Genomic DNA, 43,340 nt, shown 5'->3' with positions numbered 1-43,340 from the left:
CCCTCGCTCATAGACGAGCAGGGCGACATTCCTACTTTGCGGAATCAAGACATTTCTATTTTGCGGCAATAAGTAAAAAATGCATAACATACATTATGGAACCGCAGAATACTTCGTATAAACAGTATGTTGACGCTCGCTGACATTTGCCCCAGGTTGCGAAGCGTCCAGCGGACGTCGATGCGCCGGGCCCGATTTCCCGCACGGCCGGTGCCTACCTATGTACCCTCCCGGATTGGCGCCGGCTAATTTCTCGCGATCTAAGAAACCCAATCAAACCTCGAACTGCCAAGGCGCCAGGGTAAAGCTTCAGGCGCCGATCGGAAGCCCATATGCATGCTTCACCTGGCCCAAGGCGAAGCTGGATTCGATCGATGCCACGCCATCGAGTCTCGTGAGTTTCTGTTTCAGGAAAGTTTCATACGCCTCTAAATCCTTCACGACGACACGCAGCAAGAAGTCCATTTTCCCGGTCATCAAATAGCATTCGACCACTTCAGGCCAACGAAGGACGGCACTCGAAAACCCATCGAGCTCTTCTTCCCGCTGTCGCTCGAGCTTGACCGACGCAAATGCGCTAACGGGCAATCCTACCTTCACCTGATCAACGATTGCCACGTAGGCTCTGATCACGCCTGATTTTTCGAGCATCCGCACTCGACGGGCGCAAGGTGACGGAGAGAGTCCGGCGATTTCGCTGAGTTTTTCCGTCGTCGCGTGAGCATCCGACTGAAGTGCAGACAATAACTTGCGATCGATATCGTCAATGACACGTTTTGGCATAAGTTTTGGTTTCCCACATGACAATTAGCTGAGTTCGGCTGAAGGTGATCTATCTTATCGCGTTTTTAGCCGCAATCGCCCGCTGGATTGTCCTATCCTCGCCTCCTCTCGGTGGAGCTCGAAAATGAACGATCCGAAACTCGCGTGCCTCAAGGAACTCGAAAGCAAGGTGCTGTGGCTGTCCACATGGATGATCCACAACGCCAACAACCTTCGGCCGAATGACGACGGGCTAAAGGTTGGAGGGCATCAGGCATCGTCAGCATCGCTCGCGACGCTCATGACTGCACTCTACTTCGCGGTCTTGCATCCTGAAGACAGGGTCGCAGTGAAGCCGCATGCAAGTCCGGTTTTTCATGCTATCCAATATCTCTTCGGCAACCAGACACGGTCGAAACTGGAATCCTTCCGCGCCTATGGAGGGGCGCAGTCCTATCCATCACGGACGAAGGATACGGACGATGTCGACTTCTCGACCGGATCGGTGGGACTGGGAGTCGCGCAAACCCTGTTTTCCTCGTTGGCGCAGGATTACCTTCGAGCAAAAGGCATGGCCAATGACCGTCCCGAAGGGCGCATGGTCGCGCTTATTGGTGACGCCGAGATGGATGAGGGTAACATCTTTGAGGCTCTTCTCGAGGGTTGGAAGCACGGTCTGCGCAACACCTGGTGGATCGTTGACTACAATCGCCAAAGCTTGGACGCGGTCGTAAGGGAAGGCTTGTGGGAGCGCTTCGTCTCCCTGTTTCGCGATTTCGGTTGGGAGGTGGTGATCCTCAAATACGGCTCCCTGCTGGAGCAAGCTTTCGAGGAGCCTGGGGGCGAGGCTTTACGCGGCTGGATCGACAAGTGCCCCAACCAGCTCTACTCGGCTCTGGCTTATCAAGGTGGGGCAGCGTGGCGCAGACGCCTGCTTGATGAGATCGGTGATCAAGGTCAAGTCTCCAGGCTGATTGAAAACCGCTCCGACCACGACCTTGCGCGCTTGATGACAAACCTTGGCGGTCATGATCTGCCCTTGTTGTTGAAGACCTTCGAGGAGGCACGCAAGCATGATCGGCCGGTCTGCTTTCTCGCCTATACGATCAAGGGGTTCGGCCTGCCGCTGGCTGGCCACAAGGACAATCATGCAGGCTTGATGACCACGGCACAGACCGAAGACCTGCGCGCCCGCCTTCGGGTACGGCCGGGGTTCGAATGGGAACCCTTTGAAGGTCTTCAACTCCCCGCCGCCGAGTTGTCTGCCTTTCTTAAGGAAGCTCCATTCAATGCCGGGCGCCGTGGCCGCCACGCGCCCCCGAAAATTGCTGTCCCCGAGGCATTTCCCATCGAGGTGCAATCGCCTGTCTCTACACAGCATGGCTTTGGAATTCTCATGCATCAGATCGCCAAGTCGGAGACTGAGCTAGCAAGGCGGATCGTCACAACATCGCCGGACGTCACCGTCTCGACCAATCTCGGCGCTTGGGTCAATCGTCGGGGACTCTTTGCTCGGGAAGAGAAGGCGGATCTGTTCAAGAAGGAGCGCATCCCGTCGACCTTCAACTGGCAATTCTCACCGAAAGGCCAACATATCGAACTGGGCATTGCCGAGATGAACCTGTTTATCAACCTCTCGGCTCTGGGGCTTTCTCATTCGATATTTGGCGAGCGGCTTTTGCCGATAGGGACCCTTTATGACCCGTTCATCGAACGTGGGCTCGATGCGCTGAACTACGCCTGTTACCAGGATGCACGCTTCATTGTCGTCGCCACCCCTTCCGGTATCAGTCTGGCGCCTGAAGGCGGCGCCCATCAATCGATAGCAACTCCCCTCATCGGTATGGCTCAGGATGGGCTCGCCAGCTTTGAGCCAGCCTTTGTCGACGAGCTCGCAACCATTCTGCGATTTTCATTCGACTACATGCAACGCGATGGAGATATCCAGCCCGATCCCGTGACTTGGCTCAGGGATGCCACTGGAGGCTCGGTGTATCTCAGACTGTCGACGCGGCCGATTGAACAACCCAAACGCGTTATTGATCAGACACTGGCTGAAGCCATTCTCAATGGAGGCTATTGGATGCGAAAGCCAGGGCCGAATGCGCAGATCGTGATCGCCTACACGGGAGCGATTGCACCCGAAGCGATAGATGCGATCGGCTTGATCGCAGAGGATCGCCGCGACGTGGGCCTTTTGGCGGTAACGTCTGCAGATCGCCTGAATGCGGGATGGACCGCCGCACAGCGCGCCAGGGAGCACGGCGTCGTCCATGCACAAAGCCCTGTCGAACGATTGCTAGCCAGCGTTCCCTCACATTGTGGGCTCGTCACGGTGCTTGACGGCCATCCTGCCACGCTTGCTTGGCTCGGATCCGTTGAGGGTCACAAGGCCCGGTCGCTGGGCGTGGAGCATTTCGGCCAGTCGGGCACCATCACGGACCTCTATCGGCACCATGGAATTGACGCGCAAGGCATCGCGCGAGCCGCGCAGTCGCTTTCACCCGGAAAGCCAATCCGACATTTGCGAGCAGCCGTCTAACGTCTCGGCTCAGGAAGGGCGCGATGGTGTCACCAGCCTAGCGCTCGCGCTCGTTGCGATCACGTGGCTGCCGCTCTTCGACTTCCTGCTCCGATCCTCGCAGCCGCTGCGCCGATTGTTGTGGAGGATCCTGTCGTGGCGAACTCGGCTCCGGCACCCCTCTTGGCTGACCCGCTATTTTCCTGGGCAATCCCATCCTTTCACCGGCACGTAGTTCGCGGGGATCAAGAGGTTCATGGGCGCTGCGCAGCCGATCATCGCGTTCAAGCTCCCGGCTTCGGGCCACCGCCGCATTCCCTGAAATCGGCTCGTGCTTTGAGTTCGATGTGGTTTGTGGGGTTTGAGATCCGCTCTCCAACAGCTGCGAAGGCTCGCCAGTGCGAACTTGGGCGTTCCGGTCAGCTTCGCTCGCGGCAAGCTGTTGTTCGGAAATGCGGAGGTTTTCCCGGCGGATGCTCATCACTTCCCGCGCGGCTTCAACGACTTCGTTGAATTGTTTGCGCTCCCATGGCTCGATCGAGCGCCCGACATCCGCCAGAATAGCCTCTATCCGTTTCTCGTATGCCTCAAACTCGGGACGTGTCATCGCAAGCATGGCAGCCTCCTCGCCTCCAAAAAGTTCCCGGGCCAAAAGCACTGTGGGGTCATCCCTGTCCGCTGCTTGCCCAGAGGATTGTCTCTGCGTCACGATCTCGGTGTAGCGTGCAGCAGCCCGGATTCGTTCGAGCTGATCTCCAGCGAAGTTGGCGATCTTCTTTTCTGTGCTGCCCCGCGCAATTGCGTTCCATGCCTGGGCAACCTCTCTCAAATATCGGGCACTGCGGACGGACTTTGCTGCGTGGGGGAGATTGGAACGCTTGGCCAGATAACGTGCATGTGCCGACGCGCTTGTGCCCCCATGCTCGCTTCTGCCCACATAGCTGACAGGCCGCACCTGATTACGAGCATAGGCAGGCGCACTTGCAAACTCGCGACGATCGGTCAGCTCCATGCGGATTCCGTGCGCCCGGGCCTTCTCAGCCATCAGTGAGCGCCATTCCCGGAACACCTGGGGGCTCGTCTCGATGCGTTCTCCTGTCTCCCCACGCATGGTAACGATCGCGTGGGCGTGGACATGGGGCCGCTTGCCGCCATGCCCTGCCACTTTTGGATCGTCAGACGGATCGTGCATGGTATAAACATACCGATGCCCGGCGAATTGATCGCCAAGGAATTCCCGCACCGCGTCTCGAAAAGCAGCTTGATCAGTGCCCGCGCGCGCCGAGACGACCAGATGCATGACGTCGCGTCCTGTGCGGCTTTGCATCTGCTTCCGCCAGTCCTTCTGGACGAGATCGCCAGCTTGTTTGACAGTCTCGATATGGCTGTCCCTATCATCGCGGACCCGCCCTTCGAAGCGCTCGACCATTTGGCGAATCCGGCTCGTTGCGAACGCGACGCCATTGCCGTGACCGTGGAACAGAACCCGTGCCTGGACGTCGCAGCCGATCCTGCTCCTGTTCAACCGATCTTGGGCGATTGCCGCGGCCTTCGCGTCGCCGGTCAGGCGCTCGCCAGCCGGCCCGCGCAGGAGCAGGACCCCGCGCACTCGCAAATGCCTGCCGTGTACGCCCTCGATTGCATAAACAAAGCGGCGCTCGCCGAACGCGGCGCGCAGGACATGGCGAAGGATTTGGTCACGATCGCTATCGTTTGTCTTCGTGTTCACCGTCACCTGGAACAGACCAACGTCCCGGCTCGAGGCACGATTGTCGAAAAGATGCTCCCATTCGGTGCGCAATTGGAACAGGCCCGCCTTGCCGATGATCTGCTCCCCCTTTTCGGTTTCGACGGCCAGTTCGCCATTCCGGGAGGCGTAGCTCACCATAGCAGCCAGGCGCGCTCCACGACCGTAGGACGCGAGCTTGACCACCGCAGGCTGGCTCCCTTGCGCTACGGCTGTGAACCGCTGACGCATCGATCGGTTCGGCGCGACAGCTCTGGTGAGATAGGAACGCGGGCTGGCGTTGTGGCCGGCGCGCGCCCTGTCCCCTCGCCCTGTCGTTTCGTCTGGTGCGAACGCCACCCCGCCCCTTCGCCGCCAGTCCCAGTCATGGCGCTCGTCCCGACTCCGCTGTATTTCATGAAGCAGCGCTGCGCGACGCCGTTCCCACTCCCGTTCGAAAGTCCCAAGGAAAAATTCCATTAGCGAGCCCCCAAGCGCCGCGCCGTGCCGGCGCGTTTCGTCATCTGGGACAGCTCGGCGGCGACGGTCAATGAAATGGCGCGGGCATCGTCCGCAGATGCGGCGATATCCGAAACCGTGCGCAACCGCCCCGTATTGAGCGCGCGCACGGCCTGGTTGAGACCATTGCCGACAGCACGCAAATCCGCTGCGAGGAGTTGCAGGATCGCGCGATCGGCATCATTGAGAAAAGGGCGGATGCCCGCACCCTCGCAGGCGAGTGTGCGGATGAAGGCGGAAACTGACATGCCGGCGCCATTTGCAGCCGATTTCACAACGGCAAGCTCGTCGCAGGCGAACCGGATATGCGCGACTCTGTCCCGCCTACGCGGCCGTCTTGCAACAGTTGCGCCGGCTCTCACCATCACCCTTCTACCTGGTTAGCGGCCAAAGCCGCGGATCGAGGGCCCGTCCCTCGATCGTCAGGAAAAATGTATCACATTTTTCCGTATCCTGCCAACCAAATAGACATCGATATTACTTAATTCTGGCGATCTTCCCACTTTTTGGTGGTCAACATGACTCTAGATTTCTATATACGTCTGAGCCTTGAGTCACATGAATCCACATCCCCGCAATCGGGGATTCGTGTGTGAGTAGAAACCCATATTTGTAAGGAGAAGAGGATGCCGACCGTGATCTCCGCCATCAACGGCAAGGGAGGCGCAGGCAAGACCACCGCTCTCATAAACATCGCTGGCGAGTATGCCCTTCGAGGTCGAACCGTGGCGATGATCGACATGGATGCGCGCAGCAATCTGACCAAGTGGTGGAGCGACTGCCGGGAGAAGGAAGCCCAGGCCGAGCGCGTCGATGTCGTTGGCCACAAGACGGCCAGGGCGGTCGGCACTTATCTGGATCGCGCAGGCTCCGGCTTCGACTGCATTCTGATCGACACACCGGGCGAGGACACGGCGATCGTCGATCCGGTGATTGGATGGTCCGATCTTGTCATCTCGCCGATCCAGGCATCGAAGCGGGAGGTACTCGGCGCGATCGACTGTTTTGAATCCGTCCTGCGCGTCAACGAGGCGCTCGGCCGCGGTTGCCTTCACGGTGTGCTGCGGACGCGTGTATCGTTGACCGTGCGGCACACCGAACTTTATCGGAAGATCCGGCCGATCATCGAGGACAAGGTCGGAACCTATCTCTTCCGGACCGAGGTGATGGAACGCAACGTGTACAAGGATATCCAGAACGGCATCGGGACTTTGCAGATGCAGGAACTCACGGAAGCGATCGCGAAGGCACGTCGGGAGACACAAAGCGTTGTGGAGGAGATCGATGAGCTTTTGGGCACTGATGGAGAGACGGGGGGCGGTCGGTGAGCGGAAAAGAGCAGCTATCGCTCGATGAGTTCGTGACCGCTCCCAAAAAGAAGGTGGCTGTCGACGTGCCGGACGCGTGCGCGCCTGAGGCAGATGCGAGGCTGCCGGAGCCTCCAGCCAACAAGGCGGAAGCCGATATCAGTATCCGTCAGGAAGCGAGAAAGGCGCTGCGGCGGGTTAAACGGGAGCGCGTGAAAGGGGAGAGCTTTTTCGTCAATGTGAGCCTTGATCGGCGGACCAAGCGCCGGCTGAAGCTGGCATCGTTCAATGCGGAGACATCGATGCAGGCGATCATCGAGGCGGCGATCGTCAAATATCTCGACGAGATTGGCGCTTGATAGTCCGATCAGGTTTCAGCCTCCGGACTCGCGGTCCAGGGACATTTGATCAGAGCGCCTATTTGCTGCTAGGCTTATGTCAAATTGGTCCTGATTTCACAGAGGAAGGACCGACGGGGGAGAAGACCCGCGTCATAGCGACGTGTTTTTAGGGCAACAGGGAGCGGGCCAAAGCCTTCGCCATGGCGATCAAGGACGTCCAGAAATATATTGACGAATGGGGGCTCGTCGAAACGAGCGACGAAGAATCGGAGAAACCGATCTATCGCAAGCCAGGTTTCGAAGGCATTCGAAGCTTCGGCGAGATGGAGCAGATATTCAGCCAGTTCATCCGCGAGCATCGCGACGCGAAGCGGCTCAATCGCGCCCAGGTCGGCATGATGGTCGGGCTGCATGAGACGATTTTCGCGCGCTATGAGCGGGCGTTTTCGAAGCTGCAGGCGACGCGGCTGATCCACCTTTGCGAAATCCTCGGCTGTTCGCCGGTGGAAATGATCCACGCCGCCGCACCGCATTTTTTCGGCGAAAGCCGCAAGGAGGCCGACGACAAGCTGAAGCTCGTGCTGCGCATTCTGGACATGCCGGCCTCGACCGCATCCGGCCTGCTCAGCATGATCGAAGGTCTGGTTGGGGAAGACAGAACTTCCGAGCAGCCATCGAGGTAGTGGGCAATGATGCCGCCGGGCGGCGCGAGAGGGATCGTCGCCGGCGACCGAGAGGCTCGGGGAGCGCTGGCACCCCGTAAGTTGTGCCCTTCCGCCAAGGCGGCTCGCCCAAAGTTAGCGGCACTTCCACGCATCAGAATTGTGAATCGATGAAGCCGGATTGATTCATCGAACTCGTTGGACGAGATGGACGTAGGTGGCCAATGTCGTGTCATGCCGACACATGCCGCGACACGTCTCCACCGCATCGATCCCGCATGCAACATGGCGCGGTACTATAGCTTGTCGACAACGCCGAGCCTATTCGGCGACATTTGTGTTGTACGGGAGTGGGGGAGGATCGGACGGCCGGGCCGTATCCGTATCGACCTCTACCAGGAAGCAGAGGAGGCTCACGCGGCTCGGTTGGTGATCGAGCACGCCAAGCGGCGACGCGGCTATCGTGATGTGTCAGGGAATGGTTGACGATTGGGATGTCGGCGCGACTGCAAAACGCCTGCTCCGGTGCAGGCTTCTTGGCTTTCCAGTGATTATTCGAATTGCGGCTTTCGCAGAAGTTCGCCGAGACAGACGCCGTGGCGTGGCCGGGCGGCGTGTTCCGCCTTGTCGGCCGCGAGTTGCGCGGCGACTTCCTCGGGAAGCGGCGTGAAGTCGTACCCTTTGGCAAAGGCTGCTGCGCGCAGGGCGACAATCGTGTCGAAGTCCCGATCGTACGTGCCGAGCCACAGCGCCGGTTCGTCCGTCTCTTCGTGGGGGAACGCCTGTAGGAAATAGGTTTGCAGCGGCGGGTCGTAGCCGATGATGGCTTCGGGGTCCAATCGGCCGTGTCCATTGGCGGTGATGGTGTAGCGGCTCATTGCAGCCTCCTGTTGGCAGAGGAAGCCGGCCCCTGCGGGGCCGGCCACCGATCGCTCACTGCGGGTTATTCCAGAGGATGACCTTCTTGCTCTCATCACCGCCGGGGGCCGGGGCGACGTTGCCGAAGATCACGCCGATCTCGGGCGCCTCAAGCTTGACAGAGAGGTATTCCTCGCCGGACCGCTGCGACTTGCGGTACCAGCCTGCACCGATCTCGAAGCCGGTGCGCTTGTTGAGGATGCGGAAGTCGGGCGCTTCCTCGCTGGCCTTGCTGCCGTTCGGGATGACGGTGATTGGTGCGTTGATCCGGAGCGTTGCGAAGACGCCTTCCATCGAGCCGTCCGACTTGGTGGTGAGGTTGGCGATCGTGGTAGCCATGATAGTTCTCCTTCGGTTGCATCGGGAACCATTCCCGATGGCGTCGAAGGAGAGGGCCGTCCTGCTGCGGTCATCTCGGCGCAAATTCTGGAAAATTCTATTTGCCGAAAACCGCGGGCAGGTCCTTCGCCTGCCCGCAAACAAAAATTGAAATCGAATTTTCCTGAATTTGCGCCGAGTGTACCCCCGTCGGGGGTTGACCGCACAAAGCAGGCGGTCCTCTACAAAGGCGACATGAAAAGGGAATGGCTCGCGTTGCAACCGAAGCCGGGACGATCTTCTGTGGCTGCCTCCGTCGCAAGGCGTGACCGGCCGGCGGCCGCTGGGAGGAGCCCTGACCGCTCCCGTCATCGATCCTCACCATCGTTCGGCACCGCCAACTCCGGCGAGGAAGCACCCTGGTCTCTCCGCAGCCTCGGCAAGCCGACGACGACTGTCATGATCGTCGCTGTCGACGAAGCTGTCGCAGCTATTCGGCGAGAGGCGCTGCGCCTCCGCGTCGGCGGCCATGCAAGCGTGCTTCAGGGCTGTCGTCCTGGCTCCCGGCGGCGAAGAGAGCAAGAGGGTCGCCGTATGCCTGGGGGCCGTCCTGAGCGCGTCATACCGGCTTCGCAGGGGGCCGGGTTACGCTGCAATAGGAGGCTGGCCGAGACCGTAGCCGATTCGGCCAACGTGACTGAAGGTGGTGTCCATCTGCGCTTACGCCGCTACCGCTTTCCGCTCCTCTGCCGTCATCCGGGCGATGACCTCGCGCGCGACGTCGGCGTCGGCGCGTTCGAACATGGCTCGCCATTCAGCCACGCTGCAGGTGGTCGTCACCCTGCTCCGCATCGTGTCGTATACGACGCAGGGCGAAGCGATCAACACTAGGCGCAGCACATTCAGGAAGGTGCCGGGTGATGCGCCATCCCAAATCATCAGGCCATAGTCGGCCCGGCGCGCCATTTCCCTGTCCGTCCCGGCATGGACGGCGAAACCTTGTGCGCCATCAGGTGGCGGGATGCGGTAGGCCGCCCAGTCGCCGAGGTTGTGGCGCGGTTCTTTACCGGCATGGAACACACCGACATGCTCGTAGCCGTAGCCCGCCAGCAGGCCCTGCACCTCTGCATCCGCCCCAGGCGCGTCGCCGATGAGAACGCCGTGCTCGTGTGCGACAATCGCGCTGATCCGCTCGATGACCGGGTCGGGCAGGACGTCAATGTCCCGTGAGCCTCCAATGAATATCATCGCCATCGTGTCTCTCCTTTCTCTCCAAAGCCCGCCACCCCGCGCCAGCCACCCTCGCCCGCTCGAGCCGATGGCGTGGACGGGAATGCTCGCCATTGCGACGCGCCGCGTAGGCCCCCACCGCCCGGCTGCTTCTCCTGAGCCTATTGCTCGTGGGGGTCGCGCAAGGGATTGTGACCCCGCAAAGGGCGAAGAGTGCGTCAGCAGGTTTCGTGGAGCCGCCTCTGGCGGCGGAATAGAGCCTCGATCCGGCGCAGCCGGATGCGCCCGACAGTCCTCACAGCGCGATTGATGAGAATTCATCATGCGGATCACCCATCCCAGTACGCGGAGACGGTCGCAGTTGCCAGCCCATATAAAATTTTGTATTGGTAGGTTTGATGACCAAGTCTGTCGAGTTCCGTGGGAGCGCCCTTGACGATCTGCGCGCCTTTCCCGCGGCGGCGCGGCGCGAGGCTGGTCATCAGCTCGACCAGGTTCAGAACGGCCGCGAGCCGGACGACTGGAAGCCGATGAACACGGTCGGGCAGGGTGTGCGGGAAATCAGGATCCGGGATGCGGGCGGCGCATTCAGGATTATCTACGTGGCCCGGTTTGCCGACGCTGTTTATGTGCTGCATTGCTTCCAGAAGAAGACGCAGAAGACGGCGCGGACGGACCTCACGCTCGCCGCGGGACGTTACAAGGACCTGGTGCAGGAGCTGAACCGATGAGCAACGAGCGCTTCGAGAGTGTGTGGGACGCCATCGCGGATACCCCCGCCGAGGCCGAGAACATGAAGTTGCGGTCGGCGTTGATGATGGCGCTCAAGCAGCACATTGCCACCGAAGGACTGAGCCAGTCCCAGGCCGCCAGGTTGTTCGGCGTCACCCAGCCGCGCATCTCCGATCTCATGCGCGGCAAGATCGACCTGTTCGGCCTCGATACGCTGGTCAACATGGTGGCGACAGCCGGCATGCACGTGGAAATGAACATCGCCAAAGCGGCCTGACCACGAGGCCAAGGCCACCGCGGGAGATATGCGATGCCGGAATGGCCGAAAGACAAGTTGCTCAAGCATGGCCCGGAGCTGCCGATGGCGGAACGCATCCGGCGCTATCGGCACAACATCCGCGTGATCCGGGACTCGGGCTGCGCCGTGCCGACCCCGGCGCTTGCCGACACGCTGGATCCGGCCGAGATCGAGCTGTGGTTCGCCGACAGCGCCTTTCGCAGCCACCGGCTTAAACGAGCGATCGAGGCTGTCGCCCAGCTTCCCGAGGAAGCCACCCTGCCCTCACCCTTCACCGAGACCGATCCGGACTAAGCGATCGCCATGCGGGCAGATCTGCAAGGGCGCCGTAAACGCGGCCCCCTTGCGCCTGTCAGGCGCCGATGGCGGTCAGTCGATCGCCTGGAATATTTCGGAGGCTTCCGGATGTTCGGCCGCGAATGCGTAGAGGCGGGCGTACCCCTCGGCCAGCAGGTCGGACTCATATCGAAACGAAAGATGCGAAAGGGCGAACAGCGTGACGATGACGCCTGCCGCGTCGGCGGATACCTCGCCCTCGTAGCCATTGGTCTCGCAGGTGATCCGATAGCGGTCCTTTGAAGTCGGCACGAGATAGAGCGGCTTGCCCTCGTATTCGTAGAACCGCCAGAAGCCCCCGCCATAATCGAGCGGGCTCAGCCATTCCATGAGGCCGTAGAGGGTGTTCTCGGCGACCATCAGGTGCTCGAGCCCGAACAGGCCGGGGAGAAAGTTCACCCGACGGTCCTCGCTCACCAGGGTGGCGACGCGGGTTGTAGTGTTGTGAGTGGTCATGATCTGGTCCTCCAGAGAGAGCGGGATGGAAGCGGCACGGGGGCTCTCTCTCACCTTCCCGCACCGCCCTCCGGTCTCGGCCACCTCTGGCTCTCTCATAGGCCGCCATCGCGAGACGCCTTTGTATCGGAGAGGTCGCTGGGGTCGCCGTGACCGTCGGACTGGCACACCGGAACCGGCCGCCCGCTGAGCGGGGGCCGGGAAGGTCGGAATCAGGGATGGCGGGGTGGCGCTCATCACGCGCCGCCCTCCTCGGTGAACCGCCAAACCGGTATGCCGAGGCGGCGTGCCTTGTCGGCCAGGTTCTCGGTGATGCCGGAACCGGGGAAGACGATCAGCCCGTAGGGCACGACCGACAGAAGCTGGTCGTTGCGGCGGAACGGAGCCGCCTTGGCGTGCCGGTTCCAATCCGGCTTGAAGGCGATCTGCGTGACCTTGCGGTTCTCGGCCCAGCAGGCGGCGATGCGCTCGGCCCCGCTCGGGCTGCCGCCGTGGAGCAAGACCATGTCGGGATGCTTCTCGCGGGCCTTGTCGAGCGCGTCCCAGATCCGGTCATGCTCGTTGCAATCGAGGCCGCCGGCGAAAGCGATCTTGGTGCCGGCCGGAACCAGCACCTCGGTGTCAGCACGACGGCGTGCTGCGAGGAAGTCGCGGGAGTCGATCACTGCGGCGGTCATCGACTGGTGGGAGACCTTGGAGCCGGTGCGCGGCCGCCATGCCGATCCGGTCTGCGCCTCGTAGAGGTCGGCGGCCTCGTCGCGCATGATTTCGAGCACGTTGCGCCGCTCGATATAGGTTATGCCCTCGGCTGTGAGCCGTTCCAGCTCGACGGACTTCACCTCAGAGCCGTCCTGCTCCTGCTGGCTCGACCGTTGCGCCTCCTCATTGCGGTCGAGGCTGCGGGCGACGCGCTCGGCGGCGCGGTGGAAGACGTTGGTGAAGGACCAGAGAAGGTCGTCGAGGTCCGGTTCGAGCCTGGTGTCGCCGAGCATGCCGGCGAAGGTCTCGACGATCGAGCCGAGGCCGGCCCGGATCACCTCGTCGTCGGGAAGCGGGCGAGCATCGGGCTCGTCCTGATGCGGACGATGACCGTACATCTGCAGTTCGAGGATGAGGCGGTCGGTCGGTGAGGACGTGTGGTAGGGCTCGTAGGCGTCGTCGAAAGGAAGGTCGTAGGTCATGGCGTGTCTCCGTCGGTTGTGGCCGCGCCTGTCGCGGCCTGACAGCGCATCCCGGCCGCGGTCCGGGCGCGGCCGCACCGAAGGCCGGAGCGCGAGCGGAGGACGGCGCCAGCCGTTGCGGCAGTGACGGGGGCGTGGCAGGGGTCGCCACTCGGGCAGGCCGCGGGCGCGGCTTCTCCCGGCGGACCGCCGCCGTGCCAAGGTCTTCCGGTGACGCCGGCCCCACCTGCCGGCCCGAGCCCTTCATCCGGACGGCAGAAAGCGACGGGAATCCTGCGGGGCGAGCTGATCGCCGAGCCAGGCCGCGAGATGGGCAGGGCCGAGACTGCGCAGATCGTCGTTGAAGTCGCCAAGCTGCGGCCGCAGCGCCAGGGCGAGGATCCCGGCCTTGCCTGCTCGCCGGCTGAGACGTTCGATGCCATGCCGGCCGGCGGCGTCCGCATCGGCTGCGATGTAGAGGCGACGGCAACCAAGCGGGAAGCTCAGGCCGGCGAGGTGATTGGCCGAGGTGGCAGCCGCCACCGGCAGCGTCGGCATCACCGTCCTGAGCGAAGCCATCGTCTCGAATCCCTCGCCCGCGGCCATGACCGGCACCTCGGCCCCGGGTTCGAGGCCGAGCCAAATAGCGTTACCGAGCAAGTGGCCGAGCGACCGGCGCGGATCGATGAGTGTCGCCTTGCCGTTGCCGTCCGGAGCGAGCCAGGTGCGCTGGAGGCCGGTGATACGACGGTCGCGGTCGGTGACGGCGGCGATCAGCGCTGGCAGCATCTGCGTCTCGCCAGTCACGAGATCCCGGTAGTAGCAGCCGGGATGGAAGCGCAGGGCGCGCTCGTGCGCGGCGAGCAGGATGCCGCGACCGGCGAGATAGCGTTCGGCAAGCGTGCCGGCGATCGGCTGTGACATGCCGAACAGGCGACGCGCGGCGTCGGGAGAGCCGCGTGCCGCGGTGGGCTGGCGTTGCGCGCCTGAGGTCCGGGGCCGCGGCATGGCGAGGAAGCGACGTGCTTCATCGGCGACGTCACGGTAGTCGACGAGGCCGCAGCTTTCGCGGATGACATCGAGCAGATCGCCATATTCTGCCGAGGCTTCGTCCACCCACTTTCCTGCTGGTCCTTTCGCGTTGGCCGTCAGGCGGACATGCATGGAGCGGCCGCGGGTGTTGCGGACGTCGCCGACGATCCAGTGATTGCCGGAGCGATGACCATTGGAGAGATATTCACGGCACACTGCCTCGGCATGCTCACCGAGGCGGCGTGCCAGCTCGGATGCCGAGCCGGTCATGATCGCCTCCCCTCAAGCCGCTGCGGTACGGTCAGTGACGCCGACCAGCGTATGGCGGTCGAGGAGCAAGGCGAGGATGGCGGGCCCTTGCGTGGCAATCGGGATGAACAGCCGGAGCTTCCAGGAGATGATCTCGGAAATCAGCCCGAGGGCCTTCAGCCGCGGCACCATCGCGTCGGTGAAGCCGATGAGTTCGACGCGGTAGTCGCTCATAACCCGGCTGCGGCGCAGGATCAGGCCATCGGCAAGCTGCAGCCCGATCCGGCCCTCAATCAGGCCGGTCCACGCTTCCTCCGGCGCGAGCGTTGGCACATCATCGAGACCGAGATTGCGGTACATGGTCGCGACCAGCGTTGGCGCGATATGACGGCCGATGATGCGCTCGCCGGCGTCCGTCTGGATGCGGTAAACCCGGCAATCGTCGTCAGGCAACCGCCGCCAGATCGGCAGGAGGAGCCCTGCGACGATGTGGAAGGTACTGGTTGTGAACTCCGGGACGGCCGCCACTTCGGCTTCCCACATCTCGCAGAACAGTTTTCGGTCAGCCGGCTGCCAGTGCGTTTCGGCAAGGGCGTCGAGTCCGAAACGCAGTTCGTCGGTCGGCCGCAGCAGGCGCACGCGATGCTCGACGGTTCCATCGTCCAGCATCAAGCTCGCCGTCGTAAGCTGTATGGCCGCGCGGCTCGAGCGTGAGTTGACGAGCAAAACCGATTGGGACTCCGCTCGCGCAATCGTCAGCGCATCAATGAGACCGAGCGGCCGGATGCGGTCTTTGCGCGCGACGGTCAGCACATGCGACTGCGCGCCCGAGACCGGGTGTGTGTAGACGGTTCGGCGATCGGTGACGACGATGCTCTCGGCTGTGATCGTCTCCAGACCCTTGTCATAGGTCCCGGCGGCGATGGCGCCCTCTATTCTTCCCGCCATCAACTGCTCGAACACCTCGAACAACAGGTTCTGCGTTTCGATGCGCAACGCCAGCAGCCGATTGAGCCAGGTTGTGATCGGCGGCAGTTCGTCGCGCAGCCCGCCCTCGTCGGTGGTCAGCGACTGGCCGGTGACCGTCTCGAAGGTGGTGAGCGAGCAGCCTTCGATCTTACCCTGGTGGAGCAGCCAGTAGAATTGGCGTAGCGCCGCGCGAGCGTAGGGGCTTTCCAGATTGTCCGCGGACCGGAACAGCCCTGCCCCACCGGTCTGGCGCTGGCCGCGTGTGATCGCACCCAACGTGTCGAGCCGCCGCGCGATAGTCGATAAAAACCGCTTGCCCGCCTTCACATTGGCGGCCATGGGCCGGAACAGCGGCGGTTGCTTCTGATTTGTGCGGTGGGTCCGGCCGAGACCCTGGATGGCGTTGTCGGCGCGCCAGCCGGCTTCGAGCAGATAGTGTTTGCGCAGCCTCTGGTTCCTGACACCGAGATCGGCGTGATAGGAGCGCCCTGTGCCGCCGGCGTCCGAAAAGATCAGCACGCTTTTGTCGTCATCCATGAAACTCTGGGTTTCGGCGAGGTTGGCCGAGCCCGGACGATTTTCGACGGCGAGCCGGTCGACACCGTCGCGGCCGGTCTTCCTGACGATGCGGCGCGAGCGGCCCGTCACCTCGGCAACGCTGTCAGTGCCGAAGTGGTGGATGATCTGGTCTAGGGCGCTGCCGACCGGCGGCAGCGACGCAAGCTTCTCGATCATCTCGTCACGCCGGCGTACGGCTTCCCGGCATTGAACAGGGTTGCCATCCTCATCATGCGCGGGTCGCGAATAAACGTTCCCGTCTGCGTCCGAATATTCCTCGAACAGCTGCGTCGGGAAGGAATGCATCAAATATCCGCCGACATACTCGCGCGGCGTCACGTCGACATGGAGATCCGACCATTCCTCGGTCGGGATCTCGGCAAGCCGGCGCTCCATCAGCGCCTCTCCGGTTGAGACGATCTGCACGACCGCCGAATGACCATCGGTACGGTCTTGCTCGATCGCGTCGATCAGCGTCGGCGTCATCATCGAGGTGATGAGATGGTTGAAGAAGCGTTGCTTAGTGCTCTCGAAGGCTGAGCGCGCCGCAGCCTTTGCGTTGCGGTTCAGCGTGGCGGTCCCGCCGGTGATGTTGGCCGCCTCCAGTGCTGCGGTCAGGTTGTTGTGAATGACCTGGAAGGCGTCCGCATAGGCGTTGTAGATACGGATCTGCTCCGGGGTCAGTTCGTGCTCGAGCAGGTCATATTCGACACCGTCATAGGAAAGCGAACGCGCCGTATAGAGGCCGAGCGACTTGAGATCGCGGGCAAGGACCTCCATCGCCGCGACACCGCCGTCCTCGATCGCGGCCACGAACTCGGCACGGTTGGCGAACGGAAAATCCTCGCTGCCCCAGATGCCGAGGCGCTGCGCATAGGCGAGGTTTTCAACCGCGGTTGCACCGGTCGCCGAGACGTAGACGATGCGGGCGTCTGGCAACGCATGCTGCAGGCGCAGGCCGGCTTTGCCCTGCTGCGAGGGTGCCACGTCGCCGCGTTCGCTTTTTCGGCCTGCGGCGTTGGCCATGGCATGCGCCTCATCGAAGATGATGACTCCATCGAAAGACCGTTTGGTCCCCGTCGGGCCGTCGGCCCTCCTCGCCGGGTTTTCTTCGCTCCCCGTCTGGCCTTCGGCCCCCCTCGCCTGGTTTCCTTTTGTCCCTGTCGCCGCTTCGCCGCTCCCCGCCTCTTGGCCGACCCAGTCGAGGATCTGGGCGATCCGCGACTTCTTGCCCTCGCGTTCCTGGGAGCGCAGGGTTGCGTAGGTGGTGAAGAGGATGCCTTCGGCAAGGCGGATCGGCGTGCCCTGCCGATAACGGGACAAGGGTTGGACCAGGAGTTTCTCCTGGCCGAGTGCGGCCCAATCGCGCTGGGCATCTTCCAGCAGCTTGTCTGATTTGGAAATCCAAATCGCGCGGCGGCGGCCCTGCAGCCAGTTGTCGAGTATGATGCCGGCGACCTGTCGTCCCTTGCCGCAGCCGGTGCCGTCACCCAAAAACCATCCTCGGCGGAAGCGAACCGCGCTCGCAGCACCTTCTGGAGCGGCCGAGACTACATCATAGGTCTCGTCAACCGTCCAGGCGCCGGCGAGATGACCGGAATGCGCTTCCCCGGCATAGATCACGCTTTCGAGCTGGGCGTCCGACAGCAAGCCCTCGTCGACGATCGCGTCAGGCATAAGGGGCCGGTAGGAAGGCTTCGGCGGCGCGACCGCGGCCATGGCGGCCGACTGGACCAGCGGAGTCGGATGCGGCTTTGCACGGGGAATGTGGATCGACTGAAGGGCGTAAGGGTCGTAGATCGTGTCGGTGAGACTTCCACTCTCCTCCGGCATCCACTCGCGAAGCTCGTAGGTCAGGGGCAGCGCCGCGGCGCTGCTCGCAAGAGCCGGGTGGCTGAGCGTTGCCCTTGCAACGGGGCGAGCCGGTCGGACAACCTTTGGTGCAAACGATGTTGCGGACGTGGGTGCAGCTACTGCCGTGGGCCGACCGGCCATGTGCGTGGCGGCATTGCGCAGGATCCCGTTCGACAGAGCGTCGGTCGAGTCCGGAAGGCCGTCCGCTGTCCGGGGCGGCGGATCCATGATGCAGGAGAGTAGCGTATCGACGTCGGACGCCCTGCCCGGCGACGCGACGAAACGCGACGGATCGGCGGCCGGTATCTTGTCGATGACTGTCAGCCGGGTTTCGGCGGTCGTGCCATGGCGGGCATAGACATGGCCGTCGATCGCCTCGGTGAAGACGACGGTGCCCAGCTGCTGCAACCGTTCGAAGGCTGCCCGCCATTTGGGGTTTTCGGGAGACAGGCCAGTGCCGGTGATGGCGACAAGACGGCCGCCTGGACGCAGACGCGCGAATGCGGACGAAAGATGCCGCCACGCGGCATCGGCGACATGGCCGTCGACATAGGCGCCGACCGTAAAGGGCGGATTCATCAGCACGACGGACGGCTCGATGGCGGTATCGAGACGATCGTCGATATGGGCTGCATCGTGCCGGGAGACGGGGACTCGCGGAAACATCCGGCCGAGAAGATCGCCGCGCGTCGCGGCAAGCTCGTTGAGCACGAGCGTGGCCCGCGCGATCTCGGCATGGACGGCGAGCAGGCCGGTGCCGGCCGAGGGTTCGAGAACGAGGTCTGACGAGCTGATTGCAGCGGCATGCGCGGCAACGAAGGCAAGTGGCAGTGGTGTGGAGAGTTGCTGCATGGCCTGGCTCTCGACCGTCCGTCGCGTATGGGTGGGAATGAGCTTGGCGATCCGCTTCATCATCGCCAAGGTCGCCTGCGGCGTAGTCGACCGGGACAGGATCGCCGATCCGAAGCGGCGCAGGAACAGCACCTGGGCCGCTTCGAGCGCTTCATAGGCGTCCTTCCAGACCCAGAAGCCCTGTGCGTCCGTGCCGCCGAAGCTGTCCGTCATGGCGGTGCGGAGCGCGGCGGTGGTGACTGGCTTGCCCTGCTCTAGGAAAGGTAGAAGCAGCAACGCCGCCTGAAAGATCACCTGGGCTCTGTCGCTGGCAGCGGGTGCCCGCGTGCCGAGGGGAGCGGCCGTTCGGGCAACGTCGGATGTGGTCGAAACGATGTTCATGGAGATGTCCTTTGCGAGAGGGGAATGGCCCCCGCGCCGGCACTCTCTCCGCGCCGGCCGGGCCGCACTCCTCCCGACTCCCCTCTCCCTCTGGCGTCGGTCCATCAAACGGTTGCGCTCAGCGAAAAGCCATGACTTCAATGTGCACATAGGGATGCGGCGGCGACCTGGAGCTGCGGAGGTGATGCGACGGTTTAGAATTGGCAGTGAGGTCTTCGAGGAAGGGGCGCCTGATCTGCAGGCGGCGCTTGGGAACGCCTATGCCCGCAGGGAGCGTCCACTATGCCTGTGCCGCGAGCCGGGCTTCCCGATGTACGTCGCCCGCATCGGTGACCTGCATCTGATCAAGCGCATGCCGCTCAGCGGCGGCGGGCACGATTCTTCCTGCGATTCTTATGAATCGCCTTACGAATTGTCCGGGCTCGGCGCGTTGATGGGCAGCGCGATCCAGGTCGATCCGCAAAACGGCATGGCAGCGCTGAAGCTGGATTTCAGCCTGTCGAAGACGGGAAGTCGTGCGGCGTCCGTGCCTGCTGGCCAGAACTCCGCCAGCGTGGCCGGAGATCCCAGGAGGATGTCACTGCGTGGCCTCCTTCACTATCTCTGGCACGAGGCTGAATTGACGGTCTGGACATCCAGATGGGCCGGCAAGCGACATTGGTGGAATGTCCGCTGGCACCTCATCGAGGCGGCCGGGCAAATGACAGTGAGAGGCGGAGCGCTTTCGGACATCCTGTTCGTCCCCGAGCCGTTCCGGGCCGAGAACAAGGAAGCGATCGAACAGCGTCGCAACGCGGTTCTTGGTACAGCACTTCCGCCAAAATCCGGACCGCGGAAGTTGCTGCTCCTCGTAGGCGAGGTGAAGGAGATCGTGTCTGCTCGATCGGGTCAGAAACTTGTCGTCAGGCATTTGCCCGGTTTTCGCTTCATCATCGACGACGCAATGCATCGGCTTTTGCAGGCACGCTTCGAGAGAGAATTGTCGCTGTGGGGAGCGGATTCAAGCTCACATCTCATGGCTATCGCGACGTTCGGACTGAATTCGGCCGGCCTCGCCATTGTCGAGGAGATCGCGTTGATGGTCGTGTCCGAGAACTGGATTCCTTACGAGACGGTCCCTGAAAAGCGGCTCATCGACGCGCTTGCCCGTCTTCGCGAGAAGAGCGTAAAAGGATTGCGCTACGACCTGCAACCCGACCAGCCGATCGCCAACGCATTGCTCCAGAACAGGAACGAACGAATCGCGCTCTTTGTCGTCCCGGCCGGAGCTGACGAAGCGTTCGAGGATTCGCTGCAGCACATGATCGCGAACAGGCCGGAGATCGGTGCATGGACCTGGCGGGTCGGTGACGGGGAGATGCCGGCCCTTCCATAGGGCTGTTTAACCGGTTGGTCGCTGGTTCGAATCCGTCCCGGGAGCCACTATCACCATGTGTACGGCCCGGAGACATAGGTAACAGTTTGTACCTAAGACATGGGTGACAACCTCGTGCCGAACGGGTTGTCGATGGTCTAGGGTCCTCTGTTCCAAGTCTATGTATCCCAGATCATAATGCATGCCCGTTAAGTATTTCCTCTCCTCTTACCGCGCGCTCTCCGACGGCCGCAGCGGCATTCGTCACCTCGACGAACGGCTTGCAGAGGCGCGTCTTCCGGCAGTATCCGGCATGATCCAAGATAGGAACTCATTCCTCTCCCGGTCAATTCACTCTTGACAGTTTTTTTCCTTTTTTGTTCACCGTCGACATGAGGCGTTTGGAGTAACCCGGTGGACACCATCGTGGGTGACGAAATCAGCCTTCCAAGGCCAGAGCACGTTACAGCACCAGGCATCCAGCATCATTGGTGCGAGCACCCTGGCTACGGCAAGGATGCCGGCTGGGGTTTCGCGAAGCCAAAGCAGGCACCCCATTGGTTCTGTTTCGAGCATCGCGGCGATGGTGAGACATACCTGTGAGGCAGAGCGATGCCAGCCGAGCAACAGCAAGTCGATCCTCCCGCGATGAACTGGGAGGTTGCGGCCGACGAGGTCACTGCAACCTGCGACGGGGATGCCCGAGAGGCAGTGAAGGCGCTACTCGCCGCCAACGCCTCGTTGGAGCGTGAGGTGGCTATCTGGGCTCCTGCGGTGAGCTATGGGTTCAGCCGGGGGTGGCATAGACGGAAGCGAAGCGGGACCTAACGGCCAACGGAAGGTATCACCATGTCAGACCACATTCTTCCCCAGCAGAAAGCACCCAAGCTGATCGTGGTCACCGCCTTTGATCGAGATGAGACTGGCGACCTCCAGCCCGTCTACGGGCCAGCCGAGCAGCAGACCGAGGACCGGGCGATAAGGACTGCGAGGGGCTTGGCGGGGAAACATGCCGGGGTCATTGCGTGGTCGCGGGATGCTAACCCGTCGCTCGGCGAATACGGGGAGCCGACTACGCTCTTTGTGGGTGGTGACGTGCCGGACCATGGAGTGACGTGGGGCTCCCCTCCCCCTACGGTTCTCCCCAAGGGGGTCGCCGAGTGGGCACAGGGACTAGACGGCCTCCTGTCTAATGCACGGGGACTGGTGAGGAGCTGCCACCATCAAGCAGGGCAGCGAGCCAACTGGTGATCTGGCTCATGGCGAACGGCTTCCTGATCATGATGCTGTTCGGCACCCCATGCGCGGCCCAGTCATCTGCGGCGTTGCCGCTCACGTAAATCACGGGCATAGTCGGGATGGCGGTTCTCACATGACGGGCGACATCCCAGCCGGTCGGCCCAAGCCCCAGCCTGACGTCCGTAACCAGGGCCTTGAGGGCACCTTTGTGGCGATCGAACTTCGCTATTCCCTCTGCTCCGCTGGACGCGGCAACGACGTCGAAGCCCTCTTCTCCCAGGGCATCTTCAACGTCTAGCGATAGGAGAGGCTCGTCTTCAACAAGCAGAACGACCATTGGTTCAGTCATGCAACTAGCCCTTGTGTTGAGGAGAGCCCCTCCCCCGAACGGCGGAAGCCGATTTTGGTTGCATACCTGCTACTTACGAGGAGGCACCTTGACATGGCTAACCCCGAAGCGAATGCCAGGTCGGTCGGTCCTAATGTAGACCGGAGGGTTGAACCAACGGAGTGCCATCGGCTATTCGCGAAGATCGAAGGCAACGAGTAGGCCCAAGGCGGTCGCAACGGTCACGATAGCCTCGGTTAGCTCTTCATCAGTTTCCAGCAAATGTGGTGCAGCCTCCCGAGCTTGGTCCATCGCCGCTTTGACCGAAACAATGTCGCCACGATCCGCCCTTTTGAGGAGTTCGACAACTACCTGTTCTGCCGTAAGAACTGGAGCGACGATACGGATGCTCATGGGACCCACCCTCAAAGGACGCCAACGATATCCGATCATTATCCTCTGCTTGAACGAAAGCAATTCGATGTTGGAGACCGTGTCGAACTGGCTGAAGGAATGGTTGATGGATTGTCGTAGGAGAGCCTAAGTATCGCCCCGGTGCTCCCTGTCGCGGCAGTTGAGAAGATCGACCAAGTCGTCGGCTTCGTCGATAGGCATGTCGATCAAGGGGACGCCCACTTCGACCACCGGCAGCCCGGTGAATACGTCGACGATGTCCCACGTGCCTTCAGGTGTCTTCTCTATGCCGTATCGCTGGGGCATGGGGCGGGTATTTAGGGCGGGTCGGAATGTTTGGTAGAAATCTCTGAGCGGGGGATCGGATAACCGGCTCGCGCGAAGACCCCCCGGACCCCCTCGACCCACCACACACCACCCTCAGGAACGCTGAGACAGCCAGCTTCACCAACCGTTGGAGCACCAGAGCCGTTTGGTGGTGCGGCTGAGCACTGACCTCGCGAGACCGAAAGTGGGGAGGCTGGCTAAGTGCCCTTAGCAGCGTCCTCTATCAGTTCGGCTACCAAGTTGCGGAACCGCTCGTCAGACCTATCCCCTATGTTTCCGACATCTTTCGCCACGATCCCGGGCGCAGACACTGACACCTCCCCACTCACATGAACGCTCACCGTGAATGTCCTTCTGACCTTCTTCTCCAATCCTCCTTTTCTGTAGATTTGGAACCGAATAGACGGCGTTGACGCGCTGACTTGGCGGCGTTGCGCGGTGTTTATGTCGACGGTCACCTCGCCCGCCACCTCAGCCTTGGCCGCTTCCAACGACGCAACCACGACGTCGTTTAGCCAGATCCTGGCTTGCGCGCCGAAGTCCGCCATAGGGGCATCTTGCTCCGCCTTCTCCTCCTGTTCACGGCGAGCTTGCTTTCCGCGATCAAGGGCCTCTTTGAACTTAGGCATCCTGGTTGCCTCCGATTTTGTCGGCGCATGAGGCCGGCGGTCAGAACAGCTGTAGCCCTCCCAATCGGTAGAACGCGCGCAATCGATGTACGTTGCAAAAGCGGAACCCGTGCGTTGCCGGTGTTCTTCAACCCGCCTAGGTCGTTTGTCGGGTCGGCCGAGCATCGCAACGTCGCGAGACCGAACGCGGGCTGGCGCTGTCCTGCCCGTGCGTCTGACCGAGACGACGATGATGCCGCCCTGCCCGAAATCGCCCTCATGCAGGGTGATGGTGGCCGGCGAGGTATAGGTCGTGCGGGTTCGCGGCGGTTCCTTCCTGACAGTCGACCGACGCCGTTCCGGCGTTTCCAGGTCGCGAGCTTTTTTGTGAAGCGCGAGGGCGGTTTCGCCGCGCGTCCGAGTAGCGGATCGCTCCCCAAAGGGGCGGATTCGTAGACGATATGTGCGGACATGCGAATTTCTCCATCTTGGAAAACAGAATGGGCCCGGCGCAGGTGCCGGGCCCAGTACGGAGTCGGAGGCCAACTATTCGGCGGCCTGGAGGTGGTCCGTCACGTCGCCGTCGATGGTCACCGGCTTATCGGAGGACGCACCGGCATCCTCGGCGAGAAAGGCCGGCAGCTCGGTGGCATCGCCTTCGAGCGCCGCCTCCTCCGGCATGTCGCCGGCGATGGCGTCGCCAGCATCGGCAGCCACTTCGTCGACGTCGAGGCGAAGCGGCTCCGGCAGCCAGTTCGATCCTTCGAGAAGTCGGGCGGCTTCACGCGCCATGATGTCCTTCTTCACGTGATCGATCAGCTGCGCGGAGTCTGCGCCACGGGCTTCACGGACAGCCTGTAGAATCCGCGCCTTGGTGAGGCGACCGAGGAACTCGACCGTGGGCGTCCAGCCGGCGTCAACCATATCGAACTTGAGTGAGTTGGCCAGCACGTCTGCATGCTCGAGCGCCCGCGGCCGCCTGTTCCATGGATCGACCACCGCGTTGAGGGTCAACGAGACGCAGTGCGCGAACAGCGCCTTGCGGCTTGCCTCGTCGAGGCCGACAAGGAAATCCCACAGGCCTTCCGCCTCATCGGGAAGCTCGCGGTCCCAAGCTTCGTGCCGTTCGGCGATCTCTTTGGCCCAGCTTGTCTCCGCAAGCCCGTCGACCTGGCTAAAGCTGCCGCTCTTCAGGCTGATCTCCAGGCAGGTATCCGGGGCGAAGCGATAGAAGACCTGCAGCACGAACGCATGGAGTGCGGCCATAAACGCGATGTCTACGTCACCGGCGAGCGCGTTGCGCAGCGCCAGAGTCCGCTGCGCGGTCAGATCGAAGACGAGCCGATCGGGCAGCGGCTTGATGCCGTCCTCCTCGCTGTCATCGCCGGAACTGTCATTCACCGGCTTGCCGTTGATGACAACACCATCGCTATCGTCGTCACCATTGGATCGGGTTTGGCCCTTGGCATCCCCTTCCTCGCCCTCACCGACGTCATCCGTCTCGGAGCGAGGCTCGTCTTCGGACCGCACGAAACCGGCCTCGACCTGGAGCTCGCCGTTGGCGGCAAGCGTCACGAACGCACCGGCAATTGCCTTCTGAGCGGGGTCGTAGCTTTGTGGACGGTCGTCGATCGCATCGAGCTCGGCGCCCAACTGATCGAGCTTCGCCTCGATTGCTTCATCGGCGTTCTCGGCCGCGGCATAGTCAGCATCGAGCTTGTCGTATTCGGCCTTCAGCGCGTCGTAGCGTTCGATCTCCTCAGCGCTGAGCTCCTGGGCCTCGGCGTAGATGCGCCGCATGCCGGAGGTGTGGCCATAGGGAACGCTGATCGCCGCCTCGACCCATTTCCAGCCTTCGGCGCGGATGGCTTCGGCATCAACCTTCAGCCTGTCGAAGACCAGCTGCTCGAGAAGTGCTGCATCCTGGAACCAGCCGCCGGAATCCTGCTCGAACAAGTCGCGAAGGATGACGCCGCCAGCCGCCTCATAGGCCTTGGCACCAACATAGACGGCTCGGCGATCATCGGCCCGGACCGTGGTCTCCGTCAGGAGGCGCCTGATGTAGTAGGGCTCCTGCGAGTGCGAGCCGGAGATCCGTTCCCAGACTTGCTCCTGGCGCGCGTGGTCCTCCGAGATCGAGAACGCCATGATCTGTTCGAGCCGGATTTCGTCCTTCTCGTAGAGCTCGAGCAGTTTCGGCGACACCGTTGCCAGCCGCAGGCGCTGCCGCACCGTCGCGGGCGACACGAAGAAGCGGGCGCCGATCTCGTCGGGATCGAGGCCCTGATCGCTGAGCGTCTTGAAGGCCCGGAACTGGTCGAGCGGATGCAGGTCGGCGCGGCGGAGGTTCTCGGCAAGCGAGTCTTCTTCGGCCGAGGTCTCCTGCCTGCGGTTGACGACACAGGGGATCGGCTCGTTCTTCGCCAGGCGCTTCTGCTTGATGAGGATGCCAAGTGCGAGATAACGCCGGCCGCCGGCGGGCACCTCGAACATGCCGGTCTCCTCGCCCTCGCCGTCGAGCACAGGACGAACGTTCAGGCTCTGGATCAGCTTTCGCCGTCCGATGTCTTCGGCGAGCTGCTCAATCGACAAGCCGTCCTTGATGCGCCGGACATTCTTCTGCGACAGCACCAAGCTGTCATAAGAAATGTTCTCCGCGGCGTTCATCGCGATCTTCTGAATGGCGTTCTTTGCCATGGTCAGGTTCTCCCTGACGGGCGGCCCGGGGCCTCTCCCCGAACCTCCAAGCCCGTCAGGAACCCTCCCCTCCCCCCTCTGCCTCCAGGCCTCACGCCACCGCTGCCGCAACGATTGACGGGTCGGGATAAGGAGCTCTGCTCTGGTTCGGCTCGCGGATTTCAAGGCGACCGAGCCGCCGAGGGACTCCAGGATGTTGGCGTTATCCGTCGGCATATGGATCAGTGCCTGCCGGTCGACGGTGATGCTCTTAGTTTGTCACGACAGGGCGGGCGAAAGTCAGTGGTCCGGCTATGACCCGTTTCTGAAAAAGAAAACGCGCCGTCCTCGTGCGTTTGAGGACGGCGCTGGCTTGACGGAGATCACAGGCATAGGGCCCGGCTACCGAAGGTCCTTTCAAGCCGGCATTGGAAGGATCAGGCGGCGAAGTCGAGAAGCTTCTTGGCCTTGCCTTCCATGTCCAGGCGAACATCCTGATGCGCCTTGTCGCGCGCGACCCGCGTGATGCCCTGTACGAAATCGAAGATCGATTCCGGCGGCCGGCCTTCCTCCAGCAGCACAGTATCGATGATCTTCGTGGTCTCGGACTTTGAGAAGCCGCGCTTGCGCAGGAAGCCCTGGCGATCTTCGTCATCCCGGGCGACGATCCGTTGCCGCGCTGCCTCGATGCCGTTGACGAACGGCATGGCCGAGGAATCGGCGAACTGGATCAGCGCCGGCTCGGCTTCCAGGGCGAACCGCGAGGCGGCATACTTTGAATGGCGGATGGTGATTTCCTCGAAATCTTCAACGCCCCAAAGATTGCGGTTCTGACACACCGCGCGCAGATAGAAGCTGGCGATCCCGAGGGTGCGGGCTCCGACTTCGGAATTCCAGCAGTAGAAGCCGCGGAAATAGAGATCCGGCTCCCCATTCGGCAGCCGCCCAGCTTCGATCGGGTTCAAATCGTCGACGAGGAACAAAAAGACATCGCGGTCAGACGCGTAGAGTGTCGTGGTGTTGCTGGAGATGTCGACGTTAGGATTGTAGGTCCCGGTCGACCAGTCGAGCACACCTGGCACCTTCCAGCGGGTGTCGCCGGTACCGTTGCCGGCGATCTTCTGCACGGCCTCGATCAATTCTGAGTCAAAAATTCTGCCATAGTCCGGGCCTGTTACCGCCCGCAGCTCGAGGCGTCCGTTCTCGATTTCCAGCGTCTTCACCTGCTCGGCGCGATGGCTAAGGAGACCGTGCTGGAGATTGATCGCCGCGAGGGGGGCCGGAAGCTGACGCAGATAGGTGGCCGGCGCGCCAACCAGACTGGCGAGTTGGCCAAAACTCCAGTGCGTGGGGGCAACTGGAGCAGGCGCATCGGGCAGCATTAGCCTCAGGCGCTCCGGATCGTCGCGGCTGGCCTCGACCCGAATTAGCTCACTTTCGACGATGCGCGTCTTGCTGCGTTCAGATCGCCGCTTCACCGAATTGTGGAGATCGGTGAGAGACAGGTATCGCTCGTCCGCCGGGCGGTTGAACCACTCCGACGACACCCGGCCGATACGCTGGCCGCGACTGACATCGACCTTATAGCCGCCCCGTGGATTCACTGCGGGGGCGAGAGCTTGCAACTGGGTCATGGAACTTTCTCCGCGACGGGCGCCGGAAGCCTCTCCTCCAGCCCTCGACCCGTCGCGACGGCCTTTCCACCCTCTCCCTACGGCAAACGCGCAAACGCAGCGGCGGCGCCTCCGCTAGAATGCAGTCAGAGAACTTCCAGTCGATGCCGGTCTTTGTGTAGGCTCGAGCGCCGTCCCAGTCGAGAATCACTTGGGTCCGGTAGCCATCATATTTGATTCTTGCAGCCAGTCGTCGCTAACCGGCGGCGTCTCGACTAGGCGCGGCACTGCGGCGGGATGAACTTGAGCCGAACCTGATGGTTGCGTCAGCGATCGCGCCCCCGTCCAGTTAATGAGCAGGAGCAACGCGCTTTGCAAGCTGCGCGAGTGTCGAGCGCGAGCAGTTGGTGGCCCTCGTGATGGTATTCCAGCTCTGTCCCTTGCGCAGCATGTCCATGATGGCCTCATTGCGCTGGGCGTCCTCGGGGCGACCCTTCATCTTCCCGTCTGCTTTCGCCTTGGCGATCCTCTGAGCCTGCCTGCGGCGTCGGTCGTCATAGTCCTTGCGGGCGATGGCGGCGAGCATGTCGAGCAGCATCCCGTTGATGGCGTCGAACATCCGACCGGTGAAGGTGTCCTCGGTCTTCAGCATCATGTGCGAGGTCGGCAAATCCAGCGCCACGACCTTGACCTCTCGGTCCTTGATCTCGCGCTTGAGCTGGTCTCAGTCCTTGTCCGACAGGCGGCTCAGGCGGTCGACCTGTTCAGTCAACAGACGGTTCTCCGGGAACTTCCCGTAGGGCAATTAGTTTCACTCTTCGGGAGCGGGCAATCAGGAGAATGGTCATGAGAATTCTGTCGAGTGCTGTTGCTTCTTTGGTCCTAATGGGCAGCCTTGGTGCGGCTTTCGCTGATGATGTCGTTGTACTCAAGCCAGAGGAACAAACTATCGTTCGTGAATACGTTAATAAACAACCGCTGGCGTCCGTGAATCTGCTCGGCCTCGAGTTGAAGCTTGGTTCGTCGGTTCCGGATAAAGTTGAATTGAGGGAAGTTCCAAACATCAAATACAGGGTCGCAGTTATCAATGACCAGACTGTTTTGGTTGACCCCGAGACGCATCAGATTGTCGAGGTCCTGCACTAGGCGGTCAGACGGGTGCTGGCTCAAAAGGCGATACAGATTGGACCGCTCCGCGTAGCGTTCTGGAGCGGTCCATTTTCCTTCCCCATCTCAAAAGCGATGCGTCGCTCCAAGGACCGCGGAAACAAAGTCCCCGCGAGGCCCTCCCAAAGCTTAAGAGAACATCTCAAAGTCGCCGCCTACGCAGTGGAAGCAGTGCTCCATGGTTTATTGGGGGAATTCTTGCTACGAACCCACTGCCTAGCAACGGCCTAGTGCGCTATCATTCGCCTTATGGCGATACTTCGACAACGCCCAAAGCCGAAGAAAGACTCTGACAGCCACCAGTATGGGGAGGATGAGAGGCCCTACGATGCCTACGATTCTTCAATGTTAGGTCGAGCTCGGCACCAAATCTTTTCGGAGCGCTTACGCGTTATCGCGATTTTGCTTTTCATGGGAGCAGTCGCAGTCGCGATTCTCGTCATGATCCAGTGGACGCGCTGAGATGCGCGTTCCCGCGCTTCGAAGCCGGTCACCCTTCAGCGTCGGGATTTGCGACACGCCTCCTCGATGCAGGACATGCAGATATGTCCATGACCTTGGGGTCGATCAAGGTGTTGCTAATATACAGCACCGACCGCATCTCTAACAGCATCGCGCGGAACCGCTTCCTTTGGCCACCCGTTAGCGTCAAAATGACAGCGATCAAAGCGAGGCGGTGGAGATGGACAAGCGGCAAGATACAAAAACCATCGAGTTATGCTGTCTTCTAGCCGTGCCGGTATCACTGCTGCTCACTGTGGTGTTGGCCGGGATGGTCCTCGCCTGAAACGACCGGCGTTCTGTTGGCACTCGATCACGAGTCTCATCGAGCGTCCTTGCCCCGCGGCTGCCTCATAGCTCGTCCTCGTCGTCGGCGAGGTATTCCTTGACGCTTCCGAAGTCGCGAAACAACCCGCCCGTCGGGGTGCTTTTTCTCGTGCCAGGTGATCGACCAATAACCGGTCTCCTCAAGCGCCTCCATGGCGCTGACCGTGCTCGCGGACGCAACACGGCGAAGACCCCTGGCCGGCTGAGCACTGTTGGCGCTAAATTGGCACGGTCGGGGTCATGCTACCTTGGAAAACAGAGCGACGTCACATCTGGCCAAGCCGTAGCGCCACCGGTGATCGGTCGCGGCAACCCGGCTCTGGTAGAACAGTGAAAGCTGACTGCCTTCGATCATTACCGTTGAATGACCGTTCTCGCCCGGCTGGCCTGGTTCGAGCACCGGGCCTATCGACACGTAGGGTCCAGCAACCTCGTCGGCGATGGCGAAAAACACGCGCTGACGGTTCCCACGAAGGCCATTTGGGAGAAAGCAAGTGGCGTTCAAAAGCACGCGGCCATCCGGTAACTCGACCAGTTGTGCACCCTCTATGCCCCATTCATAGTCGGGATCCTCTCGCGTATTGTGATGAGGAAGATCAGCGTGATCGAGGATCTTGCCGATCCGCTTCCATGGACCGAACCACGAGTCGGACTGGCTGCGTGCGAGATAGATGTCGGGCTGTGGCACCCTGTTGAATTTTGGCATGCCGGAATAAACGAGATAGCGCTTGCCAGCAATGACGGCGGGGTGCGGATCGTAGATGCCATCCTCCTGCGTGTCGGGGATGGCAAGAATGGCTGGGCTGAGAACCACCCAATGGAAGCCGTCGTTGGAAACCGCATGCTCGCAACGGCCACCGGATTTCATGAACTCGGTCTGGATGAACATGTGGAAGACGCCACTTTCGTGGATGACGCCCGGAGCCGCGACCCCCGTCCCGTTGATAGGCAGCTCGATCACTTCGTGCTCGGACCAAGGCCCATAAAGGTCGGGCGCCGTCGCGTGCAGGATTCTCCACGTCTCGGTCGTTACCGTCCCGCTTGAACCGAAGACATGCCACAGCCTGCCATCGAAGACGGGGCATGGGTCCTTTAGGTCATCCACGCTTTGCGGATGAAACAGCGGAAACACGTTGGTATCGAACTCGATCTTCATCTCAGCCCCCGGGATCTGCCCTTGCCCTTGGACGCGCCCAGTGATGCAGGCGAATCAATTTGATGTCCTGAGCATTTTATAGCCGGCGAGTTCAACACAAATACGGCAAAGGCGCTTCTCCACCACCAAACCCTGGTCGGGAGGCTTTCGATGACCAGCCGCGGGCGGCTGCAGCCGGGGTTTGCATTCGTCCAATGCAAAGCGGTGACTGAGGCTCTCTGTTTCACCTTGGAACAAGTCACCTGTCCGAAAGTTAGGACCTGGAATGGAAGTGTAGTTTCGCCTCATCCACGACTAACAAATGTTAGTCGCAAACATAAACCACAGCCTATAAAAAGGAATATCTCAATGGAAGCAGCCTTGGGCGGGGTAACCGCCAGTAAACACGCTGGCAGGCAAAATCTTCTGGTTTGCTTTTCCCATTTAAGGTGGAATTTCGTTCATCAACGCCCGCAGCATATCCTCACTCTCGCATCCATGCAGCAGAGAGTGGTGTACTTTGAAGAACCCCTTTTCGAAGAACTGCCGCAGCCGCTAATGCGGACGAGCGAGGCCTCGCCAAACATTCTGATTGTGACACCAGTGCTCCCGGTCGGCACGTCGGCCGCGAAAGCAGATGCCGTGCAGCGGAGATTTGTGCAGCAGACAATCGCTTCTATGCCGCACAGCCGGCTGATCGCTTGGTATTACACGCCGATGGCTCTTCGCTTTACGGAGTATCTAGAGGCGGACATATGCGTTTATGATTGCATGGACGAACTCTCTGCGTTCAAGAATGCGCCGCCCGAACTGCAGCAGATGGAAAAGGCGCTTCTGCGCCGCGCCGATCTGGTTTTCACCGGCGGCCTGAGCTTGTTCGAGACCAAGCGCCACCTACACCATGCGATCTATCCCTTCCCTAGCAGCATCGATGTGAACCACTTTCACAAGGCCAGGAAGCTGGGCAAAGACCCAGCCGATCAGGCCGACATTCCCCACCCGAGGGTAGGATATTTCGGCGTAATCGACGAGCGGCTGGATGTCGATCTCGTGGCTCAAGCGGCGGAGACTATGCCGGACGTGCATTTCGTCATGCTCGGCCCGGTGGTCAAGATCGACCCCGCAGACCTGCCGCAGGCGCAAAATCTGCACTGGTTGGGCGGGAAAGCCTACCACGACCTGCCCGACTACCTGCGCCATTGGGATGCAGGCTGGATGCCGTTCGCGCTCAACGAAGCGACCCGGTTCATCAGCCCGACCAAGACGCCGGAATTCCTGGCGGCTGGCCTGCCGGTGATCTCGACGGCGATCGTTGACGTGGTGCGCAGCTACGGCGCGGCCGGACTGGTGGAAATCGCCGACGGCGACGACATGGAAATCAAGCTGCGGTCCGTTCTTTTGCGCCCGCGCCAGGTGCTTCTGCAGCAAGTCGATGCCTACCTTGCAGACATGTCCTGGGAGCGAACATGGAATGCCATGGCAGCTCACATTGAGCGCGTTTATCAACGTAAAAAGGTCGTCCCGCTTCGCAGGAGCGCTTAGCCATGTTCGATTGGCTGGTCGTGGGGGCAGGTTTTGCCGGCAGCGTGCTTGCCGAAAGAATAGCCTCGCAGCGTCACGAGAGCGTTCTGCTGGTCGATCGCCGCGGCCATGTCGGCGGCAACGCCTACGATTGTTATAACGAAGCCGGCATCCTCATCCATCGCTACGGTCCGCATATCTTCCACACCAACAGCCAGGCGATCGTGGATTACCTTTCGCAGTTCACCCAGTGGCGGTCATACGAGCACAGGGTGTTGGCGGCGGTGGACGGAAAACTCGTTCCTATCCCGATTAATCTTGACACGATCAACCGCCTTTATGGGCTCGACCTGACCTCGGCACAGCTGGAGGATTTCTTCGCGTCCCGACGCGAGACTGTGGAGGACGTCCGCACGGCCGAGGACGTGGTCGTCAGCACCGTGGGACGCGAACTCTACGAGAAATTCTTCCGTGGCTATACGAGGAAGCAATGGGGGGTCGATCCCAGTCAACTGAGCAAATCGGTGACGGCACGAGTGCCGACCAGGACCAATCATGACGACCGCTATTTCAGCGACAGCTTCCAGAAAATGCCGGCTGGCGGATACACAAGGATGTTCGAACGCATGCTCGATCATCCGAACATCAAGATCATGCTGCAGACCGATTTCCGCGAAATCCGTGAGAAGATCCCGTTCAGGCGCATGATCTATACCGGCCCAATCGATGAATATTTCGGGTGGCAGCTCGGGCATCTTCCCTATCGCTCGCTGCGTTTCGAGCACGTGACGCTGGACTGCGAGCAGTTTCAGCCAGTCGCGGTCGTCAATTATCCGCAGACGCAAGATTACACTCGCATCACGGAATACAAGCATCTCACCGGCCAGCAGAACTCGCGGACCAGCCTGACCTACGAATACCCCACGGATGTCGGGGATCCGTACTATCCGGTGCCGCGGGCCGAAAACGAAGCGCTCTACAAGCGCTATGAAGCGCTCTCCGCAACCTGTCCGGACGTGTGGTTTGTCGGCCGCCTGGCAACATACCGCTACTACAATATGGATCAGGTGGTCGGACAGGCTCTGGCTACTTTCGCCCGCATCCAAAGGAGCGTCCCGGAATGGGCAAGCGCGGGAAAGACGTCGTTGGCGGGCCTGGCGGTAAGTACTCCGTCACCCCGGAGTTAAATTTGGGCGGGGCAATCAGAAGGAGAATTGCGATGGATACAAACTTCAACTCGGAGAGCCGTTCGATCTTCATTGTTGGCTTGCGCAACGCGCATGCCATGGAGAACCAGGCGCTGTCGATCATGAAACCACAGGTAGAGCGTATTGAGAATTATCCAGAGGTGGCCGATCGCTTGCGCCGGCACATTCGGGAGACCGAAGGCCAAATCACGCGGCTCGAGGCGGTTCTGGAGGGGCTCGATGAAGAGCACTCCACTCTCAAGGACACAGCCCTGTCGATGGTTGGTAGCATGGCTGCCATGGGCCACTCGATGGCCGGCGACGAGATCATCAAGAACAGCCTGGCGAATTTCGCCTTCGAGAACTACGAGATTGCCGCCTACAATTCGCTGCTGGTGCTCGCCGAGGCTGGCGGATTTCAGGATGCTGAAATGGCCCTCAAGCAAAATCTGAGCGAAGAGGAAGCCATGGCCGATTGGCTGAAGGAAAACCTAAGCGACGTCACCTTGCGGTATGCCAAGTTGCGCGAGGAGGGGGAAACCGCAAAAAGCTGATCCAAGGGCGCGGGGGGCGTCCATCGCTGGCGCCCTGCCCATGGTTTTGTCGACCACGCTTTCAGCGGTTCGGCACCAACAGGTCTTGCTGACGAATCAGTTCATCCGCGATTGGCTGGCGGAGGCGTCGCAGGCCATCCGCCTGGATGACCGAAAACAGCCCCACTTCGGCATGGCGGGAATTATCCCATCCGGGATAGGCGGTTATCGGATACAGGCAAATACCCTCAATCGGTGCTTCGAGGCTCATTGCCGCACGCACCTCGTCGCAGACATAATGGAGCCAAGCCGGCCCGCCGGATCCCTCCGAGCCGGTCTCAGCGATGAACATGGGCTTGCCGTATCGATGAGCGACCTCGATCAACATTTCCGACAGAGCCCGGTACTCGTGGTGCCCCATCGGAATGGTCGGCCCATTTATGTACCATTGATTGTGCGGGTAGAAATTCAGGCCAACGGCGTCGACAACGTCTTCGCTCCCGCCCAACTCAGGTTCGACGCGGCCCAGCAACAGGTCGTAAGCCTCGAACTGTCCCAGTCGGGCGTTTTCGGCCCGGCGCCGTTCGGCGCGGGTCCGGTCGCGGGGAGCGATATGGATGAGCGGCTCGGCCCAGACAAACCTGCATGCTGGGTCGACCTGCCGCATGGCACGAACACCCGCGATGGCAGCCTTGACGAGATGCCGCTTGAACCATCCGCGTTTGTTCGGCCCCACGCGCGGGAAATAGCCGACCTCAACAGCCCAGGCGAAGAAGGAGATCTCGTTGATTGGACACAACAGAGGCGATGTTCCGGTAATCGAGCGGTGCACCCTCACGGCCTCGGCCGCAAACGAGGCATATGCATCGATGAAATGCTGCGACCCCTGATCGACGTGGTCTGGGGATCCGTAGTGGAAGATGTCCCAGATGACCTGGACACCTGCCGTTTTGGCTGCCTCGACCATAGGCGCCCAACTTGACCAGTCATAGGTTCCGGGAGCGGTTTCGATCAGGTGCCAGCGCAACCCGTCGCGGATGGTGCGAAGGCCGAGTTCGGCACAGCCGCGGTAGTCGCCCAGGGCATGCAAATTATGCGAGGTCGCACGAATAAGGTCGAGGCGAACGCCGTCCTTGCGCCGATGCGAGGAGCATTCAAAGCCCGCCATGAAAAAACTGGCAAAGCGCCAAGCACCGGAAACCGAAGCATCCACCTCCTGGCCCTTCGTGCGTGCCGCCTCGTTCATTCGAAGTCTCCTTTGGTCAGTCGGCTTCGCACTCGGCCGGATTGTTCGGAGCGAGAACTGCCTTGGAGAAACCGCATCCGATCGGGCAAGCAGCATCCCCCTGCTCAGTTCGGCATACCCCTCATTCTTACATGACCGAGTAGTGCCGAACCGATTGGTCGTGTCTTTGTTCCGGTGGTCCACCGTCCGGTAGCTGGGTGGCGAAGGCAAATCAGGAACAAGGCGGCCCGAGCCAAGTTCGGGGATGTACCACCGGCATCGGTCAGCTCGGCCGGATGCTCAGCAAACAACAGAGGCACGGGATCATATGACCGTTCAAATTCGACTTTCCGATATCGACCGCGCCAGGCGCGAGGATCGTGGCGACGGCGCTTGGAATATCGCACCAGATCTGGGCTATTTGCGATTGGCAATCGTCAATGTCGTGTTCTTCGGCGCACCGGGCAGCGGAGATCGCAAATGGGTGCTGATCGATACAGGGTTGCCGACGTCCCGGAGCAGCATCCTTGCGGTCGCGGAAAAGCGCTTTGGGACTGACACGCGGCCGGCCGCGATCATCTTGACTCACGGCCATTTCGACCATGTGGGAACGGTTCTGGACCTTGCGAATACGTGGGACGTGCCTGTCTTCGCACACCCGCTCGAGCGCCCTTATCTGGACGGAACCACGTTTTATCCGCCACCGGACCCCTGGGTAGGGGGTGGACTGATGGCATTGCTTTCGCCGCTCTTTCCACGCGGGCCGATCGATCTTGGGGACCGCTTGGTGTCCTTGCCTGCCGACGGATCGATCCCCGGGATGCCCGGATGGCAATGGCTGCACACGCCAGGACACGCCCCGGGGCATATCTCGCTCTGGCGGGAGGAAGACCGCTCGCTGATCGTGGGAGACGCTTTCATCACCACGGGTCAGGAGTCGGTCTATGAGGTCGCCGTTCAGGATCTCGAGATGCACGGTCCGCCACGCTATTTCACGCCCGACTGGGATGCGGCGGAAAGATCGGTGAAGCGCTTGGCCGCACTGAAGCCGCAGATGGTCATCAGCGGACACGGGGCGGCGGCTGCGGGCGTGGGCATGCGCCAAGCTCTCGACAGCCTGGCTGATCGGTTCAGGCAGTTGGCCGTGCCGCCGAAAATGAAATTCGTGCGCGAGCCAGCGTCCCGGATAGCTAGGGCAACCGATCCGCCATCGTTCTGAAAATAGGTCAGATTGGGCCGACTCTATCTCTCGACCGGTAGAGTTTCCCGTCGGGTCGGCGCGCCCCTGCATCGTTCACCGACAAACTCCGACAAGCGGAACAAACCCGGGAGGCGCCGGTTAGGAGGTTCGATCGACGCAGGGCGGGAGCCAAGCGCCGGAAGGACGCGTCCTCTCCGCCGGCGAGCCGACCGGCAGTTATTCGAGCACGGACGCGTCGGCATTCGCCAAGACTCGCTCATGCCAAACCGCGGAGGAGACCAAATGGCAAATCTGGGAAGACTGGCGATCGCGATGCTTGGCGTTTTGGCATACCGAAGTCGCGACAAACTCTGTGAATTGATTCCGGAAGCGGGGTATCTTAACCCAAACGATCCGCAACGCAGAATTCTGGCTCAGATCACCAATGGCGTGTCGAGGGCTGACCTTGGTCAGATCCTCGACCGATTCAGGGAGCTGGGCGCAGGATCTAAAGTCGACTCGTGGGTTGGCAACGGCCCAAACCAACCAATCGAGCCAAGGCTCGTCGAAGCGGCGATGGACGAAGGTACACTGATGTCCATGTCGGTGGAGACGGGTCTTTCGCGCGAGGAGCTAATCAGAAGGATTACGCGGGACCTACCCGAGACAGTCAACGAAATGACGCCGAATGGTGAATGGCTGCCTGAATCAACACAAGGCCTGGGATAAGTCGACCTTGCTCGACAATGTGTCCTAGGTCCCGGCTTCCCGCCAACTTGCTTTGCTTGGTGGACTTCAGGTGCTTGTGATGCTGGCGCGGCAGGCGAAACTCCTTCCACTGAAATTTCGGCGGGCTTCGAGCAAATTTCGATGGCCCCGCGGGGCCACATTCTCGCAGCTCAGCCCACCATCAACATTTTTTCGAACCGGTGAAACAATCGACGTGAATGCCAGTTCTTGGGTCTGGGACAAGTCGCGCAGCAGCGTCAGGGCGGTCCGGAAGGAGAACCCCAGTCATGGCTTACATTTCAAGGAAGCGACTGTGCATTAGCTTCGTCGCAGGATCTTTGATGCTCTCGGCTGGCGGCTTTGCTCCGGTTTCAGCACAGGAAATCCCGAACGACTTCAGCGCGATCGTGCGTCAGAAGCTGCCGGCCGTGGTCGCGATCACGACGAGACAGATCATCCAGGACCAAACGATGCTCGACGATTATCTCAACCCCTTCGACAGCCGCGGGCCTGCCCAGCCGCAGGTACGAGAAGCTCTTGGCTCCGGTTTCGTGGTCAGTACGGAGGGCTACATCGTCACCAACAATCATGTCGTGGCCGACTCCACCGAAATCCGCGTCGTATTCTCCGATAAGGAGACTTCGCCCGCACGAATTGTGGGCCGCGACCCAGCAACCGACATAGCGGTGCTGAAGGTCGATCCACGCCCCAACATGACGGCCACCGCGTGGGGTGACTCTGACGCAATGCAGCCGGGGGCCTGGACGATCGCGATTGGCAGTCCCTTCGGGCTCGGGGGAACCGTGACCGTCGGCGTTCTTTCCGCCCGTTCGCGCGACATCAAAGCTGGCCCGTACGACGATTTCCTCCAGACAGATGCCTCGATCAATAGAGGCAATTCCGGCGGCCCCCTGTTTAACGCGCGCGGCGAAGTGATCGGGGTCAATACGGCCATCGTCTCTCCGTCGGGCGGCAGCATCGGCATTGGTTTCGCCGTGCCGTCCCGAACTGCTCAGAGCGTCGTTGATCAGTTGATCAGCACAGGCCGGATCGAGCGCGGCTTCATCGGAGTGCGTCTCCAAGAGGTCACTCCGTCAATCGCCGAGGCGCTTGCGATCTCGGGCAGCAAGGGAGCGCTGGTCGCCTCGGTCGAGCCCGGCAGTCCGGCCGAGAAGGCTGGTCTGCAGTCAGGGGATGTGATCACCCGGTTCAACGGTAAGGACGTTCAAAATGTTCACGACTTGACCCTTGCAGCGGCAAGCCAAAAACCGGGATCCAATGCGACGCTGACAAGAAACCGCGGTGGCAATCAGCAGGAAGTGGCCCTGACCATTGGCCAACGTAAGGATGAGGAGGTGCAGACCGGTGCCGTTCCCAGTCCGGAAGCGGGGGACCAACGCCTCGGAATGTCGCTGAGCCCCATTCCGGACGAAGCGCGTCAACAACTCGGTCTCCAGCCGGGTACCACCGGAGTCTTTGTCCAGGAAGTGGCGCCAAATAGCCCCGCCGCCGAGAACGGCCTTCGGCCTGGCGACGTCATCGTCTCGGCCAACAACCACAACGTGACACGGCCGTCGGATATCCAGCAAGAGTGGACGAAATCCCGCCAGCAGAAAAAGCCCATCTTGTTCCGCATCGAAAGGCAGGGACAATCGCTTTTCGTTGCAGTGGCCGTTTCCTGACGCGGCGCTCCGTCAGGCCAGGCGCGGTGGCCAAGAAACGGCCTCGCAGGCCGCCCTCAAGGCTGCCGGGCAAGGTCGCGGTTCGCCTCCATTATGGAGGCCGAATGCGCCGTGGCGTTCGGCGATTTTGTGGCGGCTCACTTCAACGACGGCGGACCCCAGATATCCCAAATCGACATTGAGGAAGAGAGCGATACGGCTCTGCAGCAAAACTACACATGACAGGGGACGGCCTCGAGGGGACGGTGCCGGCGAAGAGCCCACAAGTGCGTTTGCTACAATAACGCGTTCTCGCTACCCGCGGCCCTTCACTCACGCCAAGCCCTTCGGGCGCGTCCTTGCCCCTCCAACGCCATGAACAGATGCCGTTTCGGGATTGCTCTAGCCCAATTCCCGCTAAGCGCCCTTCGCATCGGCATAGGCGGACCAGCCGTCTGGCGTTTCCGCGATATAGCGCGTGAACTCCGCTTCGAGCGCGGCCACCGCGGCGTCCTTCGAATCTTCGGTACCGGGTTGGCCGCCATGCTTGCGCCAGCGGTTGTCATGGGTGCCGATCGACCATAACCATTTCCCTGCACTTGGCGAATGCTGGCCCAGGGTACGGCCGAGGCTGTCGGAGCCCAGGAAGCTTGCCGAGAAGTCGCGGCGCGATCTGGCCGGCAATGAAGGTGCGGCCCCAATCGAGCCAGACCTTGGCGCACCGAGCAACCTCAACGATGGTCCCGAAGGTCCCGATCACGTCGTCGGAGTCGTGTACCTGGTAGGCCCGTCCATCTCGCGGACCTTCAATCGATCCGCCGGCATCGTCCTTTTCCCGAACGTCTTGCACCAAGGCGTGGCGCAGCTTCGATTCACCCCGAAGATACCGCACGCGGGCCGTCATGCCAGGACGGAGCCATTCAAAATCGTCGGCGACCGCATTCGGAATGCCGGGCGGTTGCCCCGACCTCGCCTGTTCGACGCGCCGCCATAACCGTTCCTTGATGGAGCGGTTTGCCGAAACTGCTGCTTTGCCGACATATTTTCCGTCCTTCGCGAGCAGGCCTTCGGTCATCTTCCCTGCCTCGCTCTTGATGCCAACAGCTCGAAATCTGCTACGTCCCAGCATTTCACCTTGATCCAGGAATCGCTCTTGCCGCTGTGGTAGAGCGCGTTGCGGCGTTTTGAGACCATGCCCTCCAGCCCCCTCTTGTCGACCGCCCTGTAGAAGTCGGCGCCGCCGCCCTCGACATGGGCGCTGTACTGAATGACGCCGTCGGCGGGCTTGATCCCAAAGGATCGCCTTCCGCTCGATCCTAGGCAGTGCGCGCAAATCCTGGCCGTCCTTCCACAGGATGTGAAAGGCGACGAAGGCGAGCAGCTCGGCGTTCCAGGCCAGGCGGGAATGGATGGCGTGAAAATTCGGCTTGCCGTCCGGTTCGGGTGCGATCATCTCGCCGTCGAGGATGAGGTCGCGCGCCGGGCAGCCGTTCGACGGCCGCGATGACAGGCCAATAGCGGTTCGACCAGTCGCTGCCGGTCCTGGTGTAGGCCCGGGCGCCATCCCAGTCGAGGATCAGCTGGTTGCGAAACCCGTCATACTTGATCTCGTGGATCCAGTGGTCGCTCACCGGTGGCGTCTCTACCAGCAGCGGCGATTGCGGCTCGATGAACTTCAGCCGGCCGTGGCTGGGGTCTCTAGCATCAAACGCTCCAGACTCGGACTCAAGGCCCAAGTCACGGTTCAGTTCCGGAACATTTTAGCTAATTTGGATGTTCGAAACGTAATGACGAAGGTCGGCAGGAGGTCCGTCAAGTGCGAAACCTGACGGCAGAGCAGTCGCGAGCAGCAAGAGCGCTATTGCATTGGTCGCGAGTGCGGCTTGGCGCCAAGTGCAATGTTTGCGAAGCGATGATCAGCGAATTTGAGAACGGGGTAAGGAAACCGCATCCCCGCACTGTCGCCGCCATGCTCCTGGCTTTCGAAGGAGCGGGAATTGTCTTTCCCGCCGAAGGGGACCCATTACTGCCGCGCTCTGAGGGGCAGACTAGTCGTCGGTCCGGCAATAGAACGTGGCGCCGCCGGCAGACAAATCGCGCGGCGGAATGAAGAAAACTCCACATGTTGAGGGAAAAGTGAGGGTGAACCTTGGCATTTCCTAAAGGAAGGGACCGCCACGGTAGCGCTCATGCCGTCCGACAAACGTAAGCGAAGGTTCGCTTTTCGCCATTGGCCTCCGTGACACGCACCCAGTTTTCCTCCTGACGCCATAATGTGAAAGGCTGGCCCATGTGTGCCCCTGCCGCCTTGAAGGGAGGCTGTGCCATGAGCATGCTCGAAGACACCACCGATCCGCTGGCCCTGATCTGAACCTGATATTGCGGCATGTCGCCCCCGGCGGATTGCTGTACCGTGAGTCAATCAGCTTTAGCTAAAACAGTTTCCGGAACTTTTGCCATGGCGGGATGTTGCTGGCCGCATGACGAAGCCTTCAGACCTTGGACCGCCCATTAAGGGCAACCCGCACGAGCCCTCCGAGGAGGGCGACCATTTCTATAAGTGCAACATCTGCGGACAGCCGGTCGACATGCGCGATCTGCGTCAGGTGATGTGGCACGAGAAGCCGAGGCATGAGCGGCTGAAGCCCGAAGTCGTCAAAGGCTCCTGAACTGCGACTTGGGCAGTGTACGCCTACTCAGTCAAACCGGCATCAATGCACTATAGCATCGAGGATCGTGCGGTAGAGGCTGTCGACATCCTCATCGATCTCTACCCGCTTGATGCCGATCGCCTTGGCATCGGCGATCAGCTTGTGTGTGAGTTCATCAATCGAGATGACGTCCGCCGTAGCGTTCTCAGGGACGTTGTTCGCGATCCATTGGTTTAGGAATTTTGCTTTGTGCGAGTGCCTTAAAGGGCGCGCATAATTAGCCGGCGAGACGAGCCCCCCTCGCTAATCTCGCTGTTAGGCTCGGCGTCCTTCAGGCAACTCTTTTTCCAGGGGCGCCGAGCCGACGAGACTCTGTTTTCCCTTGCCGGCAACTAGGCGGTTAGCCAGGTCAACCGGAGCGGCAGACGATAGCCAGCCACAGGCTCGGCACCATCCTTTGGTATCAAACCGACATTGAAACCCCTAGAGACCAAGCTTACAAAAGGAATACCTAAAATCCTAGCTATTGGGAGGTAGCTATGATCGAAAGCGGTACAGACATCGCGCGGGCGGTGGTTGACGCCAGTTTCCTGTCTCAGCACCACTCTAGGGCCTACATTTCCTCGCTTCGCGGTGACATAGCCCAAACCCGCCGTGCAATCGCCGCGTCGCACGAGCTTCTAAAGCGATTTCGCCAGCGCAAGATAGACGAGGCGACCAGAGACGTTGAACAGCACCGCGTGTCCGCGTTTGATGCCGAAATTCTCCGCAACGTCTTTAAGGCTTTGGTCTTGGAAACGAAGACACCGGAGTGTCAATGGCGCGCGCTCGCTCAGAGCCTCGTTTTCGAGTTTACCGGGTGCGAGCGCGTTGACGCTGCCTTGGTGGATTGGATCATCAGGAAGTAAGGCGCTGACCACCAGCGTCAACCCATCACACGCATGGTTCGCTTCCCGTGGGCCCGCCTCACTGGCGGGGGAAGCGGGCCCGGCCAGGTCTCGGACCTGACCAGCAGCACGGGGGGCTGCCACCTTTCGAACCTGCCGACGAATACCAAGTTCCCACCTAGTGCACAAAAAGCCCGCCAGCCGGAGCCAGGCGGGCAACTGGCAGCGTGGAGGGCCGTCCGGAGTAGGCGACCGGCTCCCGAGCCTTTGTCTCTGACGTATGTTCGCCGGCGGCCACTGAGGCCCGCGCCCCGCCCCGCACAGGAGGGCGCGGGCCAGCCAGCAGCGCGAAAAGACCCGGACGCGCTGCCTTCGCCCGAACTTGCGACTAGTCGAGCTGTTCCCGACCGAACACTAAAAAGCCCGCCGGCCGGAGCCAGCGGGCAAGGATCCAGGAAAGGCCGCTGGAAATGTGAGGTCTGCGGTCGGAAGCCCCCCTGCCAGTCTACGCCTCCTGCGCTTTTGGCCTCAACATTTCATCTAAATAGTGTGCGCGAAGCGGCAGACGCGGTCTCCAAAAAGGCGTTGCTGGCGCGATGGGGAGACCTCCATTGGGCGCGGGTGGGAAGTGGTCAATACACCCGTTTGGTCTACTGTCGAGGTCATCGCAACCACTCTACAATTTTGCGTGTTGTTTCGGTACGTAAATTAACGGAGTCACCGATGAGACCCCAACTGTTTTCAAAGCCCGTTCCAGTATTTGTCGGGATGGGCTTCCCGCGCGATATCGTGTCAGTCGTGGAGGCCTACGAAATGCTGAATGAGTGGCCGGGCAGCCGCAGCCCGACATTCACAGCCGCGCTCTGTGTCTGCCAATCTGCTTTGGTCGGTGACAA

41 protein-coding genes and 1 pseudogene are annotated in these 43,340 nt (G+C 61.2%); 21 read left to right on the top strand and 21 right to left on the bottom strand.

Going from position 1 to position 43,340, the window contains the following annotated elements:
- Positions 1-309: 309 nt before the first annotated feature.
- Entirely contained in the window at positions 310-783 is a 474-nt protein-coding gene (locus tag O7A60_RS28545) for an Lrp/AsnC family transcriptional regulator (protein WP_337109054.1), read from the bottom strand.
- A 124-nt stretch (positions 784-907) separates the two neighbouring features.
- Between O7A60_RS28545 and O7A60_RS28540 the strand changes: the two genes are divergently transcribed.
- Complete coding sequence (locus tag O7A60_RS28540; protein ID WP_337109052.1) at positions 908-3,304, top strand: 1-deoxy-D-xylulose-5-phosphate synthase N-terminal domain-containing protein; 2,397 nt, start codon at positions 908-910, stop codon at positions 3,302-3,304.
- 37 nt (positions 3,305-3,341) lie between these two features.
- On the opposite strand, the gene O7A60_RS28535 is transcribed toward O7A60_RS28540, so the two are convergent.
- Both O7A60_RS28535 and O7A60_RS28530 read right to left on the bottom strand, forming a co-directional pair.
- On the bottom strand, positions 3,342-5,216 hold the full coding sequence (locus O7A60_RS28535; protein WP_337109051.1) for a relaxase/mobilization nuclease domain-containing protein: 1,875 nt from the start codon (positions 5,214-5,216) through the stop codon (positions 3,342-3,344).
- A 272-nt stretch (positions 5,217-5,488) separates the two neighbouring features.
- Entirely contained in the window at positions 5,489-5,893 is a 405-nt protein-coding gene (locus tag O7A60_RS28530) for a plasmid mobilization protein (RefSeq protein WP_337109050.1), read from the bottom strand.
- A 261-nt stretch (positions 5,894-6,154) separates the two neighbouring features.
- Between O7A60_RS28530 and O7A60_RS28525 the strand changes: the two genes are divergently transcribed.
- The 4 genes from O7A60_RS28525 (at position 6,155) to O7A60_RS28510 (ending at position 8,324) form a co-directional block, all read left to right on the top strand.
- Positions 6,155-6,856, top strand: coding sequence for a ParA family protein (locus tag O7A60_RS28525; RefSeq protein WP_337109049.1), 702 nt, complete (start codon positions 6,155-6,157; stop codon positions 6,854-6,856).
- On the top strand, positions 6,853-7,194 hold the full coding sequence (locus O7A60_RS28520; protein ID WP_032935408.1) for a hypothetical protein: 342 nt from the start codon (positions 6,853-6,855) through the stop codon (positions 7,192-7,194). The genes O7A60_RS28525 and O7A60_RS28520 overlap by 4 nt, the downstream gene beginning before the upstream one ends.
- Before the next feature lie 182 nt (positions 7,195-7,376).
- Positions 7,377-7,859: a helix-turn-helix domain-containing protein gene (locus tag O7A60_RS28515; protein WP_337109048.1), complete on the top strand. Its 483-nt coding sequence runs from the start codon at positions 7,377-7,379 to the stop codon at positions 7,857-7,859.
- Between the two features lie 186 nt (positions 7,860-8,045).
- A complete protein-coding gene (locus O7A60_RS28510; RefSeq protein ID WP_337109056.1) occupies positions 8,046-8,324 on the top strand; it encodes a WGR domain-containing protein in 279 nt (92 codons plus the stop codon).
- A 65-nt stretch (positions 8,325-8,389) separates the two neighbouring features.
- Here O7A60_RS28510 and O7A60_RS28505 read toward each other — a convergent pair whose 3' ends face one another.
- From O7A60_RS28505 to O7A60_RS28495, 3 genes are all read right to left on the bottom strand, one after another.
- Complete coding sequence (locus O7A60_RS28505) at positions 8,390-8,716, bottom strand: hypothetical protein (RefSeq protein WP_337109047.1); 327 nt, start codon at positions 8,714-8,716, stop codon at positions 8,390-8,392.
- 55 nt (positions 8,717-8,771) lie between these two features.
- A complete protein-coding gene (locus tag O7A60_RS28500) occupies positions 8,772-9,095 on the bottom strand; it encodes a DUF736 domain-containing protein (RefSeq protein WP_027144402.1) in 324 nt (107 codons plus the stop codon).
- A gap of 699 nt (positions 9,096-9,794) precedes the next feature.
- Entirely contained in the window at positions 9,795-10,328 is a 534-nt protein-coding gene (locus O7A60_RS28495; RefSeq protein ID WP_337109046.1) for a hypothetical protein, read from the bottom strand.
- A gap of 374 nt (positions 10,329-10,702) precedes the next feature.
- Here O7A60_RS28495 and O7A60_RS28490 point away from each other — a divergent pair, with 374 nt between their 5' ends.
- The 3 genes from O7A60_RS28490 to O7A60_RS28480 are packed head-to-tail and all read left to right on the top strand — an operon-like array spanning position 10,703 to position 11,628.
- Positions 10,703-11,035, top strand: a complete 333-nt coding sequence (locus O7A60_RS28490) for a type II toxin-antitoxin system RelE/ParE family toxin (RefSeq protein ID WP_337109045.1) — start codon at positions 10,703-10,705, stop codon at positions 11,033-11,035.
- Positions 11,032-11,313: a helix-turn-helix domain-containing protein gene (locus O7A60_RS28485; protein WP_140812471.1), complete on the top strand. Its 282-nt coding sequence runs from the start codon at positions 11,032-11,034 to the stop codon at positions 11,311-11,313. Before O7A60_RS28490 ends, O7A60_RS28485 begins: the two co-directional genes overlap by 4 nt.
- Before the next feature lie 33 nt (positions 11,314-11,346).
- Entirely contained in the window at positions 11,347-11,628 is a 282-nt protein-coding gene (locus O7A60_RS28480; RefSeq protein ID WP_337109044.1) for a hypothetical protein, read from the top strand.
- A 75-nt stretch (positions 11,629-11,703) separates the two neighbouring features.
- Here the strand turns inward: O7A60_RS28480 and O7A60_RS28475 are convergent, their stop codons facing one another.
- The 4 genes from O7A60_RS28475 to O7A60_RS28460 all read right to left on the bottom strand — a co-directional run bounded on the left by O7A60_RS28475 (position 11,704) and on the right by O7A60_RS28460 (position 19,181).
- A complete protein-coding gene (locus tag O7A60_RS28475) occupies positions 11,704-12,126 on the bottom strand; it encodes an antirestriction protein (RefSeq protein WP_337109042.1) in 423 nt (140 codons plus the stop codon).
- 236 nt (positions 12,127-12,362) lie between these two features.
- Entirely contained in the window at positions 12,363-13,307 is a 945-nt protein-coding gene (locus tag O7A60_RS28470) for a DUF2493 domain-containing protein (RefSeq protein WP_337109041.1), read from the bottom strand.
- Between the two features lie 243 nt (positions 13,308-13,550).
- Complete coding sequence (locus tag O7A60_RS28465; RefSeq protein WP_337109040.1) at positions 13,551-14,588, bottom strand: DUF7146 domain-containing protein; 1,038 nt, start codon at positions 14,586-14,588, stop codon at positions 13,551-13,553.
- A gap of 12 nt (positions 14,589-14,600) precedes the next feature.
- Positions 14,601-19,181, bottom strand: a complete 4,581-nt coding sequence (locus tag O7A60_RS28460) for a strawberry notch family protein (protein ID WP_337109039.1) — start codon at positions 19,179-19,181, stop codon at positions 14,601-14,603.
- Between the two features lie 184 nt (positions 19,182-19,365).
- Between O7A60_RS28460 and O7A60_RS28455 the strand changes: the two genes are divergently transcribed.
- The 3 genes and pseudogenes from O7A60_RS28455 to O7A60_RS28445 form a co-directional block, all read left to right on the top strand.
- Positions 19,366-20,556 carry a DUF1173 domain-containing protein gene (locus O7A60_RS28455; RefSeq protein ID WP_337109055.1) on the top strand — a complete coding sequence of 397 codons (1,191 nt, stop codon included), beginning with the start codon at positions 19,366-19,368 and terminating at the stop codon, positions 20,554-20,556.
- A gap of 393 nt (positions 20,557-20,949) precedes the next feature.
- On the top strand, positions 20,950-21,138 hold the full coding sequence (locus tag O7A60_RS28450; RefSeq protein ID WP_337109038.1) for a hypothetical protein: 189 nt from the start codon (positions 20,950-20,952) through the stop codon (positions 21,136-21,138).
- Positions 21,139-21,384: 246 nt separating this feature from the next.
- Positions 21,385-21,639 (top strand): annotated as a pseudogene (locus O7A60_RS28445) (hypothetical protein); the annotation flags it as partial.
- An 85-nt stretch (positions 21,640-21,724) separates the two neighbouring features.
- Here the strand turns inward: O7A60_RS28445 and O7A60_RS28440 are convergent.
- The 7 genes from O7A60_RS28440 to O7A60_RS28410 all read right to left on the bottom strand — a co-directional run bounded on the left by O7A60_RS28440 (position 21,725) and on the right by O7A60_RS28410 (position 28,422).
- Positions 21,725-22,123 (bottom strand): response regulator, encoded by a 399-nt coding sequence (locus O7A60_RS28440; protein WP_337109037.1) that lies wholly within the window; start codon positions 22,121-22,123, stop codon positions 21,725-21,727.
- Positions 22,124-22,294: 171 nt separating this feature from the next.
- Positions 22,295-22,516: a hypothetical protein gene (locus O7A60_RS28435; RefSeq protein WP_337109036.1), complete on the bottom strand. Its 222-nt coding sequence runs from the start codon at positions 22,514-22,516 to the stop codon at positions 22,295-22,297.
- A 126-nt stretch (positions 22,517-22,642) separates the two neighbouring features.
- Positions 22,643-22,822, bottom strand: a complete 180-nt coding sequence (locus tag O7A60_RS28430) for a hypothetical protein (protein WP_337109035.1) — start codon at positions 22,820-22,822, stop codon at positions 22,643-22,645.
- Positions 22,823-23,040: 218 nt separating this feature from the next.
- Positions 23,041-23,472: a hypothetical protein gene (locus O7A60_RS28425; protein WP_337109034.1), complete on the bottom strand. Its 432-nt coding sequence runs from the start codon at positions 23,470-23,472 to the stop codon at positions 23,041-23,043.
- A 525-nt stretch (positions 23,473-23,997) separates the two neighbouring features.
- Positions 23,998-26,148, bottom strand: a complete 2,151-nt coding sequence (locus O7A60_RS28420; RefSeq protein WP_337109033.1) for a ParB/RepB/Spo0J family partition protein — start codon at positions 26,146-26,148, stop codon at positions 23,998-24,000.
- A gap of 416 nt (positions 26,149-26,564) precedes the next feature.
- The gene (locus tag O7A60_RS28415) at positions 26,565-27,761 is read right to left on the bottom strand and encodes a DUF932 domain-containing protein (protein ID WP_337109031.1); all 1,197 of its coding nucleotides are present in this window, start codon (positions 27,759-27,761) and stop codon (positions 26,565-26,567) included.
- Between the two features lie 328 nt (positions 27,762-28,089).
- Positions 28,090-28,422 carry a helix-turn-helix domain-containing protein gene (locus O7A60_RS28410; RefSeq protein WP_337109030.1) on the bottom strand — a complete coding sequence of 111 codons (333 nt, stop codon included), beginning with the start codon at positions 28,420-28,422 and terminating at the stop codon, positions 28,090-28,092.
- Between the two features lie 164 nt (positions 28,423-28,586).
- Here O7A60_RS28410 and O7A60_RS28405 point away from each other — a divergent pair, with 164 nt between their 5' ends.
- Positions 28,587-28,886, top strand: coding sequence for a DUF1236 domain-containing protein (locus tag O7A60_RS28405; RefSeq protein WP_337109029.1), 300 nt, complete (start codon positions 28,587-28,589; stop codon positions 28,884-28,886).
- A 1,087-nt stretch (positions 28,887-29,973) separates the two neighbouring features.
- Here O7A60_RS28405 and O7A60_RS28400 read toward each other — a convergent pair.
- Positions 29,974-30,891 (bottom strand): glycoside hydrolase family protein, encoded by a 918-nt coding sequence (locus O7A60_RS28400; RefSeq protein WP_337109028.1) that lies wholly within the window; start codon positions 30,889-30,891, stop codon positions 29,974-29,976.
- A 348-nt stretch (positions 30,892-31,239) separates the two neighbouring features.
- Between O7A60_RS28400 and O7A60_RS28395 the strand changes: the two genes are divergently transcribed.
- Genes O7A60_RS28395 through O7A60_RS28385 form a run of 3 tightly spaced genes read left to right on the top strand, consistent with a single transcriptional unit; the run spans position 31,240 to position 34,132 of the window.
- Positions 31,240-32,412, top strand: a complete 1,173-nt coding sequence (locus O7A60_RS28395) for a glycosyltransferase family protein (protein WP_337109027.1) — start codon at positions 31,240-31,242, stop codon at positions 32,410-32,412.
- Positions 32,413-32,414: 2 nt separating this feature from the next.
- The gene (gene glf, locus O7A60_RS28390; RefSeq protein ID WP_337109026.1) at positions 32,415-33,578 is read left to right on the top strand and encodes a UDP-galactopyranose mutase; all 1,164 of its coding nucleotides are present in this window, start codon (positions 32,415-32,417) and stop codon (positions 33,576-33,578) included.
- Positions 33,579-33,610: 32 nt separating this feature from the next.
- Positions 33,611-34,132 carry a ferritin-like domain-containing protein gene (locus O7A60_RS28385; RefSeq protein ID WP_027144382.1) on the top strand — a complete coding sequence of 174 codons (522 nt, stop codon included), beginning with the start codon at positions 33,611-33,613 and terminating at the stop codon, positions 34,130-34,132.
- A 61-nt stretch (positions 34,133-34,193) separates the two neighbouring features.
- Here O7A60_RS28385 and O7A60_RS28380 read toward each other — a convergent pair whose 3' ends face one another.
- Positions 34,194-35,357, bottom strand: a complete 1,164-nt coding sequence (locus O7A60_RS28380) for a glycoside hydrolase family 26 protein (RefSeq protein WP_337109025.1) — start codon at positions 35,355-35,357, stop codon at positions 34,194-34,196.
- Positions 35,358-35,664: 307 nt separating this feature from the next.
- Here O7A60_RS28380 and O7A60_RS28375 point away from each other — a divergent pair, with 307 nt between their 5' ends.
- From O7A60_RS28375 to O7A60_RS28365, 3 genes are all read left to right on the top strand, one after another.
- Complete coding sequence (locus O7A60_RS28375) at positions 35,665-36,555, top strand: MBL fold metallo-hydrolase (protein ID WP_337109024.1); 891 nt, start codon at positions 35,665-35,667, stop codon at positions 36,553-36,555.
- 264 nt (positions 36,556-36,819) lie between these two features.
- Positions 36,820-37,245, top strand: a complete 426-nt coding sequence (locus tag O7A60_RS28370; protein ID WP_051442701.1) for a YidB family protein — start codon at positions 36,820-36,822, stop codon at positions 37,243-37,245.
- Between the two features lie 287 nt (positions 37,246-37,532).
- The gene (locus O7A60_RS28365; protein ID WP_337109023.1) at positions 37,533-38,927 is read left to right on the top strand and encodes a Do family serine endopeptidase; all 1,395 of its coding nucleotides are present in this window, start codon (positions 37,533-37,535) and stop codon (positions 38,925-38,927) included.
- A gap of 541 nt (positions 38,928-39,468) precedes the next feature.
- Here the strand turns inward: O7A60_RS28365 and O7A60_RS28360 are convergent.
- A complete protein-coding gene (locus tag O7A60_RS28360) occupies positions 39,469-40,359 on the bottom strand; it encodes a hypothetical protein (protein ID WP_337109022.1) in 891 nt (296 codons plus the stop codon).
- 1,027 nt (positions 40,360-41,386) lie between these two features.
- Here O7A60_RS28360 and O7A60_RS28355 point away from each other — a divergent pair.
- Positions 41,387-41,575, top strand: a complete 189-nt coding sequence (locus O7A60_RS28355) for a hypothetical protein (protein ID WP_337109021.1) — start codon at positions 41,387-41,389, stop codon at positions 41,573-41,575.
- A 42-nt stretch (positions 41,576-41,617) separates the two neighbouring features.
- Here O7A60_RS28355 and O7A60_RS32160 read toward each other — a convergent pair whose 3' ends face one another.
- Complete coding sequence (locus O7A60_RS32160) at positions 41,618-41,782, bottom strand: DUF768 domain-containing protein (protein ID WP_463147748.1); 165 nt, start codon at positions 41,780-41,782, stop codon at positions 41,618-41,620.
- Positions 41,783-42,096: 314 nt separating this feature from the next.
- On the opposite strand from O7A60_RS32160, the gene O7A60_RS28350 reads away from it, so the two are divergent.
- Together O7A60_RS28350 and O7A60_RS32025 are read left to right on the top strand one after the other, a co-directional pair.
- Positions 42,097-42,465, top strand: coding sequence for a hypothetical protein (locus O7A60_RS28350; protein ID WP_337109020.1), 369 nt, complete (start codon positions 42,097-42,099; stop codon positions 42,463-42,465).
- Positions 42,466-42,498: 33 nt separating this feature from the next.
- On the top strand, positions 42,499-43,340 hold an 842-nt coding region (locus O7A60_RS32025), incomplete at its 3' end, for a DUF982 domain-containing protein (protein ID WP_415926868.1).

This window comes from Mesorhizobium salmacidum (SeqCode) (assembly GCF_037179605.1).
GTDB classification, from domain to species: domain Bacteria; phylum Pseudomonadota; class Alphaproteobacteria; order Rhizobiales; family Rhizobiaceae; genus Mesorhizobium; species Mesorhizobium salmacidum.
The sequence above is the reverse complement of the archived record's forward strand: the minus strand, read 5'-3'. Positions and strand labels throughout refer to the sequence as shown.

What these genes read in the sequence shown, in the direction of transcription:
- O7A60_RS28545 (WP_337109054.1), bottom strand. Translation starts at nt 783, where the DNA reads ATGCCAAAACGTGTCATTGACGATATCGATCGCAAGTTATTGTCTGCA.
- O7A60_RS28540 (WP_337109052.1), top strand. Translation starts at nt 908, where the DNA reads ATGAACGATCCGAAACTCGCGTGCCTCAAGGAACTCGAAAGCAAGGTG.
- O7A60_RS28530 (WP_337109050.1), bottom strand. Translation starts at nt 5,893, where the DNA reads ATGGTGAGAGCCGGCGCAACTGTTGCAAGACGGCCGCGTAGGCGGGAC.
- O7A60_RS28525 (WP_337109049.1), top strand. Translation starts at nt 6,155, where the DNA reads ATGCCGACCGTGATCTCCGCCATCAACGGCAAGGGAGGCGCAGGCAAG.
- O7A60_RS28515 (WP_337109048.1), top strand. Translation starts at nt 7,377, where the DNA reads ATGGCGATCAAGGACGTCCAGAAATATATTGACGAATGGGGGCTCGTC.
- O7A60_RS28510 (WP_337109056.1), top strand. Translation starts at nt 8,046, where the DNA reads ATGGACGTAGGTGGCCAATGTCGTGTCATGCCGACACATGCCGCGACA.
- O7A60_RS28505 (WP_337109047.1), bottom strand. Translation starts at nt 8,716, where the DNA reads ATGAGCCGCTACACCATCACCGCCAATGGACACGGCCGATTGGACCCC.
- O7A60_RS28500 (WP_027144402.1), bottom strand. Translation starts at nt 9,095, where the DNA reads ATGGCTACCACGATCGCCAACCTCACCACCAAGTCGGACGGCTCGATG.
- O7A60_RS28495 (WP_337109046.1), bottom strand. Translation starts at nt 10,328, where the DNA reads ATGGCGATGATATTCATTGGAGGCTCACGGGACATTGACGTCCTGCCC.
- O7A60_RS28490 (WP_337109045.1), top strand. Translation starts at nt 10,703, where the DNA reads ATGACCAAGTCTGTCGAGTTCCGTGGGAGCGCCCTTGACGATCTGCGC.
- O7A60_RS28485 (WP_140812471.1), top strand. Translation starts at nt 11,032, where the DNA reads ATGAGCAACGAGCGCTTCGAGAGTGTGTGGGACGCCATCGCGGATACC.
- O7A60_RS28480 (WP_337109044.1), top strand. Translation starts at nt 11,347, where the DNA reads ATGCCGGAATGGCCGAAAGACAAGTTGCTCAAGCATGGCCCGGAGCTG.
- O7A60_RS28475 (WP_337109042.1), bottom strand. Translation starts at nt 12,126, where the DNA reads ATGACCACTCACAACACTACAACCCGCGTCGCCACCCTGGTGAGCGAG.
- O7A60_RS28470 (WP_337109041.1), bottom strand. Translation starts at nt 13,307, where the DNA reads ATGACCTACGACCTTCCTTTCGACGACGCCTACGAGCCCTACCACACG.
- O7A60_RS28465 (WP_337109040.1), bottom strand. Translation starts at nt 14,588, where the DNA reads ATGACCGGCTCGGCATCCGAGCTGGCACGCCGCCTCGGTGAGCATGCC.
- O7A60_RS28460 (WP_337109039.1), bottom strand. Translation starts at nt 19,181, where the DNA reads ATGAACATCGTTTCGACCACATCCGACGTTGCCCGAACGGCCGCTCCC.
- O7A60_RS28455 (WP_337109055.1), top strand. Translation starts at nt 19,366, where the DNA reads ATGCGACGGTTTAGAATTGGCAGTGAGGTCTTCGAGGAAGGGGCGCCT.
- O7A60_RS28440 (WP_337109037.1), bottom strand. Translation starts at nt 22,123, where the DNA reads ATGACTGAACCAATGGTCGTTCTGCTTGTTGAAGACGAGCCTCTCCTA.
- O7A60_RS28435 (WP_337109036.1), bottom strand. Translation starts at nt 22,516, where the DNA reads ATGAGCATCCGTATCGTCGCTCCAGTTCTTACGGCAGAACAGGTAGTT.
- O7A60_RS28430 (WP_337109035.1), bottom strand. Translation starts at nt 22,822, where the DNA reads ATGCCCCAGCGATACGGCATAGAGAAGACACCTGAAGGCACGTGGGAC.
- O7A60_RS28425 (WP_337109034.1), bottom strand. Translation starts at nt 23,472, where the DNA reads ATGCCTAAGTTCAAAGAGGCCCTTGATCGCGGAAAGCAAGCTCGCCGT.
- O7A60_RS28420 (WP_337109033.1), bottom strand. Translation starts at nt 26,148, where the DNA reads ATGGCAAAGAACGCCATTCAGAAGATCGCGATGAACGCCGCGGAGAAC.
- O7A60_RS28415 (WP_337109031.1), bottom strand. Translation starts at nt 27,761, where the DNA reads ATGACCCAGTTGCAAGCTCTCGCCCCCGCAGTGAATCCACGGGGCGGC.
- O7A60_RS28405 (WP_337109029.1), top strand. Translation starts at nt 28,587, where the DNA reads ATGAGAATTCTGTCGAGTGCTGTTGCTTCTTTGGTCCTAATGGGCAGC.
- O7A60_RS28400 (WP_337109028.1), bottom strand. Translation starts at nt 30,891, where the DNA reads ATGAAGATCGAGTTCGATACCAACGTGTTTCCGCTGTTTCATCCGCAA.
- O7A60_RS28395 (WP_337109027.1), top strand. Translation starts at nt 31,240, where the DNA reads ATGGAAGCAGCCTTGGGCGGGGTAACCGCCAGTAAACACGCTGGCAGG.
- glf (WP_337109026.1), top strand. Translation starts at nt 32,415, where the DNA reads ATGTTCGATTGGCTGGTCGTGGGGGCAGGTTTTGCCGGCAGCGTGCTT.
- O7A60_RS28385 (WP_027144382.1), top strand. Translation starts at nt 33,611, where the DNA reads ATGGATACAAACTTCAACTCGGAGAGCCGTTCGATCTTCATTGTTGGC.
- O7A60_RS28380 (WP_337109025.1), bottom strand. Translation starts at nt 35,357, where the DNA reads ATGAACGAGGCGGCACGCACGAAGGGCCAGGAGGTGGATGCTTCGGTT.
- O7A60_RS28375 (WP_337109024.1), top strand. Translation starts at nt 35,665, where the DNA reads ATGACCGTTCAAATTCGACTTTCCGATATCGACCGCGCCAGGCGCGAG.
- O7A60_RS28370 (WP_051442701.1), top strand. Translation starts at nt 36,820, where the DNA reads ATGGCAAATCTGGGAAGACTGGCGATCGCGATGCTTGGCGTTTTGGCA.
- O7A60_RS28365 (WP_337109023.1), top strand. Translation starts at nt 37,533, where the DNA reads ATGGCTTACATTTCAAGGAAGCGACTGTGCATTAGCTTCGTCGCAGGA.
- O7A60_RS28360 (WP_337109022.1), bottom strand. Translation starts at nt 40,359, where the DNA reads ATGATCGCACCCGAACCGGACGGCAAGCCGAATTTTCACGCCATCCAT.
- O7A60_RS28355 (WP_337109021.1), top strand. Translation starts at nt 41,387, where the DNA reads ATGACGAAGCCTTCAGACCTTGGACCGCCCATTAAGGGCAACCCGCAC.
- O7A60_RS28350 (WP_337109020.1), top strand. Translation starts at nt 42,097, where the DNA reads ATGATCGAAAGCGGTACAGACATCGCGCGGGCGGTGGTTGACGCCAGT.